Raw genomic sequence first — 57,671 nt, 5'->3', positions numbered from 1 at the left:
GTCGAAACGAACAGCCTCGACGCGGCCGTCGCCGTCGGACAGCGCGACCACGGTGTTGCTGGTGCCAAAATCGACGCCAATCGAGACGGCGGGCGGGGCGCTCGACATGTCATGCTCGGATTGTCCGTGAAGGGGGGCGGACCTTTAGCGGCTTTGGCCGGATTTGCCAACCCGTCTGGAGCTATCCAGTTGGGCCAGTTCCACCTCCCCTTGGAAAGGGGGGGTCGCTTTGCTCGCCAGAGCAAAGCGGGTGGGGATCCGCGCCCTCCGCAGAGAGCATTGCCTGCGGCTGACCCCCATCCCGACCTTCGGGAAGGAGAAGGAAGATGACGGCCTCGATGACGCGGCTCAATCCTTCAACGCGTAGGCGATGACGTAGTCGCCGCGTTTGGTGCCGAACGAGCCGTGGCCGCCGGCCGCGGTGACGACGTATTGCTTGCCGCCAGCCTCGTAGCTCATCGGCGTCGATTGCGCGCCGGCCGGCAGGCGATCCTCCCAGAGCACCTTGCCGTTGCGGACATCGTAGGCCCGGATCGCGTACTCATAGGTCCCGGTGTAGAACGCAACGCCGCCGGCGGTAGTGATCGGCCCGCCCAGCATCGGCACGCCCATCTTGAATGGAAGCGGCAGCGGCGTGGTGTCCCGGATCGTGCCGTTGGGATGCTGCCAGACGATCTTCATCGTCTTCAGATCGATCGCGGCCATCGAGCCCCATGGCGGCCGGTAGCACGGCACGGAGAGCGGCGAGAGGAAGCTCGAGATGCCGACGCCGAACGGCGTGCCGTACATCGGCTGCACCCCGACCTCGCTGCCGACCGGTTTCTCGGCCGTCGGCGCCGGAGGATTGAGCGGACCGCGCGGAATGAGCCTGGAGGCGAACGGCAACGACATCGGATTGGCGATGGCGATCTGCCTGACAGGATCGACCGCGATGCCGCCCCATTCGAACATGCCGAGATTGCCCGGGAAGACCAGCGTGCCCTGCAACGAGGGCGGCGTGAAGGTGCCTTCGTAGCGCAAGCGGTGGAACATGATCCGGCACAGCAACTGGTCGAAGATCGTGCCGCCCCACATGTCGGCGCCGGTCAGCTTAGCCTCCGGGCGGAAGGTCAGTTCGGAAAATGGCTGGGTCGCTGCAGAGCGGTCGCCGGGCGCGGGCCCTTGCGGCACCGCGCGTTCCGGCGCCGGCACGATCAGCTCGCCGGTCCTGCGGTCGAGCACGAAGATGTTGCCCACCTTGGTCGGCTGGATCAGCGCGGGAACGACGCCCTTGGCCGTCGTCACATCGACCAGGCTCGGTTGCGAGGGAACGTCCATGTCCCAGAGATCATGATGCACGGTCTGGTACGACCAGACGCGCTTGCCGGTGTTGACGTCAAGCGCGACGATGGCGCTGGAATAGCGCTCGACCAGCGCATCGCGATTGCCGCCCCAGATGTCAGGTCCGTTGTTGCCGGTCGGGATGTAGACCAGATTCAATTTCGGATCGAACGAGGCCGTGATCCAGGAATTCGGCGACCCGTTGGTGTAATGACGCGTCGGCGACGGCAATGCGTTCTCGTCCGCCGCGCCGGAATCCCAGGCCCAAACCAGCTTGCCGGTATAGACATCGAAGCCGCGGATCACGCCCGACGGCACCTCGACCGCATAATTGTCGATCACCGCGGCGGCCACGACCAGGATCTTGTCGCTGACGACCGGCGGCGACGTCGGCTCGAAGAAGCCGGCGGTCTTGATCCCCATGCCTTGCTGCAGGTCGAGGATGCCGTGATCGGCGAAGCCATCGCAGAGCTTGCCGCTGTCGGCATCGAGCGCGATCATGCGGCCGTCATTGACGGGCAGGAAGATCCGCCGTGGGCATTCGGCCGGCGCCGAATTGCCGCCAGAGTCGACGGCGCCCTGCGCGGTTTCGTGATAGGAGACGCCGCGGCAAGTCATGTGCTGGAACGTCTTGTTGTGCACGAGCTTGGGGTCGTAGCGCCAGCGCTTCGTGCCGGTCTTGGCGTCGAGCGCGAACAGCACCTGGTGCTGCGAGCAGAGATAGAGCGTGTCGCGCACCTTGATCGGGGTGACCTCGAAGGTGGTCTCCCCGGAATCGTCTGGTGTCTTCACGTCGCCGGTGCGGAAGGTCCAGGCGACCTTGAGGTTGCCGACATTGTCAGGCGTGATCTGCTTCAGCGGCGAATAGCGCTGTCCGAACTGCGTACGTCCATAGGCGCGCCAGTCGCCGTCCGGCTGCGGGTCGGCTTCGCTTTGCGGCACGGCAGAGCCGGACTCGGCAATCGTGCCGTTGATGTCGTGATAGCTGGACAGCAGCCCGGCGATGAGCACCGCCGCAGCAGCGACGACGCCGATCCAGAGTGGCGCCGTCGCGCGCATGTAAGGCACCGGCCCGCTTCGTGTCAGGGCACGAACGATCACCGGCGTAAGCAGCCAAAGGGCCATGGGGAAGATGATGTCGCCACGCGCCGCGAGCGGCCACCAGTCGAACCGCACCTCATAGACGGCCCACGCCAGCGTGCCGAGCAGCACGATCGCAAACAGCCAGAGCGCCTGATGGCGCCGCGCCAGCAACAGCGCAGCCGTGGCGAGAATGCCGACGCCGAGGACAATGTAGAAGGGCGATCCACCTAGTGCGGCGAGCCAAATGCCCCCGCCCGCGAGGACCAGGCCGATCAGGGCGTAGACGATAGCCGTGATGAAGACTGCCCTGGATCGCTGCATGGTCGCCCCGGTGCGGGGGAGGGATCGGGCTTGTCCCGCACAAGCGCGACAGACCGCGTCCGCCATCGCGGACTGTCGTTCAGCCAACCGCAACTTGCAACCTGGAACTGCGATGTTGATGTGCCACAAGCGCGTAAGGTTGCTATGCGAAACCCGCCGAAGCAAATCATTCAAAATGCGCGCATCTTCAACGGGGAGCAGTGGAGCTGCGGGGCTGACGCAAAGGTGAGAGAATTCAGCGAATTTTGAATCGACGCGCTCTTCCAGTCCTGTGCAGGCGCTGCTCTATACCGTTCCGCGGATCGCACCGCGGATGGTTGGCGCGCAGGAGAAGCAACAATGACACTGAACCCCACTGCCGAGAATTATCGTGTCGCGGTCGCCGCCTACGAGGCGGGCCGGCCGAGCTACCCTGCGGAGATCGTCGCCGCGCTGCCGCTTGCGGCCGCGCGCTGCGTCGTTGACCTCGGTGCCGGAACCGGCAAGTTCACCCGCCTGCTGCTGCAGCATTTGCCCGCGGCTGCGCGCCTGATCGCGGTCGAGCCCGTCGCCGAGATGTCGGCCAGGCTGGCCAGGGAAGCCGGGGTGGAGGTCATCAACACGCGCGCCGATGCGATCAATCTTGATACCGGCAGCGTCGACCTCGTCACCTGCGCCCAGGCGTTCCACTGGTTCGACAACGAGGCGTCGGTGGCCGAGATCGCGCGACTGCTGCATCCCGGCGGGACGCTTGCGCTGGTCTGGAACAACCGGGATGACCGCACGCCGTGGGTCGACGCGTTGTCCGTCATGATCGAGGGCTATGCGGGCGACACGCCCCGGCAACGGACCGGACGCTGGCGCTGGATCCTGAAGGACCCGCGCTTCGTGCTTGAGAGGGAAATCGCGCAGGACCATCCGCACCGGATGAAGCGACAGGACGTCTTCGAGCGCATCGCATCGACGAGCTATGTCGCCAATTTGCCCGATGCGGAGAAGGCGATCCTGCGCGACAAGACCGACAATATCCTGCGCGAAGCCGGTCTCGGCGACGCCGACGAAGTGGTGTTTCCCTATGTCACGCAGCTCTTCTTGCTGAAGCGGGCATAGACCGCGCTATTGCGCGGCACGTCCTTGCTCGACCGCCTGCTTCAGGCGCGGCAGCGTCATGCGCCAGTAGAAGGCAACGTGTTTGGCGCCTGAGTCAGGCCCGATTTCCCAGCCGCTTCCGCGGCGGATCGGCGAAGGCGGCACCTGCTGGGTGACGGTCAGCACCGTTTCGCCGCCGTCAGGCGCGAGCGTCATCGTGATCGTTGCATAGGATTGCGGAACATCCGGCAGGCCGGAGACCTGCGACCAATAGGAGTATTCGAGCCGCATCGGCGGCTCGATATGGAGGACGCGGCCCCTGTCGCGATAGCGCTTTGTGCCGATCTCCGCCTCGATCTCGATCGGCGCGCCGATCCGCCAATCGGTCCTGAAATGCGCGTTGCGCCATCTCTCGCCCGCTTTGGAGTCCATGATCGCGTCCCACACCTGCCTTGGCTCGGCAGCGATGCGGATCGTTTCGGTGACGGACTGAAAGGCCGGGGGCTCGTGCGTCATCGAATGCTCACTTGTCGCCCACGACCTTCCATTTTCCATCGGCGCCGCGCCGCAGCGAGGGATCGCCGATGCGGATGTGTTGCGCAAGAAAATCGATGAAAGCGCGGACCCGTGCCGGCAGCGGGCCGGCATGGCCGACATAGACCGCGTGGATGTCCTCGCGGTCGCCGGGATTGAGATTTTGCAGCACCGGCACCAGGCGCCCGGCCTCGATATCGGGGCCGATGTGAAACAGCGCCAATCGTCCGAGCCCGATACCGCCGAGCGTGAGCTGGCGCGCGGCTTCGCCGTCACTGACGCGGGCAACCGGCGGCGGCAGCGCTTCTTCGATCCGTTCAGCGCGGCGAAACGGCCAGCCGCGGATGCTGCGTGGAAAGGTCCAGCCGATGCCGCGATGGTCGGCGAGGTCGGCCGGCGTCTTCGGCGTGCCGAAGCGGGCGAGGTAGGACGGCGCGGCGGCCACCACCATGCGGCTGGTGCCGAGCTTGCGTGCGATCAGCCGCGAGGCGCCGAGCGGGCCGACCCGGATCGCGACATCAGCGCGCGCCTGCATCAGATCGACCAGCGTGTCGGTCAGCACGATGTCGAGCGTGATATCGGGATGTTCGCGCATGAAGCGCGGCAGCAGCGGCATCACATGCAGCATGCCGAACGGGATGTTGCTGTTCACGGTGAGATGGCCGCGCGGCACGCATGAGGCGGCCTCGCGTTCGGCCTCGTCGATATCGGCGAGGATGCGCTGGGCGCGCTGATAGAAGGCCTGGCCTTCCTCGGTGAGCTGCAGCTTGCGCGTGGTGCGGTTGACCAGCCGCGTGCCGAGCCGGGTCTCGAGCCGCGAGACCAGCTTGCTGACGCCGGACGGTGTCTGGCGCAGGCTGTTCGCGGCAGCCGTGAAGCCGCCGAGATCGACGACGCGGACGAATACGTCCATCTCGCCGGAGCGGTTGGTATCTGTGCGGGCCATCTTGAATTCAAGTCACAAATGATTGGATTGCGGTCATTCTAATCCTTCCCCGCCCGGACCGCTATCTCGCTTTGCGGAATCCTTTTTGTCCGGAGCGACACATGCCTGCTGCAGTCCTTGCCTTGACCGCCGGTGCCTTTGGTATCGGCACCACCGAATTCCTCATCATGGGACTGCTGCTGCAAGTCGCCGCCGACATGCAGGTATCCGTATCCGCGGCTGGCCTGCTGATCTCCGGCTATGCGCTCGGCGTATTCGTCGGCGCGCCGATCCTGACGCTGGCAACACGGCGGATGCCGCGCAAGGCGGTTTTGCTGGCGCTGATGGCGATCTTCACGCTCGGCAACGCAGCGTGTGCGCTGGCGCCGAGCTACGGGCTCTTGATGGCGGCACGCATTCTCACCTCGCTGGCGCACGGCACCTTCTTCGGCGTCGGCTCCGTGGTGGCGACAGGCCTCGTCCCGGAAGACAAGCGCGCGTCGGCGATCGCCACGATGTTCATCGGGCTCACGGTCGCGACCCTGCTCGGCGTGCCCTTCGGCGCTTGGTTCGGGCTGATGCTCGGCTGGCGCGCGGCGTTCTGGGCGGTGGCGGCGATCGGCGTGATCGCGTTCATCGTGCTGGCGGTGCTGGTCCCCGGCCATGTCGGCGCCAACGACAAGCCTGCGCCGCTGCGCGAGGAACTCGCCGTGCTCGGCCGCCCGCAGGTGTTGCTCGGGCTTGCCATGACGGTGTTCGGCTTCGGCGGGCTGTTCGCGGTCTTCACCTATGTGCAGCCGATCCTGACGCGGCTCACCGGATTCTCCGACGCCGCGGTGTCGCCGATCCTGCTGGTGTTCGGTGCCGGCCTTGCGATCGGCAACGTCGCCGGCGGACGGCTCGCCGACAAGGGACTTGCGCGGGCGCTGCTGGTGTCGCTCGGCGGCCTCGCCGCCGTGCTCGTCGCGCTGACGGCGGTCGTCTCGATCAAGGCATTGGCGGTCGTGCTGCTGTTCATTCTCGGCATCGCCGCGTTCGCGACCGTCGCGCCGCTGCAGCTCCGCGTGCTCGAAGCCGCCGGCGTCGAAGGGCGGACGCTGGCCTCCAGCCTGAACATCGCGGCGTTCAATCTCGGCAACGCGCTCGGCGCCTGGGCCGGCGGCGTCACCATCGATCGCGGCCTCGGCCTCGGCGCGCTGCCGCTGGTGGCCGCCGTCATCACTGCAATCGGCCTGCTGCTCGCGCTGTGGAGCCTGCGCCTCGATCGGCCGATCGCGCTCGCCGCGCAGTGCCCGGCGGAATGAATCGGATCAAGGGAGCATGACCATGGAATACCGCAATCTCGGTGCATCCGGCCTGAAGGTCCCCGTGCTTAGCTTCGGCGCCGGCACCTTCGGTGGCCAGGGGCCGCTGTTCTCGGCCTGGGGCCGCAGCGACGCCAGCGAGGCGCGCCGGTTGATCGACATCTGCCTCGAGGCCGGCGTCAATTTGTTCGACACCGCCGATGTCTATTCAAACGGCGCGTCGGAGGAGATCCTCGGCGCCGCGATCAAGGGCCGCCGCGACAAGGTGTTGATCTCGACCAAGACCGGCCTGCCGATGGGCGACGGCCCGCTCGATGCCGGTACGTCGCGATATCGCCTGGCCGCCGCGGTCGACGCCGCGCTTCGCCGGCTCAACACCGACTATATCGACCTGCTGCAGCTTCATGCTTTCGATGCCTTCACGCCGGTCGATGAAGTGCTGTCGACGCTCGATGCGCTGGTGCGCGCCGGCAAGCTGCGCTATGTCGGCGCCTCGAATTTCTCCGGCTGGCATCTGATGAAATCGCTCGGTGCCGCCGAGCGGCACGGCTGGCCGCGCTATGTGGCGCACCAGGTCTATTATTCGCTGGTCGGCCGCGACTATGAATCCGAGCTGATGCCGCTCGCGCTCGACCAGGGCGTCGGCGCGCTGGTCTGGAGCCCGCTCGGCTGGGGCCGCCTCACCGGCAAGATCAGGCGCGGGCAGCCATTGCCGACCAACAGCCGCCTGCACGAGACCGCGCAGTTCGGGCCGCCGGTCGACGACGAGAAGCTTTACGCGATCGTCGACGCGCTGGACGCGGTCGCCACGGAGACCGGCCGCAGCGTGCCGCAGATCGCGATTGCCTGGCTGTTGGCGCGGCCGAGCGTGTCGTCCGTAATCATTGGCGCCCGCGATGAGGCGCAGTTGCGCGACAATCTCGGCGCGGTCGGATGGTCGCTCTCGCCGGACCAGATCGCGCGTCTCGACCGCGCGAGCGCAGTGATGCCGGCCTATCCCCTACTATCCCTACCGAATCCAGGAAGGCTTCGCGCGCCTCAATCCGCCGCCAGTGTGAGTCCGTCGCAGACTCGGTCTCATGCCTGGACGGTGTGCTCGCAGACCTGCCGGCGGTATTCCGCCGGCGTCACGTTCATGTGCTGCCGGAACACGCGATTGAGGTGGCTTTGATCGGCGAAGCCGGCGAGCAGCGCGATCTCCTTCAGCGCGACGCGGTCCTTGCGCAGATGCTGGCACGCATGCTCCACCTTGCGCCGCAGGACATAGGCATGCGGCCGCATGCCGTAATGCACGCGGAATTTGCGGGCGAACTGGACCGGCGTGCAATTGCAGATGTTCGCGAGCTCCTCCAGCGTGATGTTCCGGAAGATGTTCTGCTCGATATAGTCCTCGATCAGCCGGGCATGCGCCGGGCGAAAGGGTCCTTGCGCGCAGGGCATCTTGAACTCGATCGCCGCATATTTCCGCAGGATATGCACGCTCGCCTGCAGCGCCAGTGCATCATAGCAGAGCCGTCCACCGGGACCGCCCGCGGCGACTTCCTGGACCATTTGATCGTTGATCCAGGTCAGCATTGGGTCTTCGACCTTGAGCAGGTCGTGAATCTCGATCGTTTCGGCGTCGCGGTCGAAGGCATCGCTCGCGGTCTTCGTCATGAGGGCAGGAGAGATGTAGAAATGGCTGACCTCAATGTCGTTGTTCCAATGCCAGCTTGACGGCTCGGCGCGCGTCATGAGCGACGTGACGCCGCGACCGACTTGATCCTGCTTCCACGCGCCGGTGACGCGGCGGTTCATCGACGTCACGCCGTCGCGATAGAGCACCAGGAGGAAGTTTGCCGACGGCGGGACCCAGATATCCGACGGCGCATAGCGGAAAATTCGCAGCCGGAAATCGCTTCTCCCGACTGACAAACTATCCAGCTTCATCTCGCCGGGAGCGTAGCGCGGCAGCTCCTCGACCGTGATCAATTGGCCCATCGCGTGAGCCTCCTCCCTGGGATTGGTGGCGCGGTTGACCGCTTGTTCTTGGCCGGACGGCTGAGCGCAGAATAGGCCGCTTTCGCCATTTGCCAAGCCGACCAACGGCCGGTGCTCGATTGCACGGTCGCGTTCCAGAGATTGTCGGTTTCATCCAAGCCGCGCGGCCGAACGGCCCGTAGCCTGCTCTGCGTTTCGGCGACAACGCGAACGGCCGAGACCCAAATTGACGCAACGCACCATCATCCGGCGACACCGCGGGTGGGAAGGTGCGTGCGAGAAGCCAGACACAGGAGGAAACCATGACCGAGACCGTCACAAGGTCGAAAGGAAGCAATGGTGCGCATGCAACGACCAAGCTCGACGCCGTGGTCGTCGGCGCCGGCGTCGCCGGTCTCTATCAATTGTTCCGCCTGCGTGAGCAGGGACTGAGCGTGAAGGCGATCGACGCCGGGTCCAGCGTCGGCGGCACCTGGTACTGGAACCGTTATCCCGGGGCGCGCTTCGATTCCGAAGGCCACACCTATCAGTACCTGTTCTCCGAGGAGCTCTACAAAGGCTGGAGCTGGAGCGAGCGATTCCCGGGCCAGCCGGAAATCGAGCGCTGGCTGAACTACGTCGCCGACCGCCTCGACCTCAGGAAGGACATTCAATTCGGCACCACGGTGAAGAGCGCGCATTTCGATGAGGCGACACAACGCTGGCTGGTCGCGACCGACCAGGGCGACGTGATCGATACCCAGTTCCTCGTCACCTGCTGCGGCATGCTCTCGGCCCCGCACGTGTCCTTCCCGGGACAGGAGACGTTCAAGGGCAAGCTGTTCCACACCGCGCGCTGGCCCAAGGGGCCGATCGAGCTTGCCGGCAAACGCGTCGGCGTGGTCGGCAATGGCGCGACCGGAATCCAGGTGATCCAGTCGATCGCCGGTGAGGTCGGCCACCTCAAGGTGTTCATCCGCACCCCGCAATACATCATCCCGATGAAGAACCCGAAATGGGACGCGTCGGATGCCGAGGCCTACAAGTCGAAGTTCAAATTCCTCACCGAGCGGCTGCCGAAGACGTTCACCGGATTCGAATTCGACTTCGAGCACGCCTGGGCCGACCTGACGCCACAGCAGCGCCGCGAGGTGATCGAGGACTGCTGGAACGACGGATCCCTGAAGCTGTGGGTCTCGTCCTTCGCCGAACTGTTCTTCGACGAAGCCGTCAACGCCGAGGTCACCGAATTCGTCCGCGAGAAGATGCGCGAGCGGATCAAGGACCCCAAGCTGTGCGAACAGCTGATTCCCGCCGACTACGGCTTCGGCACGCACCGGGTGCCGCTCGAGAGCAATTTCCTCGAGGCCTTCCACCGGCCCAATGTCGAGATCGTCAGCGTCAAGAACAATCCGATCGCCCGCATCACGCCTGAGGGCATCCAGACCGCCGACGGCACGGTGCACGAGTTCGACGTCATCATCCTGGCGACCGGCTTCGACGCCGGAACGGGAGCGCTGACGCGGATCGACATCCGCGGCCGCGACGGGCGATCGCTGAAGGACGATTGGGGCAGGGACATCCGCACCACGATGGGCTTGCAGGTCCATGGCTATCCGAATCTGTTCACAACGGCGGTGCCGCTCGCGCCCTCGGCCGCACTCTGCAACATGACCACCTGCCTGCAGCAGCAGGTGGAGTGGATTGCCGACTGCATCAAATATTTGCGCGGCAAGAACCTGAACGTCATCGAGCCGACCAGGGATACCGAGGATCAGTGGGTGGCGCATCACGATGAGACCGCCAACGCAACGCTGATCGCCAAGACCAACTCCTGGTACCTGGGCTCCAATGTCGAGGGCAAGCCGCGCCGGGTGCTGTCCTATTGCGGCGGTGTCGGCACCTATCGCCAGAAATGCGATGAGGTCGCCGCGAGCGGCTATCGCGGTTTTGCCACGCAGTAGGGCTGACCGCATTTCGACCGCGTAGCCGGATGGAGCGAAGCGTAATCCGGGCTGCGCGGGTCAACATCACAAAACACAGGAGGAAGACAATGAGCACGAATTTCAGTGCAGCCGCCGATGCAATCCTTGACGGCGTCGTGACTTCAAACCCGCGCGTTCCCGGCGTCGTTGCGATGGTGACCGACCGCCATCGCAACATCTATGAAGGTGCCGCCGGCAAGCGCCGCCTCGACCAGCCCGCCGATATGACGGCCGATAGCGTGTTCGCGATCTTCTCGACCACCAAGGCGATCACCGGGACGGCCGTCCTGCAGCTCGTCGAGGAAGGCAAGCTCGATCTCGACGCACCCGCCAGGACCTACGCGCCCGACATCGGCAAGCTCCAGGTGATCGAGGGTTTTGACGACAAGGGCGAGCCGCGGCTGCGTCCGCCGAAGCGCGACATCACCACCCGCATGCTGATGGTCCACAGCGCGGGTCTGAGCTACGACTTCATCAATCACACCTATAACCGGCTGGCGCAAGAGAAGGGGCAGCCCAGCGTCATCACGGCATCCAAGGCTTCGCTGATGACGCCGCTGCTGTTCGATCCAGGCGAGCGCTGGGAATACGGCACCAACATGGATTGGTGCGGCCAGATCGTCGAGGCCATCGCCGGCAGGCGGCTCGGCGAGGTCTTCAGGACGCGGATCTTCGAGCCGCTCGGGATCATGGACACGACGTTCGAGCTCACCGACGCGATGCGTCGCAAGCTCGCCGGCATCCACGCCCGCAACGCCGACGGCTCACTCACGCCGATGGATTTCGAGCTGCCGGCCAATCCCGAGATCCACATGGGCGGCCACGGGCTTTACGGCACCATCGGCGACTACATGCGATTCATCCGGATGTGGCTGAACGACGGCGCCGGCGAGCATGGGCGGGTCCTGAAGGCGGAGACCGTGCGGATGGCGGAGAAGAACCATCTCGGCAACAACAAGGTCACCGCGATCACCGGCGTGATCACCTCGCTCGCCAACGACGCCGAGTTCTTCCCCGGTCAGTCGAAATCCTGGGCGCTGAGCTTCATGATCAATGAGGAGCAGGCTCCGACCGGCCGCCCCGCCGGCGCGCTCGGCTGGGCTGGGCTGGCCAATTTGTTCTACTGGATCGATCGGCAGAACGGTTTTGGCGGATACTGGGCGACGCAGATCCTGCCGTTTGGCGATCCGACGTCCTTTATCGGCTACATCAATTTCGAGACCGCGTTCTACGAATCCCTGAGGCTGCGCAAGGCGGGATAGGGACAGCTCATCGAAGCGTGCCAAAGCTAGCTCGCTCCGAGCAGCTCCGTGATCAGCCCCGCCGCCTTGATCCCGGTGCCGCTGATGATGACGACGGTGCGCTCCGCCGGCCGGATCGCGCCGCGCGCCTTCAGGACATCGAGCGCGGCGGCGGCCGAGGCCGAGGTCGGCTCGACGAACAGACCGGTCTGCGCCAACCGCTTCAACGCGGCGACGATGCCGTCTTCGGGAATTGCGACGGTGCCGCCGCCGCTCTCCTTCAGTGCCGCGATCATCTGCTTCAGCCGCAGCGGATGCTTGATCGCGGTGCCCTCGGCGATGGTCTTGCGGACCGCGCGATCGACCGGCGTGTCGACGCCGGCGGCGAAGCTGGCATCGACCGGCGAGCAGTTGAGCGGCTGCGCCGCGAACAGGCGCGGCAGGCGCGCGATCTGCCCGGCCGCCAGCAGTTCCTTGAAGCCGATATAGCAGCCGAGCAGGCTGCTGCCGGCGCCGACCGGCATGATGACATTGTCGGGCGCGGTGAAGCCGAAATCTTCCCAGATCTCATAGGCCAGCGACTTGGTGCCCTGCAGGAAGAACGGTTGCCAGTTGTGGCTGGAGTAGAAGATCTGCTTCGACTGGCGGATCGCCTCTGCCTCGGATTCCTCGCGCGGGCCTTCGACCAGCTGCACCTCGGCACCGAAGGCGTGCATCTGCGCCACCTTCATCGGCGACGTCGTGGCCGGCGCAAGGATCCTGACCCGCATGCCGCCGGCCGCGCCATAGGCCGAGACCGACGCGCCGCCATTGCCGGAAGAGTCCTCCAGCACCGCATCGACGCCGAGCTGGCGCAGGAACGACAGCATCACCGTGGTACCGCGATCCTTGAAGCTTGCGGTCGGATTGAACCATTCGAGCTTGAAATGCGGCCGCAGATCATCCCACGCCTTCTCGACGGCTGGCGTGCAGCCTTCGCCCATCGTGATCGGCCGCCTGATCTCGACCGGCAGCGCCGCGCGGTAGCGCCACAGCGACCGCGTCGTGCGATCGATGTCGTCGCGGGAGATGCCCGGCAGCGGCGTTATCAGGAGCGGCTTGCCTTCGTCGGAGCACCAGCGCGGGATATCCAGCGGATAGAGCTTTCCGTTGAGCGGGTCGATGTAGCTGGGTGAAGGCATGTCGTGAAATCCCAAACGCGAGTGGCATTCAGCGGCCGTTACGCCGCACCGGCCTGCCTGCTCAGATAACTCTTTGCAAAATCGAGATACCAGTCGAGGCATCCTGGATTGGCCATCGCATCGCGATTGATGATCTTCTCGACGGGGTGGCCGAGCAGCAGCTTCTTGACCGGCAGCTCCTGCTTTTTGCCGGACAGCGTGCGCGGAATTTCCGCCACCACGAAGATGTCGTTGGGCAGGAAGCGGCGCGACAGCCCGGCCTCGACCGCCTTGTTGATCTTCGCCTTCATCGCGGCATCGAGCGCGATGCCCTCGCGCAGCACCACGAACAGCGGCATGTAGCTGTCGCGGCCGAGATATTCGAGGTCGACGACCATCGAATCCAGCACCTCCGGCAGCGCCTCGATCGCGGAATAGAGCTCGCTGGTGCCCATCCGCAAGCCATGGCGGTTGATGGTGGCGTCGCTGCGGCCATAGATCACGCAGGAGCCGTCGGGGTTGATCTTGAGCCAGTCGCCATGCCGCCACACCGGGCCGCGGCCACTTCCGTCGAAATTGTCGGGGTAGGTCTCGAAATAGCTGGAAAGGTAGCGCGCATTGCCGGGATCGTTCCAGAAGCGCAGCGGCATCGAGGGCAGCGGCTCGGTGCAGACGAGCTCGCCGACCTCGTCGATCACCGCGCGCCCCTGCTCGTCGAACGCTTCCACCGCGCAGCCGAGCAGGCGGCATTGCATGATGCCCGGCGTCTGCGGCAATTCGCGATTGCCGCCGATGAAGGCGCCGGCGAAGTCGGTGCCGCCGGAAATATTGGCCCACCACATATCGGCCTGCGCGGCGTTGCCGTTCTGCTTCGCAAGCGCGGCGAAGCGCTCGTTGAACCAGGCCTGGGTGTCGGCGCTGAGCGGCGAGCCGGTCGAGCCGAGCGTGCGCAGGCCGGAGAGGTCGCCGACGGCAGCGAGATCGATTTCCGCCTTGGTGCAATTGGCAAAGAACGCCGCCCCTGCGCCGAAGAAGGTGGCCTTGGCGTCGGCGACGAAGCGCCACAGCGTGGTCCAGTCGGGCTTGTCCTTGGTGCCGCCGGGACTGCCGTCGAAAATGCAGCAGGTCGTGCCGTTGAGCAGGCCGTTGGCCTGGCAATTCCACATGATCCAGCCGGTCGAAGAGTACCAGTGGAAGCGTTCGCCGAACGAGTTTGGCTGATAGCTGCAGCCGATGTCGTTGTGCAGGGTCGAGAGCGGCAGCGCCACGACGATGATGCCGCCATGGCTGTGCAGGATCGGTTTCGGCAATCCGGTGGTGCCTGAGGAATAGACGATCCAGAGCGGATGATCGAACGGCAGCCATTCCGGCTCGAAGGCGTCGATCTCCGCACTCCGGCCCGCGAGGATCGCTGACAATCGCGTCTCGGACGGCGCGGCGTCGCTGTGCAGGATGACATGCTGCACGGTCGGCAGCGCGCGCCGCAATTCCTCGATCACACCTTGCCGGTCGTGGCGGCGGCCGGCATAGGTCACGGCGTCGCAGGCGATCAGCACCTTCGGCTCGATCTGCTTGAAGCGATCGATCACCGCGGGTGCCGCCATGTCAGGCGCGCAGACGCTCCAGACCGCGCCCAGGCTCGCGGTCGCGAGGAACGCGATGATCGTCTCGGGAATGTTCGGCAAGTAGGCGGCGACGCGATCGCCGGCGCGCACGCCGTTGGCCTTCAGATGCAGCGCCAGCGCTGCCGATTTGCGCTGCAGCTCGGGCCAGCTCGTCTCCGAGAGCTTGCCGTCCTCGCCGCTCGAGATCAGGGCCGGCAGGCCTGCGGCATGCGCCGGCGCGACGTGGCGGAAGACCTGGCGCGCGTAATTCACCGAAGCGCCGGGAAACCACACCGCGCCCGGCATCTTGCGCTCGGCCAGCACCGCCGAATGCGGCGTCGGCGAGCGCAGGTCGAAATAATCCCACACGCTCTGCCAGAAGGCGTCGATATCGGTGACCGACCAGCGCCGCATCGCCTCGAAATCCGCAAATTCAAGGCCGCGCGTCTGCTTCAGCCATTGGCGGTAAAGAGCCATTTGCGGGACGTAAGCTGCTGTCATGGGCGGTTTCCGAAAGTCCTTGTGTCGTGGCGGGCGACCGAGGCCCGCCAGCGTGTCTTAACATAGTGATGCGAGCACGGGGAACGCAGTCGAGCAGCAAGCTGCGTCATATTCTTACCGCCGCCGCAGCGTGCTATCCCATCGGGCGCGGCTGATTCCATGCGGCAACTGAATCGAGCGGCCATGTCCGTCGGCGAACTCTTCATTCTCGGCTTTTACGGCAAGGTCGTTCCGCCCTGGCTGAAGGAATTTGCCGCGCAGTTCGGGCTCGGCGGGGTAATCCTGTTCGACTATTCCTGCCAGACCCGGCAGTATGACAACAACATCGCCTCGCCCGCGCAGGTGCAGTCGCTCTGCGCCGAGATCGCGGCGCTGCCGTCGCGGCCGCTGGTCTTCATCGACCAGGAGGGCGGCCTGGTGCGCCGGCTCAAGGACAGCTGCGGTTTTCAGCCGCTGCCGAGCGCGAAGGAGTTCAACCTGCTCGCGCGCGCGGAAAAGCAGACGGTGCTGGCCGCAAGCTACGGCGAGCTGCGCCGGCTCGGCATCCGCTACAATTTCGCGCCTGTCATCGACGTCGACTACAATCCCGACAATCCCAACATCGGCAGGATCAAGCGGTCCTATTCGCCCGATATCGGTGAGGTCGAGGCCAATGCCCGGCTGGTCGACGCTGCGGCGCGGCAGGCGGGAGTAGGCCTCTGCCTGAAGCATTTTCCGGGCATCGGCGGTGCAAGCGTCGATTCGCACCTGGAGTTCATGGACATTTCCGATGCGCTGCGTCCCGAGCAGGAGGAGCTGTTCTACGCGTTGGCGCCGCGCACCTATGGCGATGCGGTGCTGGTCAGCCACGCCATTGTCCGGCAGTGGGACGCGCAGCGTCCGATGACATTGTCATCGGCCGGGCTCGGCCGGCTTCGCCGTCGTCTGCCCGAGACGCTGCTGATCACCGACGACATGCAGATGCAGGGGCTGCAGAAGGCGCTCGGCACAAGCGCGGCCAGCCTGCAGTCGATCGCCGCCGGCATGGACATGATCTGCATCGGCAACAATCTGTTCGACCAGGAGCAGGGGATGGCCGGCATCGCCGCGGCGGTCGCGGGTGCGGTGCAGGATGGATCACTCGATCAGGCCGCGGTGCGGCGATCCATTGCGCGCGTGCAAAAGCGCAAGGCGCTGTTCGCCTGACGGCGTTGAACCAAATTTTGCGTCGGGCGACCACAAGGTGTGGAACCAAATTTCATTGCCGCGATTTAACAATGACGCTCATCGGGGCTGACAACCATGAAGATGCTCAAGCGTCTCTTCCGATTGACCTGGCTACGTCGGGCCGCACGCAAACCAGCCGATTTTCCGCCTGCCTCCATCGATCCTGACGAATTCAGCCGCCTGCTTTGCAGCGGGCGCGCCGAGGATTTGCGGATACTGGCAAAGCGATTGAGCCAGCGCTCGCGGGCCCACGCATAGGCGGTGGATCGGATCCAATCGCTAGCCTGGTCTTCGGCCAAAACCGGCAAGTCCGGCGCGCGGCCCTGACTCGGCATCGGTCTCGATGCGACCGGCTACTGCTTTGCTTTTTCATGATTGCCGATCCCGACCGCCTTGTAGTCGTAGGTCGGGTAGAACTCGGTGTGGTAGGCGCCCCAGGCGCTGTTCTCGATGACGCGGTTGACCTCGCGCAGCCGCGATGCCGGCAACCGCAGCGTCACCACCTGGCCGATCCCCATCATCACGTACCAGCTGACGACCTCGACACCCTCGGGCGGAAACGCCTTGTAGAAGCCCTGCCGCTCAAGCTGGGCATTGAGCTCACCGAGCGGTCGTGACTGATCATGCTTGAAGAAGATGGTGAGCATGACCGCGGTGTCGGGCGTCGGCGTTGCATCGCTGGTCGGCGGGGTCTGGGCCTGCGCGCCTGCGCTAAGCAGCAGTGCCGCGGCGAGCGCCGCAATCGTCATCAAGGAAATCCAGGATCCGTTCCGCCCTCGCTTCATGGCCGCGCCCTTATTGCTGATCGAGAGGCGGCGATCATCGCGACGCCTGCCGGGGCTGTAAATTGACATTCGCCTGATCCGGTGCCTGCCCGACGCTTCTCGGTTGATGTGAACCGTCTCATAGGTGCGCGCGCCCGCGTGCGGTATGCCGGGGCCATCCCGATGCCCAGAGGGATGATCGATGACGACCCGGCGAATGGCGTATTGGTGGTTCAGGTTCGTTCTTTCGGGGCGGTTCCTGCAGAAATTCCTTCGGCTCCGGCGCCCCTGAGGCGCCGGGCCGCGAATTCCGGCCTTTTTCAATCCGGAACCAGGGGGGCCGGAAATGGCTGCCCGAACCGTTGAAGGTCGATGCCCGGCGGAGAATCCCGCCGGTGGCAGCCTCGCCCATCCGTCCCGTAAGAATACTGTAATTCGACTCAAATATGCGAGGTTTGTTGCCAAATCAGCGGTAATCTGCACCTGCTTGGCAGGTCGGGGCCCGAGGTCACAGTTGCGTCACCCGTAGTTCTACGGAGTCCCGCGTTAACGCGGCCACAAGTTCACCTTTGGTAAACCATACTTATGACGCAACATGACAACCGAGCCGAGGCGCGCCTTCCGGCATGGACGGGTGGAACCGCGACGCTCGAGCCGCAGTCGCTTGACACTCAGGGACCCGCAGGGCCGCGGCCGCAGGCGGACGCCGGTGCCGCGATCGTCCGGCAGTTCAATGGGCCGGTGACGGCGCTGCTGCTCTATATGAACGAACTCAAGCAGCACAGTCAGCAATTCGCGCACGCGCCCGGCAACGGCGTCTATCTGCGGCAGGTGATCGAGAACGCGCTCGAGCAGACCGAGCGCGTGTCCGCGATGCTGAAGCAGATTTCCGACCTCTATCCCAATGCCGTCCCGGCCGCAGACCTCAAGCCGCCGGGCGACGACAAGCCGGCAGGCTCCCGGTCGCCGGATGTCGTGTTCGCACCGGAAGCCGGCCGCAAGCCATTGACCAAGCGCGAGCGTGAAGTGCTAAGCCTGATCAGCGACGGCTATTCCAACAAGCAGGGCGCGCTGCGGATGAACATCAGCCCGCGCACGTTCGAGAGCCATCGCGCCGAGGCGATGCGCAAGCTCGGGGCGCGCAACACCGCCGACCTCGTCCGCAAGGCCTTGCTGCATTCGGCATAGAGCGTTTTCAAGCGAAGTGGTTCGCGCAAAGAAGACGCGTCAAAACTGAAAACCAGAGCCCCGTTCCGATACCATCGGAATGGGGCTCTGAGCGGTGTTCGGTTCGTTAGGACCCGGTTCTCAGAAATCGTCTTTTCAGAAATCGTCTTCCGCGGCGAAGCACAGGCGCGGTGCGAGCCGCGCGGCCGTCGCGGATGCCTTCGGTTCATCCGGAACGATCGTGACCACCCATGCCGCGGTCGCGCCAGACCTGCTTTCGACGATCGCGCGCACGCGTCCCGTGACGATCGCGCCGGCCGACCGTATGGTGGCGGTCCGGCCGTTGAACTGGGCCATGCGGAAGCGCCGGGCTTCCTTCCGGTCGGTCGTCTGGTACGTGAACATCGGCTCCCCCGTGCGTCCACGTGAATGTGAGGAAACAGCGTTATCCGACGATGAAAATCGCACGCCGTAGAAGTACGGCTTGCACAGCGGTCAGAGCGCTTTTGAGCGAAGCGGGTGCCGGCTTGCGCGAAGAAGACGCGGCAAAAACAACAAACTCTAACGGCCGACTTCCTGACAATTCAGCAGTCCGGCATATTGCGCCTTGACCGCGGCGTAGCATTCGCACGCCGTCTTGATCAGCCCATCCGCGTTGGTGATCTCGATGTGCCCGCGGCTGTAGTGGATGAAATTGGCCTGTTGCAGGGTATGCGCGACCAGCGACACGCTGTTGCGGCGCGCGCCGATCATCTGCGCCATCGCCTCCTGCGTCAGGACGATCTTGTTGCTGCCGGAGAGATCGCGCGTGTGCAGCAGGCATCGCGCCAGCCGTGACTCCACGGTGTGCGCGGCGTTGCAGCCGGCGGTCTGCTGGATCTGGGCATAGACGGCGAGCCCGTGCCGGATCAATCTCGCGCGAAGCGTCGGGCTCTGGCCGGCAGCTGCGCGCAACGGCTCGAGTTCCACGGTCGAGGCGACGCCGGGCACCAGCACCGTGGCGTTGTTGAGGACAGGCCCTTCGACGAGCGGGGCGAATGCGCCATAGATGCTGTCGCGGCCGACCATCGCGACCTGCACGCGCTCGCCTCTAGCCAGCTTGACCACCAGCGAGATCACGCCCTTGTGCGGCATGTATGTCCGCTTGAGCATCTCGTCGGTCTCGACCAGGACCGAATCGGCCGCGAGGTCGACCGTCCGCAGATGCGGCCGAATCAATTCGAAATCGCTCGCCGAGAGCGACGCCAGGAATCCGTTGGGTGATCGAGGAACCGTTTCCAAAGCAACCTCCAGCCTGCCGGCAAAGCTTGTCTCTGGGCCCAGGGCTGACGTGCGGCTGGACGTCCTTGCAACCTATTCTGGCACGCCAGGGTTCCAATGGAAACATGTCTTGGTTCCAATAGGAATAGACCTATCGCCGCACATTCGGGTTGTCTGCTCGATCACAGTTGGGGCTGGCGGCGCGCCAGTCAGTCTTCCGGCCCGATCAATTGTTCGGCGTGCGCCTTGACCGTCGTATAGCATTCACACGCCGCCTTCCGCAGGCCGTCGATATCGGTGATCTCGATATGACCGCGGCTGTAACGCAGGATGCCGGCCTGCTGAAACCCATGTGCGACAATCGAAACCGCATTGCGCCGGACGCCGATCATCTGCGCCAGCATCTCCTGGGTTAGCGGCAACGCCTCGCTGCCGCACAGATCGCGTGCGCGCAGCAGCCATCGTGACAGCCGTGCCTCCACCGGATGCGAAACATTGCAGGCGACGGATTGTTGCGTCTGCGCCATCAGCGCCTGCTCATAGAGCGCGACCAGGGTCCGGAAATCCGCGCTGCGATTTGCTGCCTCGCGGAAATCCTCCGCCCGCATCATCGAGGCTGAGCCTGGCACCACGACAATCGCATCGGCAAGCAGCGGCCGCTCGTGCAGGGCGGCAGACGCGCCCACGACGCCGTCGCGACCGACGGTTGCAATCTCGACAGATTGCCCGTCGGACAGATTGATCATCATCGAGACCACGCCGCTATGCGGAAAATAAACCCGCTGCACCGGCGCGCCGGCATCGGCGAGCGCCGTTTCCTTGGTCAGGTCGACGGGTTCCAGGAGGGGATGAAGTTGCGCGTACTCCGTGGGGGGAAGTGCTTGCAACAGACGATTGGGCGGACGCGATACCGCGGACATTGCTGCTCCTGCCGAGGGCGGGAGCACTACGGTCTCGCATCACCTACTCTTGGCGTGTGGAAGGACTGCGAACATAGCTTGCCTGTCCAATTGCACAAGGGTTGTGGTGTTGAAACTATACCCTCTGGAGGGCAGACGGCGTGGCCGCCGCCGGGACCGGTGATCGACGTCGATCCGCGCGGCGCGAGATCCCAGCGCGACTTTATCTCTCATTTATTGATTTCCATTAACTCTGTTCCTCGCTGGACTTTGCATCGTGGTGACCTGCAACGCCGGCTATCGACGCGCCGGGCCTGCCGCGCCGGGATGTCGCAAGTCCTGCACATGCGCAGGAAATTCACGGCCATGACGTCGGTCCGGCGCCGACCGCGCGCTGCCGCGGCCAGCCATCGCGCCGGCCGCCCGTCGAATCACCGGCAAGGCCGTCCTGGGTATTTGTACGGACCAGCCCTTTAACGAACGGGTAGCGCGGACGGACCAGTGTGACGTGGGTCGCCGTGCGAAATTTACGGCGTCGCGTCAATCGTGTTCATCCAGAAGGGTATCCAGTATGTCCGGCATCGTTCTTTCGGCATCGGTCCGTCAAAACCTGCTTTCGCTGCAGTCGACCGCTGACCTGCTCGCCACCACGCAGAACCGCTTGTCCACCGGCAAGAAGGTCAACACTGCTCTCGACAATCCGACCAACTTCTTCACGGCGCAGTCGCTCGACAACCGCGCCAGCGACATCAACAACCTCCTGGACGGTATCGGCAACGGCGTGCAGGTGCTGCAGGCCGCCAACACCGGCATCACCTCGCTGCAGAAGCTCGTCGACAGCGCCAAGTCGGTCGCCAACCAGGCCCTGCAGGCCGCCGTCGGCTATTCCGCGAAGTCGTCGGTGACGACCGCCGCGATCCCCGGCGCGACCGCCGACAACCTGCTCGGCACCGCGACCCCGACCAATGCGACCCTCACCAGCACCGCCGCCTATACCGGCATCGACCTCACCGCGGCCGGCGCGAACCTGACGTTCCAGATCAACAGCCAGACTGTGACCTTGAACTCGGGCACGAACTACTCCGCCACCCAGGTTCGCGATGCGATCAACACGCAGGTCGGCGCCAGCGCCAAGGTCGCCGCCTCGATCGACGGCACCGGCAAGCTGGTCCTGACCAGCACCAACACCGCCGGCACCGGCGACACGCTCACCGTCGGTACGTTCAGCTCGGGCGACGCGACGCAGCTCGGCCTCCCGGCCGGTGCTACGGCAACCGCAACCGGCACGGCTGGCGCGAGCCCGCTGGACACCCTCACGCTGACCATCGGCGCAACCGGCAACGGCACCGCGACCAACATCACCTTCGGCACCGGTGCCGGCAAGGTGAAGTCCCTCAACGACCTGAACGCCGCGCTGGCGGCCAACAACCTGCAGGCCTCGCTCAGTGCGGCCGGTGCGCTCACCATCAGCACCACCAACGATGCCGCTTCGGCGACCATCGGCACGATTGGCGGCACGGCGGCCGGCGCCGGCAAGCTGTTCAACGGCCTTGCGGGCAGCGCTCCGGTGCAGGACCCGACTGCGCTGGCGAACCGCGCCAACCTGGTCAACCAGTACAACAACATCCTGGACCAGATCACCACGACCGCCCAGGACGCGTCGTACAACGGCATCAACCTGCTCAATGGCGATCAGCTCAAGCTGACCTTCAACGAGACGGGCTCCTCGACGCTGAAGATCCAGGGCGTGACCTTCGACGCCACCGGCCTCAACCTCACCAAGCTGACCGCCGGCACGGACTTCGTGGACAACGCTTCGGCCAACGCGACGCTGAAGACGCTGAACAGCGCGAGCGGCCTGCTGCGCACCCAGGCTTCGACCCTTGGTTCGAACCTGTCGATCGTGCAGATCCGCCAGGACTTCTCGAAGAACCTGATCAACGTGCTGCAGACCGGCTCGTCCAACCTGACGCTGGCAGACACCAACGAGGAAGCGGCCAACAGCCAGGCGCTGTCGACCCGCCAGTCGATCGCGGTGTCCGCGCTGGCGCTGGCCAACCAGTCGCAGCAGAGCGTGCTGCAGCTGCTCCGCTAAGCGTAGCGGCGACAGACATCGACTATCGGGGCGGCGGAGGAAACTCCGCCGCCTTTTCTTTGGCGCTTAGCCATCCCGCCGGCTTCAACCAATGAGCGATCGCGTTCGGATGCAGGCGGTCGTCATGTCGCGAACGTTTTGCTAGACTTAGCGGTCCTCAATTCCAATTAGTTCAAATTGCGATGACCGGTGGAACGGGCTCTTTCCCGTCCGGGTGGTAAGGCCTGTCCTTGTGAGACCGGCCGTGTTGTCGTGATGCGTCGTCGAACTGCAGAAGGGCTTCATCGTCCGTATTTGCACGGACGGCAAAATTAACGTCGCCGTGAAGCCGGCCAAGTTATCGATGCAAGGCGAGCGCTCCGTAGCACCTTGAGGGGACCTATCCATGGACGATCTGTTGCGCGAGTTCCTGACGGAGAGCAGCGAGAGCCTGGATACGGTCGACAACCAGCTGGTGCAGTTCGAGCAGGATCCGAACAACGCGAAGATCCTGGATAACATCTTCCGGCTGGTGCACACCATCAAGGGCACCTGCGGCTTCCTCGGGCTGCCGCGGCTCGAGGCGCTGGCGCATGCCGGCGAGACCTTGATGGGCAAATTCCGCGACGGCATGCCGGTGAAGGCGGAAGCCGTGACGCTGATCCTGTCCTCGATCGACCGCATCAAGGAGATCCTTGCAGGGCTCGAGGCGACCGAGGCCGAGCCCGAAGGCAATGACCGCGATCTGATCGATCAGCTGGAGGCGATGGTCGAGCACGGCATGGCGGCGATGGCGGTTGCCGCTGAAGAGGACGTGCCTGTCGTCGAAGCTCCGTCCGTGCAGGCTAACATGACCGAAGGCACGCTGGTGGTGCAGACGCTGGAGCGTCCGCTGCGTCCGGGCGAGGTCTCGCTCGACGAGCTCGAGCGCGCCTTCCGCGAGACCGAGACCGAAGTCGCCGCACCGGCGCCGGCCGCGAAGCCTGCCGCTGCGGCTCCCGCCACCGAGCCGGCCGAGGCTGTGAAGAAGCCGGCCCGCAAGGCGGCCGCTGAGGACGTCCAGGAAGGCGACAAGATCGCCAACCAGTCGATCCGGGTCAATGTCGACACCCTCGAACACCTCATGACCATGGTCTCCGAGCTGGTGCTGACCCGCAACCAGCTGCTGGAGATCTCTCGCCGCAACGAGGACACCGAGTTCAAGGTGCCCTTGCAGCGGCTCTCCAACGTCACCGCCGAGCTGCAGGAAGGCGTCATGAAGACGCGCATGCAGCCGATCGGCAATGCCTGGCAGAAGCTGCCGCGCATCGTCCGCGATCTCTCCGGCGAGCTCGGCAAGCAGATCGAGCTCGAGATGCACGGTGCCGACACCGAGCTCGACCGCCAGGTGCTCGACCTGATCAAGGATCCGCTGACGCACATGGTGCGCAACTCCGCCGATCACGGGCTCGAGACCACCGCCGAGCGGGTCGCCGCCGGCAAGCCGGAGCAGGGCACCATTCGCCTCTCCGCCTATCACGAGGGCGGCCACATCATCATCTGCATCGCCGACAATGGCCGCGGGCTCAACACCGAGCGGATCAAGGCCAAGGCGCTCCAAAACGGTCTCGTCACCGAGGCCGAGCTCGAGAAGATGACCGAGGCCCAGATCCACAAGTTCATCTTCGCGCCGGGCTTCTCGACCGCGGCCCAAGTCACCTCGGTGTCCGGCCGCGGCGTCGGCATGGACGTGGTGCGCACCAATATCGACCAGATCGGCGGCACCATCGACATCAAGAGCGTGGCCGGCGAGGGCGCCTCGGTCACCATCAAGATCCCGCTGACCTTGGCGATCGTCTCCGCTTTGATCGTGGAAGCCGGCGGCGACCGCTTTGCGATTCCTCAATTGTCTGTCGTCGAGCTGGTGCGGGCCCGCGCCAACTCCGAGCACCGCATCGAGCGGATCAAGGACACCGCAGTCTTGCGCCTGCGCAACAAGCTGCTGCCGCTGATCCACCTCAAGAAGCTCTTGAAGATCGACGACGGCGCGACGACTACGGATGCCGAGAATGGCTTCATCGTGGTCACTCAGGTGGGTAGCCAGACCTTCGGCATCGTGGTCGACGGCGTGTTCCACACCGAGGAGATCGTGGTCAAGCCGATGTCGACCAAGCTGCGGCACATCGACATGTTCTCCGGCAACACCATCCTTGGCGATGGCGCCGTCATCATGATCATCGACCCCAACGGGATTGCAAAAGCGCTCGGCGCGTCCGGCTCCTCGGCCCATGACCTCGCCGACGACAATGCGAACGCCCACGCCGCAAGCGGCGAGCAGCTGACCTCGCTGTTGGTGTTCCGCGCCGGCTCCTCGCAGCCCAAGGCGGTGCCGCTCGGCCTCGTCACTCGGCTGGAGGAGATCGCAACCGACAAGATCGAGCTCTCGAACGGCCGCTACATGGTGCAGTACCGCGAGCAGCTGATGCCGCTGGTGCAGATGGCCGGCGTCGAGGTGCAGTCGCAGGGCTCGCAGCCGATCCTGGTGTTCGCCGACGACGGCCGCTCGATGGGGCTCGTGGTCGACGAGATCATCGACATCGTCGAGGAGCGGCTCAACATCGAGGTCGCGGGTTCGCAGGACGGCATCCTCGGTTCGGCCGTGATCAAGGGCCAGGCCACCGAGGTGATCGACGTCGGCCACTTCCTGCCGATGGCGTTCGCCGACTGGTTCTCGCGCAAGGAGATGCGGCCGTCGGCCTCGGCGCAGTCGGTGCTGCTGGTCGATGACAGTGCCTTCTTCCGCAACATGCTGGCGCCGGTCTTGAAGGCCGCCGGCTACAAGGTCAGGACCGCGGGCGGCGCGCAGGAAGGGCTCGCCGCGCTGCGTTCGGGACAGAGCTTCGACGTCGTGCTGACCGACATCGAGATGCCCGAGATGAACGGCTTTGAGTTCGCCGAGAACATCCGCTCGGACCACAATCTGATCGGGCTGCCGATCATCGCGCTGTCGGCGATGGTGTCGCCGGCGGCGATCGAGCGCGGCCGGCAGGCCGGCTTCCACGACTATGTCGCCAAGTTTGATCGTCCCGGGCTGATCGCGGCGCTGAAAGAGCAGACCGCCGAACTGCGCCGCGCGGCCTGACACGGGATAAGGACAGGGATCGATGACCAGCAAGACCGAGACAAGCGAAGGCGCGATGGCCGAATACGTCACCGCCGTGATCGGCGGGCAGCTGTTCGGCCTGCCGATCTCGCGGGTGCAGGACGTGTTCATGCCGGAGCGGCTGACGCGGGTGCCGCTGGCCTCCAGCGAGATCGCCGGCGTGCTCAATCTGCGCGGACGTATCGTCACCGTGGTCGACATGCGCGCCCGGCTCGGGCTGCCGAAGGCCGACGACGGTAAGCCTCCGATGGCGGTCGGCGTCGACCAGCGCGGCGAATCCTACGGCCTGTTGATCGACCAGATCGGCGAGGTGCTGCGGCTCTCCGAAAACAGCCGCGAGGACAACCCGGTCAACCTCGATCCCCGCATGGCCAAGCTCGCCGGCGGCGTCCACCGCCTCGACGGCCAGCTCATGGTCGTCCTCGATATCGATCGCGTGCTCGAACTGGTGCCCAAAACAGCTGCTGCAGCGTAACACTCCACCGCGGAGACGGTGGATTCCACAGGGAGGCCAACACATGAAGACATGTCTCGTCGTCGACGATTCCGGCGTGGTGCGAAAGATCGCGCGCCGCATCCTGGAAGGAATGGAATTCACCGTCATCGAGGCCGAGGACGGCGCGGTCGCGCTCGAAGCCTGCAAGCGCGCGCTGCCGGATGCCGTGCTGCTCGACTGGAACATGCCGGTCATGGACGGTTTCGAATTCCTCGTGCAGCTCCGTCGCATGCCCGGCGGCGATCAGCCCAAGGTCGTGTTCTGCACCACCGAGAACGGCATCGACCACATCTCGCGGGCGCTGCATGCCGGCGCCAACGAATACATCATGAAGCCGTTCGACAAGGACATCGTGATCGCGAAATTCCAGGAAGTGGGCCTGCTGGCGCTCGACGCGTCGGCCGAAGCCTGACACCCAGTTTCACCATTCAGTCCCTTGTGAGGCTCCCGTGACGCCCCCCGACTACGAGTATCTGCGTAAGCTCCTGAAGGACCAGTCCGGTCTCGATCTGTCCGCGGACAAGCAATATCTGATCGAGAGCCGCCTGCTTCCGCTGGCGCGCAAAAGCGGCCTGTCCGGCATTCCCGACCTTGTCGCCAAGATCAAGGCGGGCTCGTCCACGCACACCGTCCAAGTGGTCGAGGCCATGACCACCAACGAGACGTTCTTCTTCCGCGACAAGGTGCCGTTCGAGCACTTCCGCGACACCATCATGCCGGAGGTGCTGAAGGCACGCGCCGCGCGCCGCAGCGTCCGGATCTGGTGCGCCGCCGGCTCGACCGGCCAGGAGCCCTATTCGCTGGCGATGTGCCTGAAGGAAATGGGCGCGGCGCTTGCCGGATGGCGCGTCGAGATCATCGCGACCGATCTGTCGCAGGAGGTACTGGAGAAGTCGAAGGCCGGCATCTACAGCCAGTTCGAGGTGCAGCGCGGGCTGCCGATCCAGATGCTGGTCAAGTACTTCAAGCAGTCGGGTGAGTTCTGGCAGGTCAATCCCGAGTTGCGCGCGATGGTCCAGCACCGCCAGCTCAATCTGCTGCACGATTTCTCCCAGCTCGGCACGTTCGACGTGATCTTCTGCCGCAACGTGCTGATCTATTTCGATCAGGACACCAAGATCAGCATCTTCAACCGTCTCGCCCGGTTGATGGAGGCCGACGGCTTCCTGGTGCTGGGCGCCGCCGAAACCGTGGTCGGCCTGACCGACACGTTCAAGCCGATTCCCGAGCGGCGCGGCCTGTACCGGCCGAGCGGGGTGCGGGCCGGGCTCGCCATGCCGAAGCCTGCCATGGCGGTCGGATATTGAGCGATGACCGAGGACGGCAAATCCATCGAGCGGGTCACCTTCAGCCGGGGCGTCGATGTCTGCATCATGGCCATCGACGGCACCTGGCGGCGCGACTGCCAGCTCAATGCCATCTCCGACACCGATGCCTCGCTGACCGTCGAAGGTTCCATTCAGGGGCTCAACCTGAAGGAGTTTTTCCTCCTGCTGTCCTCGACCGGCCTTGCCTATCGCCGTTGCGAACTGGTCCGCGTCAACGGCACCGAAATGGACGTCAGTTTCCTCAAGGGGAAGCCGAGCAAACGCCGATCGGCCGCGGACGAAGAGCGGGCCAGGGCCTGACGTCAAGAAGGCCTATCCGACCGGGCGGGCAAGGCCCGCGGCCAATCCGGACGATGCGTGGAACGGATCGTCGCCTGATGGGTTGGGCGTCGTCGGGACAATCGAGGTGATTGGGCCGAACCCGTCGGTGGCGGCGGGTCAGTTCAGCAGACGCGCTGCTGCCCCGGAATCGCACAGGCGGTCGAGCGTCGTGCCGAGGCCGGCATCGCATGTCTTCAGGGCGGTGGATGCTGTGAGATAGCGCGGGGTAACGTCGTCGAGAACGACGGTGTCGACGTCGGCCTGCCGCGCGGCCAGCACGGCCTCGCGCGCGATCGCCGCTTCGATCAGCCGCAGGCTCGCCTGGACATGGCCAATCAGCGTGACCAGGTCCGTCACGATCAGACCGTAGGGATCATGGCCCTCGTCCAAGCGCGCTGCAACGCGGTCCGACGCTGCATTTTCCATGCATGTTTCTCCACTGCCCCCCACTTTTAGGGAACGCGGTGCTACTTGTGCGTTAAGCGGACGTCCCGTACAAATACGGGTCCATTGATCGAGATGGTCGAGTTAGTTCTTGTGCGGTCAGGGCAGCACGCTTCACCACTGATGGACGATGCATATGGTTGAAAATGGCGCTCCGCGCGGGGAAATCTTTGTAGTCGACGACGATCCTGCCGTTCGCGAGACGCTTTCAGTGGTCCTGTCGACCGCTGGTTACAAGGTGATCTGCTTTGCGGACGGCGCGGCGTTGCTCGCGGTGGCGCGCAGCAGGACGCCAGCCTGCATCCTGCTCGACGTTCATATCCCCGGCAAATCCGGCCTCGATATCCTGAGAGAGCTGCATGGCGAGGATTATCCGGCGCCGATCTTCATGATCTCCGGTCAGGGTGACATCGCGATGGCGGTCAGTGCCATCAAGAACGGCGCGCTCGACTTCATCGAGAAGCCGTTCCGCGGCAACGAGATCGTGAGCCGTCTGAACGAGGCGATCGACGCCTACACCAGGCGCCAGGCCGAGACCTCCGCGTCGCGGATCGCCGCGCTGCACTTCCCGGGTCGCGAGCCGCTGACCCGCCGCGAGCGCGAGGTGCTCGAGCAGTTCACCGCGGGCGCCTCCAACAAGGAAGCCGGGCGCCATCTCGGGATCAGTCCGCGCACGATCGAGGATCACCGCGCCAACATCATGAAGAAGCTCGGCGCGCGCAACGCCGCCGATCTGGTCCGCATCGTGATGACGGCGCAGCAAAAATAACCTAGGGCCGGTTTACGTTCCGATTGCCACATTGCGGAGCGTGTGCGGCGCACGTTCAGCGAACGGCACGTCTGCGCCGGGGGCGGGACGACATGTCAGAAAATCGAGTATATGCCTGACACAGGGCAAGCGCGCCGGAACCGCGCGCGTGCGAGCAATGTCGAGACCCATGGCGATGACGAAGAAGAACAAGACCCCGGATCAATTGCGCAGCGCGCGCTGGTTTGCGCCCGATGATTTGCGCGCCTTCGGCCACAGGTCGCGGGCAATGCAGATGGGTTACGCGCCGGAGGAGTGGCGCGACCGCCCGGTGATCGCGATCATCAACACCTGGTCGGATGCGCAGCCCTGCCACATGCATTTCAAGAGCCGGGTCGACGACGTCAAGCGCGGCGTGCTGATGGCCGGCGGTTTTCCGCTCGAGCTGCCGGCGCTGTCGCTGTCGGAATCGCTGTTGAAGCCGACCACGATGCTCTACCGCAACATGCTGGCGATGGACGCCGAGGAACTGCTGCGCGGCCATCCGGTCGACGGCGTGGTACTGATGGGCGGCTGCGACAAGACCACGCCCGGCCTGCTGCTCGGGGCCACCAGCATGAACCTGCCGGCGATCTACCTGCCTGCCGGACCGATGCTGCGCGGCAACTGGAAGGGCCGCACGCTGGGCTCCGGCTCGGACGCCTGGAAATACTGGGACGAGCGCCGCGCCGGCAAGATCTCCGACAGGGACTGGGTCGACATGGAGGCCGGCATCGCCCGAAGCTACGGCACCTGCATGACCATGGGCACGGCCTCGACGATGACCGCGATCGCGGAGGCCATCGGCATGACGCTGCCGGGCGCCTCGTCGATCCCCGCGGCCGACGCCAACCACATCCGCATGAGCTCGGAGGCCGGCCGCCGCATCGTCGAGATGGTGTGGGAGGATCTCACGCCGCAGAAGATCCAGACCCGCAAGGCCTTTGAGAACGCGATCACGGTCGCGATGGCGATGGGCTGTTCGACCAACGCCATTATTCACCTGATCGCGCAGGCGCGCCGCGCCGGCCAGGACATTTCGCTGGACGATTTCGAGAAAGCGAGCCGCAAGGTGCCTGTGATCGCCAATGTGCGGCCGAGCGGCGACCTCTATCTGATGGAGGATTTCTTCTATGCCGGCGGGCTGCCCGGCCTGATGAACCGCATCAAGCCGCATCTGCATCTCGACTGCATGACCGTGTCAGGCAGGACGCTCGGCGAGAACATCGATGGCGCCGAGGTGCACAATGACGACGTCATCCGCACCGTCGACAACCCGATCTACAAGGAGGGCGCGCTCGCGGTGTTGAAGGGGAATCTCGCGCCCGACGGCTGCGTCATCAAGCCAAGCGCCTGCGATCCGCGTTTCCTCAAGCACACCGGGCCTGCGCTGGTGTTCGACGACTATCCGTCGATGAAGAAGGCGGTCGATGATCCCGATCTCGACGTCACGGCCGATCACGTGCTGATCCTGCGCAATGCCGGTCCGCAGGGCGGGCCGGGCATGCCGGAATGGGGCATGCTGCCGATCCCGACCAAGCTGGTGAAGCAGGGCGTGCGCGACATGGTGCGGCTGTCGGACGCGCGGATGAGCGGCACCAGCTACGGCGCCTGCATCCTGCACGTCTCGCCGGAATCCTATATCGGCGGCCCGCTGGCGCTGGTGAGGAACGGCGACCGCATCACGCTCGACGTCGCCGCGCGCACCATCAATCTCGATGTGCCGGAGGCGGAGCTGGCCAGGCGCCGCGCCGAATGGAAACAGCCCGAACAGCGCTTCGAGCGCGGCTATGGCTGGATGTTCTCGAAGCACATCAAGCAGGCCAATGAGGGCTGCGACTTCGATTTCCTCGAGACCGGCTTTGGCAAGCCGGTCGGCGAGCCGTCGATTTATTGATCACTGTCGTTCCGGGGCGATGCGCAGCATCGAACCCGGAACCTCGAGATTCCGGGTTCGGTCGCTGTAGCGCCCGCCCCGGAATGACAATCGGAAAAATCATCATGTCAAAACTCAGCGACACCACCCGCAACAAGCTGAAATCCGTCTCCACCGCGACGGTCGCGACCGCGCTGTTCAAGCGCGGTTTCCGCATCCAGATGATCCAGGATGTTCATCCCCTGGGCCCGGATCAGCCGACCATGGTCGGCGAGGCCTTCACGCTGCGCTACATGCCGGCGCGCGAGGACCTCAACAAGATCGAGGTGTTCCGCGATCGCGCGCATCCGCAGCGCAAGGCGATCGAGGAGTGCCCCGTGGGCGCGGTGCTGGTGATGGACAGCCGCAAGGATGCGCGCGCCGCGTCGGCCGGCGCGATCCTGGTGACGCGGCTGATGAAGCGTGGCTGCGCCGGCGTTGTCACCGACGGCGGCTTCCGGGATTCGGCCGAGATCGCGCGGCTCGGCTTCCCGGCCTTTCATCATCGCCCGAGCGCGCCGACCAACCTCACGCTGCACCAGGCAATCGAGATCAACGTGCCGATCGGCTGCGGCGATGCGCCGGTGTTTCCCGGCGACGTCGTCCTTGGCGACAGCGACGGCGTCATCGTGATCCCGGCGCATCTCGCCGACGAGATCGCCGACGAGACCTTCGAGATGACCGCGTTCGAGGATTTCGTCACCGAGCAGGTCCAGAACGGTCGCGGCATCTTCGGGCTCTATCCTGCGACCGACGAACAGACGCTGAAGGATTTCGCGACGTGGCGGAAGGCGAAGGGGCGGTAGCGCCTCACTCTCCGCCGTCGTCCTTGATAAGCGATCGCCATACATCCCGCCGTCGTCCCGGCGAAAGCAGGGACCCATAACCACAGGGAGGAGTTTGGCGAAGACTGGCAGTTGCGTTGTGTGCCGTGGTACTGTGACTGCCTTGCTCGATAGATCACGCGGTATGGGTCCCGGCCTTCGCCGGGACGACGATGGGGAGGGGACCGCGCAAGCCAACCGGCACCCTACACCTCAGCCTTGTCAGCCATCCCGACCGCCCACAGCGCGAACGCGTAGACGATCGCGACCTCGTCGAGGCGGTTGAAGCGGCCGGACGCGCCGCCGTGGCCGGCGCCCATGTTGGTGCGCAGCAGCACCGGGCCGCCGCCGCGCATGGTGGCGCGCAGCCGCGCGATCCATTTCGCCGGCTCCCAATAGGTGACGCGCGGATCGGTGAGCCCGCCCATCGCCAGGATCGCCGGATAGTCCTTGGCCGCGACATTGTCGTAGGGCGAATAGGACAGGATGGTGCGGAAATCCTTCTCGCTCTCGATCGGATTGCCCCATTCCGGCCATTCCGGCGGCGTCAGCGGCAGCGTGTCGTCGAGCATGGTGTTGAGCACATCGACGAATGGCACTTCGGCGACGATACCGGCGAACAGCTCGCCGGCGCGGTTGGCGACCGCGCCCATCAGCATGCCGCCCGCCGAGCCGCCATGGCCGACGATGCGCTTCTCACCGGTATATTTCGCCTCGATCAGCGCCCGCCCGGCGGCGGCGAAATCGTCGAACGTGTTGGTCTTCTTCTCGCGCTTGCCGTCGAGATACCAGCCCCAGCCCTTGTCGGCGCCGCCGCGGATATGCGCAATCGCATACACAAAGCCGCGGTCGACCAGCGACAGCCGGTTGGCGGCAAACGACGCCGGCATCGCCATGCCGTAGGAGCCGTAGCCATACAGCAAAAGCGGCGCCTTGCCGTCACGAACGAAATCCTTGCGATGCAGGATCGAGACCGGCACTTGCGCGCCGTCATGCGAGGTCGCCATGATGCGCGTGGTGACGTAGTTGGCCGGGTTGTGGCCGGACGGAATCTCCTGGCGCTTGCGTAAGCTCCGCGTCCGCGTCGCCATGTCGTAGTCATAGACTTCCGACGGCGTCGTCATCGACGAATAGGCAAACCGCAGGTTGGTGGTGTCGAACTCGTAGCCGCCCATGGTGTCAAGCGAATAGGCCGCCTCGTCGAAGGCGATCGCGTGCTCTTCGCCGCTGTTGAGGTCGCGGATGATAATCGCCGGCAGCGCATTGGCACGCTCCAGCCGCACCATGTGGCCGGCATAGAGCTCGACGTCGAGCACATAGACGCCTTCGCGATACGGGATCAGGTCGCGCCAGTTGCTGCGCTCGGGTGCGGTGAGCGGCGCGGTGACGACCTTGAAGTCGATGGCGTCGTCGGCGTTGGTGAGGATGAACAGCTCGTCGCCGCGGTCGGCGATCGAATATTGTACGCCTTCCTCGCGTGCCGCGACCAGCCGCGGCGGCGCGTCGGGACTGGAGAGATCGATCAGCCGCTGTTCCGAGGTCTCATGGTCGCCGCCCGCGATCACGCAGAAGCGGCCGCTCGCGCTCTCGTGCAGGTGGGTGAACCATCCGGAATCCTGCTCCTCATAGATCAGCGTGTCGTCGGCCTGTTTGGTGCCGAGCTTGTGCCGCCACACCTGCATCGGCCGGTGATTGTCGTCGAGCTTGACGTAGAAGAAGCTTTTGGAATCCGCGGCCCAGACCACGCCGCCGTCGGTCTCCTCGACGAGGTCGTCGAGATCGCCGCCGGTGGCCCAGTCGCGCACCCGGATCGAGAAATATTCGGAGCCCTTGGTGTCGGCGCTCCAGGCGTGCAGGCGGTGATCGTTGGAATGCCGGCTGCCGCCGAACTTGAAATATTTGTGGTCCTTCGCCAGCGCGTCGCCGTCGAGCACGACATGGGCGTCGCCGCCGTCGCGCGGCGTGCGGCAGTACAGCTCGTGCTGGCCGCCCTCGCGGAACTTGCGGAAATAGGCGAACGGGCCGTCCGGCGACGGCACGCTGGAATCGTCCTCCTTGATCCGCCCGCGCATCTCCTTGACCAGCCGCTTCTGCAACACGTCGGTATGGCCGAGCAGGCTCTCGGTGTAACCGTTCTCGGCTTCGAGATAGGCCCGGATGTCGGGATCGAGGATCGAGGGATCGCGCAGCACCTCCTGCCATTTCGGATCCTTGATCCACGCATAGTCGTCGGTCACCGTGATGCCGTGGGTGGTGAAGGAATGCGGCCGGCGCGGCGCGACCGGGGGCGATGTTGTGGTGGCGGATTTGGTCACACGATCCTCATGGTGCGGGGTTCCGCTCTATATCGGGATGAATGTGGCGATTGCCAGATGGGGCGGGCATCCTTGGTTGCTTCGTCATTGCGAGCGAAGCGAAGCAATCCATCGTTCCCCGAAGGGATAGAATGGATTGCTTCGTCGCTTCGCTCCTCGCAATGACGACGTGGTTAGGGCGAGCTACCCGTTCCGCAGCCGCGCGCCGGCATTGCCGCCGGACATCGGAATCCGGTTCACTGCCAGCACCACGGCGAAGGTGATCACCAGCATCGCGATGCCGAGCACCGCGATCGCGGCGAGGTCGCCGCCTTCGTTGAGGTCGTAGATCAGGACCGACAGCACCTTGGTCTGCGAGGTGAACAGCACGATCGCCGCCGACAGTTCCCGCATCACGCCGATGAAGATGAAGCACCAGGTCGCGATCACGCCGGTGCGCAGCAAGGGCGCGGTGATCTGGCGCAGCGCCTGCAACCGGGTCGCGCCGAGAATGCGGCTTGCCTCCTCGAGCTCGGGATGGATGGTCGCGAACGCCGCCTGCAATTGCTGATAGGCGGACGGCAAATTGATGGTGAGGAACGCCAGCAGCAGGATCCACAGCGTGCCGTAGAGCACGAAGGGCGGCCGCGTGTAGCTCAGGAACAGGCCGACGCCGAGCACGATGCCGGGGACCGCGACCGGCGCGGTGGCGAGGAAGCCGAGCACGCGGTGGCCCGCGATCACCTTGCGCGTCGTGACATAGGCGATGACGAGCGCGAGGATGGTGCCGATGGTCGCGGTCGCGGTGCCGAGGATCACGGTGTTCTTGAGCGCGAGCTGGGTCGACGACAGCTCGGTGAACACGAAGACGATGTTGTGCAGCGTCGCCGTCGATGGCGTCACCAGCGTGGTCGCGTTCGGCGAGAACGCGGCGTTGAGCAGCGCGAGGTAAGGCAGGAACACCGGGTTGAGCAGCACCAGGAGGCAGAAGCCGAGCGCGGCCCAGCGCCAGCCGCGCAATTCGACCCGGCGCGGCGCGCCATATTTGCCGCCGATCACCGAATAGCCGCGGCGGCCGAGCAGCGCCTTCTGGCCCTGCAGCAGCAGGATGGTCAGCACTAGCAGCGGCACCGCGGCGGCGGCCGCGAGCTCGAGCTTCGGCGGATACTGGAACAGGCTCCAGATCTTGGTCGTCATGGTGTGGAAGCCGGCCGGCAGCGCCAGGATCGCGGGCGAGCCGAACAGCGTCATCGCCTGCAGGAACGCGATCAGGGCGCCCGCGACCAGCGCGGGCAGCGCGAGCGGGATCGTCACCCGCCGCGCAGTGGTCCAGGCATTGCCGCCGAGGATCGCGGAGGCGTCCTCGAGCTCGCCCGGCATGGTGTCGAGCGCATTGGCCACCAGCACGAACACGAACGGGAACGTGTAGCAGGAGATCACGAAGATGATCCCGGTCATCGAATAGATGTTGAACAGCGCGTCGGCGTCCTCGCCGGCGAACAGCCGGTAGAGCTGGTTCAGCAGCCCGGAATTCGGCGCCGCCAGCAGTTCCCAGGCGACCGCGCCGAGAAATGGCGGCGTCACGAACGAGGCCGTGACCAGTGCGCGGATGGTCTGCCGCCCCGGCATGTCGGTGCGCGACACCAGCCAGCTGATCGGCGCCGCGACGATGCAGCAGATCAGCGCCGACGTGGTCGCGATGATCGCGGTCGTCAGCAGCGGATCGAGGAAATCCGGATTGCTGAACAGCGTGACGAAGTTTTGCAGCGTCGGATACCGGCTCTTGTCGGTGAAGGCAAACACCGCGAGCCACGACAGCGGCAGCAGGATCAGCAGGATGAGCAGCGCCGCGAACAGCCACATCACGGGGCGTGTCCAGTCGATGCGGGGCTTTGCGGCGGGGGAGGCGGTTGTTGTCATGTTGGCACGCTGCAAGCTGTTTCGACTCCCTCGCCCCGCTCTTGCGGGGTCGAGACAAGCGAAGCTTGCTCTTGGAGGGGTGGGGTGAGGGGCTGCCTCCGCAGACACCGAATGCGCGGAGAGTCCCCCTCACCCGCCGCGCATCTTGCGATGCGCGTCGGCCTCTCCCCGCAAGCGGGGCGAGGCAAGGAAGTGTGCACCGCGCCCTTCATCGCTCAAACCCTGAACAAGCGCGCATAGCGGGTCTTGATCTCTTCGGTCATCGCCTCCACCCCCGCCGGGTCCTCTTTCATCAGCTTGATGTCGGAAAGCTTGCGCCGGCCGGCCTTCGGCTGCACCTGGGCGTGCAGCGAATATTGGCCGGTGAAGTCGACGAAGAATTGCTGGGTCGCGCGGCTGTGCAGCCAGGCCTGGAACAGCTTTGCGGCGTTCGGATGCGGCGCGCCGGCGAAGATGCCTGTGGGACCCGAGATCGTCGGCGTGCCCTCGGTCGGATAGACCGGCTCGACCGGTTGCCCGGCTTCCTTCAAGAGCACGATGCCATACTCATTGCCGTCGGCCATCACGGCGCGCTCGCCGAGCGAGAGCTTCTTCGGCGGGTCGGTCGAGGACTGCACCTGCATCACGCGCTGTTTTGCGAGCTTTTCGAGGTAAGGCCAGCCGAGCTCGCGCACGATCTGGAATGTGGTGGTCATGATGGTGCCGCTATAGGCAGGATGGCCCTTCACCATCTTGCCCACCCATTTCGGGTCGAGCAGGTCGGCAAAGCTCTTCGGCGCGTCCTCCGCCTTCACCAGATTGGTGTTGTAGGCGATCGACGACAGCCACAGCCGCGTGGTCACGGCCATGCCGTCGGGGTCGCGGTAATTGTCGGGAAAATGCTTCGCGACGTCCTCGGGCACGAACGGCATCAGCCAGCCGCTCTTCTTCCAGGGGATGAAATGCGAGGCATCGGCGCTGTTGACGACGTCGGCGGCGTGGATGTTGGAATCGAATTCCTGCGCCACGCGCTGAAACAGCCGCTCCGAGCCGGAACGCTCGATCTGCACGGTGATGCCGGGATAGGCGGCCTCGAACGCCTTGCCGAGCTTTTCGCCGACCGGCAGGTCCATCGACGAATAGAACACGAGCTTGCCTTCCTTGGTCGCGGCGGCGACGAGATCGGGCGTGATTGCGACCGGCTCGGGCGCGGCGGCGCGTGCCGGTGACGCGAACACCGTGCCGACCGCAAGCGCCGCAGAGCCTTTCAGGACATCGCGTCTGGAAATCGGCTTCCGCATCGCTCGCTCCGTTTCTTGTTGTTATCGGCTGAGCGCCCGGCAGCGCGCGGGCGGCAGGGTCAGCCAGACCTCGCTGCCCTTCTCGACTGCGGTTTCGGTCGGCGTGGTCACCCGCAGCGATGTGCCGTCAGCGGTCTCCAGCATGTAGTCGCGATTCATGCCGAGATAGACCTGCCGCGTCACGATGGCTTTGAGCGTGTTCTGCGCTGCCGCGGGCGGTTGCGTCGCGAACTGGATCTCGTGCTGGCGGATCGCGACCGGCGCACTCTGGCCGGTCGTCAGCGTGGCGCCGACCACCTCGAGCGTTGCGCCGGCGAACTCCACATGGTTCGCATCGCGCGCGGTGCCCTTGATCACGTTGGCGGCGCCGATGAAGCGCGCGACGAATTCCGATTCCGGCCGCGCATAGATGTCCTCAGGGCTGCCGAGCTGGTCGATCTTGCCGGCATTCATCACCGCGATCAGGTCGGCGGTCGTCATCGCCTCGGACTGGTCGTGGGTGACGTAGACGGTGGTGTAGCGATATTCGTCGTGCAGGCGGCGGATCTCGAATCGCATCTCCTCGCGCAGATTGGCGTCGAGATTCGACAGCGGCTCGTCGAGCAGCAGCGTCTCGGGGCCGACGATCAGCGCGCGCGCCAGCGCGACGCGTTGCTGCTGGCCGCCGGAGAGCTCGCCCGGATAGCGCTGCGCCAGTGGTTCCAGCTTGGTGGTGGCCAGGATCGCGGCGAGCTTCTTGGCGATGGTGTCGCGATCCATTTTGCGCAAGCGCAGGCCGTAGACGATGTTCTCCGCCACCGTCATATGCGGCCACAGCGCGTAGCTCTGGAAGATCATCGACATGTTGCGCTGCTCGGGCGGCAGCGTGCGCGCCTTCGATGACACCACGCGCTCGCCGACGCGGATCTCGCCGTCGGATGGTTCGAGGAACCCGGCGATCAGCCGCAGAGTGGTGGTCTTGCCGCAGCCGGACGGCCCGAGCAGGCAGACCAGCTGGCCATGATCGATCGTGAGCGAAACATCATCAACCGCGACAAACGATCCAAACCGCTTGACCAGGCCGCGCAATTCCACCGATGCCAAGCGGTCCCTCCATTTTGTTGTGTCGCAGGGATCCGTGCCCGGCTGTTGCCGGCAGTAAAGCGGAAAATGATGACGACGAAAAGTGCTCGTGCCCCGTCAAAAAGTCGTGGCACCTCTTCGTTGCGTTATTCCCCGACCACTCTTCCGTCATCCTGAGGTGCGAGCGGAGCGAGCCTCGAAGGATCGACGGCCCGGCTACTTCCGCGCACTCCGATTCGATCACGGCGGGAGCGCGGCCGTCGATCCTTCGAGACGCCCGACTTTGGCGGGCTCCTCAGGATGACGGGTTAAAGCCTCAGACCGGCTCAAGCTACGCCTTCACGTTCTCGCCGAGCCACTGGATGGCGGCGTCGGCGCCTGCCTTGCCGTGCGGGATGTTCAGCGCTGTCAGCGCGACCTCGACGACGCCGAGGGTGCCGAGAATCATCGGGGCGTTGACGTGGCCCATATGCGCGATGCGGAAGGCCTGGCCCTGCAAATCGCCGATGCCGGTGCCGAGCACGACGCCGCATTTCTCCTTGGCGTAGCGCTGGATCGCGGCGGGGTCGGCGCCCTTCACGGTCACCGTCGTCACGGTGTTGGAACGCTCGGCGGGCTCGGCGATGTTGAAGCCGAGCACCTGTCCTTCACCCCAGACCGCGACCGCGCGGCGCACCGCTTCGCCGAGCAGGCGATGCCGCTCAAAGGCATTCTCCAGGCCTTCGGCGTGCAGCATGTTGATCGCCTCGCGCAAAGCGAACAAGAGATGCACCGGCGCGGTGCCGGCATATTTGCGGTAGTGCTCCGAGCCCTCGCGCTCGGTCCAGTCCCAATAGGGCGTGCGCAGATCGGCCTTCTTGTGGGCGTCCCAGGCGCGGTCATTGGCGGCGACGAAGCCGAGGCCGGGCGGCGTCATCAGGCCCTTCTGCGAGCCACTCATCGCGACGTCGACATACCATTTGTCCATCTCGAACGGCATGCAGCCGAGCGAGGCCACGGTGTCGACCATGTACAATGCGGGATGGCCGGCGGCCTTGATCGCCTTGCCGATTGCCTCGATGTCGTTATAGGCGCCGGACGCGGTGTCGACCTGTACCACCAGGATCGCCTTGATCGTGTGCTCCTTGTCGCGCCGCAGCCGCGCCTCGACCTCGGCCGGACGGATCGCGCGGCGCCAGTCGCCCTTCAGCACCTCGACCTCGGCGCCCATCGCGGCCGCAGCCTGGCCCCACCCGATCGCGAAGCGCCCGCTCTCCAGCACCAGCACCTTGTCGCCGCGCGACAGCACGTTGGAGAGCGTCGCCTCCCACGCGCCGTGGCCGTTGGAGATGTAGATGTAGGACTTGCCCTGGGTGGCGAACAGCCTCGAGAGGTCGCGCAGCAGGCTCTCAGTCAGTTCGACCATCTCGTTGGAGTAGATGTCGAGCGCCGGGCGGTGCATTGCCTGCAGCACCTGATCAGGCATCGTGGTGGGCCCGGGGATGGCCAGAAATTCCCGGCCCGCGCGAACGGTCATCGTCCTGTTCCTTTTGGATAAAGCGCGCAAATCATGCGTGTGAGGGGTCAAGCGCGGAGACTATTCCATCGCGGCTTCGATTGCGAGCAGGACGAAGCAATCCAGCGTTTCCAAAACCGCGGGACACGATGCTATTTGCCGATCGATTCGACGACCGCGCGCCAGATCTGGTCCTTCAACTCGGTCGCGGCGGGGCTCGGGAGCTGCTCGACGGTGCCGTTGTTCTTGCGGCAGGCCTCGACCAGCCGCAGCACCCAGATTTCGCCGTCGGTGTAATAGGGATCGCCGCCGCCATTGCGGCCGTTGAAGGTCGGGCCGATGCCGGTGACCTGATATTTCGCGGTGACCATGCCGGCGGACTCGAGGTCAGTGGCGAGCAGCGCGCGTTCGGCGTCGAGGTCGGCCGCGATGTGATGCGTCACCGCGCCGGTGTAGTGGCTGACGCCGACGCTGCGGTCGAGCGTCGCAGCGCCCAGCCACACCGGACGTTTCTCCTCGCCCTGGTCGAGCACCCTCCAGAACCGGACATGGTTGCGGCGGTCCGCGCTCGATCCGACCGGCCGCTCGAAGGCGAGATCCTCGCGGCGGTCGAGATAGAACAGGTTGCTCACCGGCGCATCCTTGTAGGGACGATCGAGCAGCACGCTGCCCACGATCTCGATCGAGGATTTCAGCGTCACCGGATCGGCCGGAAACCAGCCGGCCTCGTGCATCGCGCAGACCACATCCTTGGTGTCGCCGATCAGCCCGACATTCATCGGATCGCCGGGAATGCCCTGCGCGGTGCGCGTCACCATCGGCAGATTGGCGAGGCCCTTCTGATGCTCGTAATGCGTCCACAGTGCCGGCAGCAGCAGATAGGCTGCGATCAGGTAGATCGCCAGGACGAGCAGCAATGCCATCTGCGCTTGCCTGAGGCGGCTGCGCCGGCGCACGGAAGGCGGATCGATCTCGACATCGGTCATGCCGTGGTCCTTCACCTCTCCCGCTTGCGGGGGTCGAGACGAGCGAAGCTCGCTCTTAGGTCGGATTGCATCGAAGATGCAATCCGGATGGGGGCTTTCTCCTCATAAAGAGCGTCGCAAGCGGTGCCGATGAGGCTACAACTCAATCGCACTTCCGACTAGCGCCGCGTCTCGCGGCAGCCGGCGGCCTCGGCTTCCTCGACCGAGCAGAACCAGCGCGTGCCCTTGCTGATCTTCATTTCGATCTTGGCGTACCAGCGGCTGGTCCGCTGGTGAAAGATGCATTCACCGGAGCGGTTGACGTTGCCCTTGATGGTGCAGTCGGGCGAGGGCGCCACCGGGCCGGAGGCCGAGGCGAGCAGGATCGCGTTGGCGCCATCCGGCGGCTTCACCGCGCCGAGCACGGTGGTCTTCTTGTTGCGCACCCGCCAGTCCCACGGCGCGATGAAGGCACCCTGCCACATCCCGGCTTTTGCCTCACGCGCGGCCTTCTCGTCGGCTTCGTAGTCATGCGAGGCGCGGGTGTAGGCCAGCGCCCAGCCGCTCGCGACCAGCCATTTCTGGATGTCCTCGCCGTCGACCTCGCAGCGCGCGATGGTGCGGCCGCGGCGATCGACCGAGCGGGCGTGGCAGGTCCAGGTCTTGTTGCCGGCATGCTTGATCAGCTCGTCGCGCGCCGCGACGCCGCAGGTCCAGCGCTCGCCTTTGGTGTTGAGGCAGAGCTGGTCGGTCGACGGCGCGTCGACGCCTGCGAGCCGGATGCGGACGCTGCCGATCATGAGCTGGTCGCCGTCGCGGATCTTCGGCACGCCGGTGATGTCGGCGGCGACAGCCAGCGTCGGCAGCGAGAGCAGCAGGCCCGCGGTGAGCAGCGTCTTGAACATCGGCGTTCCCGGCCAGGTTCTTATCGTTCAAATGGCTTTTAGCGTGCAGTGGTCAGTGCCCAACGATTGTGCGGGCAATTGGGCAACCGTGCCAGTGCTGTTGCGTTTCCGCCAGTTTCAACTTCGCGTCATCCCCGATGTCCGCCATCCTCCCCTGGAGGGGGAGGATCGGGTCGCATGAAGCGCAGCGCAATGCGAGCCGAGGTGGGGTGAAGGTCTGTCCACTTGAGCAGTGCCCGTGTTGAGAGATCACCCCACCCCATATCGCATCTTGCTTCGCGCGACGCGATACGACCCTCCCCCTCCAGGGGAGGGTGAAGTCCCGCAGCCCGGTTGAGTAGAGCGCAGCGTCATCGGGTATCAACGAGGCGTTGGTCTTTATCCGTAGCCCGGATGGAGCTCCGCGCAATCCGGGAATCTTTGTCGGCGGGCAACACCCCGGATTACGTTGCGCTCCATCCGGGCTACGAAACTACACCGCGGCCATTCGTCGCTTCGCCAGCGCCAGCGCCATCAGCACGAACGCCGAGGTCACCTCCGGCCCGCCGACCAGGATGCGGGTTGGCGTCTTCATCTTATTCCACTCATAGGCCCGGTAGGGCCCCTTGCGGCCGCCCTCGCCGAGGCCCTGCACGATGCAGTGCAGCGCCGGCGTGAAGGTCGAGATCTCGGCGCCGAGATGCGCCAGCGCCATCAGCGCCAGCGCGGCGTCGAACGGGTTCATCTCGTGGGCGATCAGCTCGTGCGTGACATAGCCGAGCACGCGGGCGCGGATCAGCGCGAACACGTTGCCGGGATCGATGATGCGTTGCGCCGCCAGCGGCAGCGCGACGAAGGCGGCATAGCAGCGGCCGAAATAGGCCGAATAGAGTTCGGGCAGATAATAGATGTGCGAGCGCGGATTTTTGAACGCGCCGCTTTCGACCAGATTTTTCTGGAAGGCGATGACGCGATGCACGGTCTCCAGCCGCTGCGGCGTCTCGATGATCTGCCAGCGGGCGAGGTTGCGGAACGAGACCTCGAGGATGTCGAGGTTCAGCGTCGGATCGAGGTCGTTGCCATAGGGCCGCTCGCCGGCGAGATTGTCGATCCAGGTGACGACGCCGCCCTCGTAATCAAGATGATCGTTGAGCGGCACGGTGACACGCGGCTCGTTGGCGCCCGATCGCACCTGGTAGCCGCGGTAGAAGTCGAGCAGCGGCTGCTTGAGGATCGGATCGTCGGAGCCGGCCTGGGTCGCGGCCGAGAACGAGCACGCCGTGGTGTCGCAGTCCGGCACATAGATGCCGAAGCCGAGATCCTGCTTGATCTGGGCGAAGAAGCGCGAGAAGCGCGGATGCCGGCCCGGCGCCAGCGCGGTGATGACCTTCACCGTCGAGCCGTCATGCGACGGCACCGCCTCGGCGCTGGTCTTGAGGCAGAAGTCCACCATGTCGGCGATCGCGCGCCGCGCGGTAGCAGCTTCGTCCGGCGAGGCGAGCCCGGTCTCGACGAAGCCGAGCAGCGCCTCGGTGAAGAAGGCGTCGTAATAGGCCGAGCGGTGGCGGATCTGCACCGGCTCCCACATCGGCTCGGCGATGCCGCGCCAGGCCGGGTTGATCAGCGCGCGCGCCGGCGAATGCGCGATGAAGATCCGCGCCAGATTGAACAGCAAGGTCGAGTTCTTGTAGCCGCGCGCGTTCAGCCCGGTCAGCGCCATCAGCAGCTCGCGCCCGCCGACGTCGGGGTCGCCGATCAGGTTGAAGGCGGCATAGGTCGGGATGAAGCCGTTCCTGCCGAACGAGCGCAACAGATGCGCGCCGGTCAGGCGGATCACGCGGTCGATCTCGGCGATCTCCGGCGGGCGGCCAGGTGCGGTCGCGGCGGGCGGTGCCGGATGGCGCACACCGATACCGTCCATCAATACTGCGACGGGCGTGCCGATCGCGGCCCAGTCCGGCGTCTCGACGTCGCGCGCCGCGGTGAGCGCCGCGCGCAGGCCGGAGAGGCGGTCGGGATCGTTGAGCGCGGGCAGGCCGGTGCGGCGGAGCAGCGCGCGCAGCGGCGGATTGCCGAGCGCGGTCCGGTAGAATTTTCCGAGATGGGCATCGCCGCCGCGATAGGCCTGCAGCACGGGGTCGCAGACATCGTACAGCGACGGGCCGTCCTTCTTGACAGTCAGCGACCGGCACACCGCGCTTGCGATCTCGTGAAGGCCCAAGAAGCTCAAACAATCCCCTTTCCCGAGGAACCGGTTAACGCCGCCGCCCGACGGAGTTTCCTGTCGCTCTGCCCCAAACTCGCAAGCCTTTGGAAAGCTACATGAATCCCTGAAGAATACAAATGTGACAGAGATCACGTAACGGGATCTTAACGGCGTCAATGGCCTCTGCCGGGCGGCGGCATGCGGCAATTCGGGTTGCCCCGAGCGGCCGTTCGGGTTAAAGGAGCGTTTGTTGCGGCGCCGCAAATTGAGTTCAATTCAACGGCACACACACCTCAACCCCATTAAACCTGAACGTCTTTGACGCGACTAACTGGCGCGATCTTCGCTTGAGCGCCATCGGGATAAGAATTGGGACTTAGGAACGCTATGGACCTTAGGCAGCTTCGCATTTCCCGCCGCACCATCGCCGTCTGCGTGGCGGTGGCCGGCACGGTGTCGCTGGCGATTGGCGCCCATGCCGCGCTCAACAAGCGCACCCTCGATGTCGCCAAGGGTGGCGACAAGATCGCCCCCACCGAGCTGACCGGCAGCATTCCGGCAGGCACGTCCCGCCTCGCGCTGATCATCGGCAACGGCCATTATCCGGACGCCGCGGCGCCGCTGGCCCAGCCGATCAACGATGCCCGCACCCTGTCGTCGGCGCTGCGCCGCGAGGGCTTTGACGTCGACGTGGTCGAGGATGCGACCAAGGACGACATGTTCCGCGCGGTCGAGCGCATGAAGGCCAAGATCCGCCCCGACACCGTCGTGATGCTGTTCTTCGGCGGCTACGGCGTGCAGGTCGGCCGCGAGAGCTACATGATCCCGATCGATGCCACGATCTGGAAGGAAGCCGACGTCAAGCGCACCGGCGTCAGCGTCGAGTCCGTGCTCGATGCGATGAAGGAGCGCGGCGCCAAGGCCAAGCTCGTCGTGCTCGACGCCTCGCGCCGCAATCCCTATGAGCGCCGCTTCCGCGCGTTCTCGCACGGCCTCGCCCCGATCAGCCCGCCGGAGAACACCATCGTGCTGAGCTCGGCAACGCCGGGCAAGGTCGCCGACGATAGCAAGGCGCCGAACAGCGTGCTGGTCTCCGAGCTGCTCAACAACCTCAACGCCCAGGCCGGCGCCGAAAGCGCCTTCAACAAGACCCGCGTCGCGATCTCGCGCGCCAGCGAAGGCGAGCAGGTGCCGAGCGTGTCGTCCTCGCTGCTGGAAGACATCAAGCTCGGCGGCTGAGCCCGACTCTTTCCCCACGTCGTCCCGGCGAAAGCCGGGACCCATAACCACAGGGCCGCATTGTCGAAGCGCGCTGTGGCGACAGCTCTTCAGACAATTCACATTGGTGGTTATGGCTCCCGGGTCGCGCGGAGCCTGTCATCGGGCGGCTCTTTGCGCCGACCCGTTGGCTTGCCCGGGACGACGCTGTAGATGGAGCGCCGCCTACTTTGCATCCGCGCTGGCGCCGACTGGCCGCACCGGATCGCCCTCGCGCAGCAGGGCGCCGGCGCGGGCGACGACGATGTCGCCTTCCTGGATGCCGTCGCGGATCTCGACCTGGCCGGCCGACATCAATCCGGTCTCGACCCGCCGCGTCTCGACGCGGCCGCCGCGCACCACCTGCACCACGGTGCCGGCGGTGGAATAGAGGATCGCGGTCAGCGGCACCGCGACGCCGCAGCTCTGCCCGGTCTTGATCTGGGCGCGGCCGGACGAATTCACCAGCAGCCGCTTGTTCGCGCCGATGCCGATGAACACCTGGCCGAGCTGGCTGTTCGGCTCGACTGTCGGCGCGATCCGCCGCACCTTGCCGTCGAGATCGCCGGCGCCGAGGACCTTGAGCTGCGCCGTCTGCTCGGTCTTCAGCTTGGCGATGTCGCGGGTCGGCACCATGCCGACCAGGTCATACTCGCTCTTGGCGATGATCGAGAACAGCGCGTCCTTGCCCGAGGCCGGGCTGCCTACAATCGCCGACGACGCCGAGATCGTGCCCGCCACCGGCGCCGTGACGTTGACCGAGTTGGCCCCATCGGTCAGCTTCGCCAGCACCTGGCCGGCGGTGACAGTGTCGCCGGGATCGACCATCACCTCCGCCACCTTCAAGCCGAAACGGTCGGGCCGGATCTGCTGCTCATCGCGCGGCAGCACGATGCCCGAAACCTCGACGATATTGCCGAAGCAGAATTTCGAGGCCTTCAGCACCGTCACCGCCGCGCCCTTCGGCACGGCGTCGGCCTCGCCCGCGGCAAGCGCGGGAGAGGCCGCGAGCACGAGCAGCGCGGAGGCGGCAAGGGCTGGGGCGCGCGTGCGAGGCAAAATCATCGGCAAACTATTCCCAAAATGAGGGCCTCTTGAATACCAGATGCCGCCGGGCCGAACCAGCCGCCTGCGCTGCCTCGGCCGGCCCCGCATCCGCCGCCAGCTCCAGCTTCGCCAGCTCCTCGGCGCGCCAGATATGCCGCAGGATCTCCGGGTTGACCCGATCGGCATGCGTCACCGGCAGCATATGGCCGGCACCCGGCAGATGCCGCAGCTCGGCGCCATCGATCAGCGCGGCGAGTTTTGCGACAATGCGCTGCGTCACATAGGGCGACAGCCCGCCCGAGATCAGCAGCGTCGGCACCTTCAAGGCACGCGCGGCTTCCGCCACGGCGTCGAGGTCGAGCGCGGCGCTGAAATCGCAAGGCAGCTTGTCGGCCTGCTCGATCATCCGCAGCCGCCCGCTCGGCGAGAACTGCTCGCGCGGCCCGGAGCCGGCCCAGAACGCGGTGAACGCCTCGACCGCCTCCATCACGGCGCCATCGACAATATCCCTTGAGACGATCTGCGCGATCCGCGCGAAGCGGTCGTACAGCCGCGCATCGGCAGGCGTGTCTCTGAGCAACGTAGGCAGGACGGGCTCGATCAGCGTAAGGCTGCGGATGTACTGCGCATAAGGCGTTGCCGTCGCCAGCCGAAACGCGATCGCCCCGCCATAGGAATGCCCGATCAGATGGAACGGCCCGTCGGCCTTGGTGAGCCAGGGCTCGAGCCGCGCAATCTCGCCATCCAGCGTCCGCGGCCAGTCGCGCCCGCAGGCGGCAACGCCATAACCGGAAATATCCGGCGCCATGAACCGGTCGCCGCCGAGCGCGGCCGCAAGCTTGGTCCATTGCCGTCCCGACCCCAGCGAGCAATGCAGCGCCACCACCGACGCCGCCGCGTGCGTCCCATCCAAACCCGTCATCAAACCCATCCTGCTTGTTCTTGTTGTCGCCGGGCGCGCGTTCGCACGCGCCCGTCATGACGCGAGTGAGGTGGGGGATGGGTTATTCCTGGGAGGGGTGGGAGAGGTGGGGATCGTGATTGCGGAGGTGATCAGATTCACTGGATGTTGATTTGAGGCTCGTGGCAATCGGCGCCCGGCCTTCCCTGCGCCCTCTCCTGTGTGAGGCTGGATTGATCGCATGACTCGGGCGCGATCGCGTCGCGAGGATGCGGGCGTGTGCTTCTCCCCTCGGGTCTATCCCTTGGCTGTTTGATAGTTGAATCAGAAACGGGGCCGCATATTCAGTGTCGTCCCGGCGAAGGCCGGGACCCATTACCACCGCTGCTTGCGATGACGCTGTGCTGCGGCCGCAGCCGTGTTCAATCCAAACATCGGTGGTTATGGGTCCGGCTTTCGCCGGGACGACGTGGGAGGGAGCCGTGTCTTGACTACTCCGCCGCCGCTTCCGCTGATGGCTCGCCCTTCCAGCTCAGGATCTCCGCGGCCAGGATCGGATGGTTGAATCCCTTCAGCACGAGGTCATCGATGGCGCGGCCTTCGACGAAGGGCTCGACCATGCCGTAGACGCGGCGGCTCACCACGATCTGGCCGGCCTTGGCCTCGCCGCACAGGCGCGAGGCGAGGTTGGTGACGCTGCCGATCGCGGCATATTCCAGCCGCTGCTCGAAGCCGACCTGGCCGAGCGTGGCATAGCCGAGCGCAATGCCGATGCCGAAGCCGAGACTGTGCCCGCGGTTGCGCCACTTCTCGGTCAGCGGGCCGACCGTGTCGCGCATCTCCACCGCCATCTTCACGGCACGCGCGGTGTGGTCGGCGAGCTGGATCGGCGCGTTGAACAGGATCATCACGCCGTCGCCGGCATATTTGTCGAGCGTGCCTTCATACTTGAAGATCAGCTTGCCGAGCGCGGCGTGATATTCGCGCAGCACGTTCATCGCCTCTTCCGGCTCGGTCGCCTCGGTGAAGGCGGTGAAGCCGCGCAGGTCGCAGAACACGACGGTGACCTCGCGGCGGTGGCTGTCGAGCAGGCCCTCGGGATTGTCCGACGAGGCGATCAGCTGCGCAACCTGCGGCGCCAGGAAGCGCTCGAGCCGGCGGACGCGCTCGAGCTCGCCGAGCTGGGTCTCGACCCGCTGCTCCAGCGACTTGTTCCAGTCCTTGAGCGCCTCGGTCTGCTCGCGCAGCTTGTCGGCCTGCTCGCGCACGGTGGCATTGGCCTCTTCCAGCGCGTGGCTCTTCTGGTCCACCTCGGTGAACAGCCGCGCGTTGCGCATCGCCAGCACCGCCTGGTGCGCAAAGGTTTTCATCAGGCCGATCAGGCTCGACGGGAAGTCGCCGGCCGCCTTGCGCAGCACCACCAGCGCGCCGAGCACGCCCTGCTGGTCGACCAGCGGCACCACGAGCACGGAGTGGAAGCCGGCGCCGACCACGACATCGCGCAGCGGATGATTTGGCTGGTCGGTGAGATCGGGAAACGCCAGCGGCTCGCCCTTCGCGGCGGCTTCGCCGAGCGGGCTGCTGTTCGCCGCATCGATCGCGCGATGATGGCCTTCGGTCGCAGCGTCGATGCCGATCGATTGCGTCAGGTTAAAGCTGCGTTGCGCGGCGTCATAGCCATAGATCAGCACGGCGTCGGCATGGGTGATCTCGAGCGCGCGGGCGCCGACCGTCGGCAGCACCGCATTGAGGTCGAGCGAGGACGCCACCGCGCGGCCGACCTCCTCCAGCACCTTCAGCTCGTTGATCGATTGCGCGAGGTCGCGGGTGCGCTCCTTCACCTTGGCCTCGAGGTCGGAATAGGTCTCGGCAAGCTGGGTGGCCATGCTGTTGAACTGGCCGGCGAGCTCTTCCAGCTCATCGGATGTCTTCACCTCGATGCGATGGCCGAAGTCGCCGGCCCCTAACCGCCGCGCGCCGATGCGCAGCGCGGTGATCGGCTCCAGCATGCGCCGCGCCAGGATCGTGCCGGCGATGATCGCGACCACGAGGCCGAGCGCGATCAAAAGCGCAATGCGCACCAGCTGGTCGCGGATCGGCGACAGCGCCTGCGCGGTCGGCTGCTCATAAAACACGTGCCAGCCGAGGTTCGGCGCGGCCGTTGCTGTCGTCAGCACCGCGTTGCCGTCGACATCCTTGCCGGAGGCGATCGGCCTGCCGCTAGGCGACAGCACCGCGGCGACCTGCGGCAGCGCGGCAAGGTCCTTGCCGACCTCCGGACCCTTCGACGAGCTCGCCAGCACGCGGCCCTTGCCGTCGACGACATAGGCATGAGCGAGGCGGCCGACCTGGGAGTCGCCGAAATAGTCATTGAGGAAGCGCAGGTCGATCTCGGCCATGGTGACGCCGGCATTGAAGCCGGAATGCTGCTCGCCGATCGACATGAACGGCCGCCCGTCGCGGAAATACGCCGGCGCGTAGGCGGTGCCGCGGGCGATGGTCTCGGTGAATCTGACATCGCGGGAGAAGTCGGCGTTGGAGTTCACGGTGGTGGTCTGGCGCGACAGCCGCAGCAGCTCGCGGCCCTGGCCGCTGATCAGGGTGAGCTGGCTCACCGCCGGCACCTGGCCGAGCAACTGCGCGTAGTCGGCGCGGCGCAGCTCGATCGTGTTGGAGGAGGCGCGGGTCACCCAGGAGATCTGCCGCTCGAGGTCGGAGATCGCCTGCTCGATGCGCTTGGCGGTCGCATCCGCCTTCTCGCTCATCGCGTCCGTCAGCGTGCCCTTGATGCCGCGGTAGCTGATCCAGGTCTCGAGCGCGCCGTTGACCGCCAGCACGAACACGACGAGGCCGACCAGCGCGAGGACATACTTGGCGAACAGGCCGCCGCGCAGGAACCAGTTCTTGCCCTTGTCCGTAGCCGAGTTCATCCAGCCTCGTCCGGCCCCCAATCGGGTGCGCCGCATGATCCGCCGCTGTTTAGCACGGATCGGCGAGGCGGAGCGGCCGCTCGGGCCGCATGGTTATCCCTTCATATCGGCGGGGGATATCCGGGAATATCAGCGATTGAACAGCTGACGCAGCACATCCTTCATCGCCGGACTGTCGTGCTGCTCGGCGGTCTCGCCGGGCGGAGGGGGCGGTGGCGGCGGGGCCTGGTCGGGGGCCGGCGGCGCCGGCTGGCTCAGGTCGCGGCTCGGGCGCGATGCGTTGCTCTGGTTGAGGGTGGAAAGGCCCTGCTGCAGCAAATTGCCGATGGTGTCGCCAAGCTGCCCGCCGAGCGGGTTGCTCTGGCCGGCGCCGCCGCCCTGGCCGCTGCTGCCGGGCTGCGCGCCGCCCTGCACGCCATTGAGCAGATTGGTCAGCCCGTTGAGGCCCTGACTCAGCCCCAGGCCGTTCGCCCCGAACAGGCCCTTGCCCATCTCCTTGAGCTTGGCATAGGCGGCCTGCGGATTGTCGAGGATGCCCTGCATCTCCGGATAGATCCGCGGCGATACCCAGGGTCCCTCGACCATCACGGGGATGCCGAGGCCGACCGGATTGCCGGTGCGGCCCTGGCCTTCGGTGGTCATCACGAGCTGCGGCTCGACGCGGAACCCGATCTGGCGGGTGTTGAGGTCGATGGTGCCGACCCCGGTCATCTTCACCAGCGGACCGATCAGATTGAGGTCGGTGGTGACGGCCTGGCCCTTGTCGACCTTGAACGAGGCCGAGAGCTGGCTGAGATCGGTCGACAATTCCTGGCTCTCCTGCCAGCCCGACAAGGTGCTGGTGGTGAGATTGCGGATCATCTGCGCCACGTTGAGGCCGAGGATCTTGCCGTCCTGGAACACGACGAAGGCGGTGCCGGCGAGATTGCCGACGATGGCGCGCTCGCTGCTGCCTTGCGAGGTCAGCGCGATCTTAGCCTGCATCTTGCCGTCGAGCTTGTCGAACTCGGCGAGGCTCTTCAGCACCGGCAGCGCGCGCGCGCCGGCGAGGTCGAGCCGTAACGCGTAGGTTGGATTCGTGGCTCGCGCGTCGATGGTGACGTCGCCATCGGCGGTGCCCTCATAGGCGCCGAGATTGGCGAACCGGCCCTTCAGCACGCCGCTGTCGATGGACGCATCGATCGCCGCCTGCGTGAAGCGGCCGTCGCCGATCACGAGCTCCGCCGCCGAGATGCGCGCCTGTGCGTCGACATAGTTGAGCCCGGCAAGATCGACCGACGCGTTGCTCCACGTATTCGTACCCAGCGGCTGCGTGGAGCCGGCCTGCCCCGGCGGCATCGCGATCGCAATGTGCTGGAAGTCGAGATCGAGCTTCACCAGCGGCTTGTTGCTGGCGAAATCGACCGAGGCCCAGCCGGTGAAGCCGCCGTCGCCGAGCGTGCCGGAGACGCCGTTGAACATCACCACCGTGCCGTTCAGCCGCGCTTCCGCATTCGCCTTGATCGCCGCGGGCAACAGGCCGGGCGCATCGATGCTGAATTCGGCCGGCACGCTCTGACGCTCCAGCGGTGCTTGCGGCGCGGTGGCGCGGATCTCGAATTTCAGCGGCTTGTCGCCGGCGTGTGCGTCACCCGTGACGACGATCTTGCGGTCGTCGCCGATGGTCGCGTCCGCATTGAGCGTCTCGATCCGGCTCTCGATCCGGTCGCGTACATTGGCGAAGACGACGGTGCCGCCGCTGACGCTGACATGCCGGATCGTGATGCCGCCGCCATCGGACGCGGAAGATTTCGCCGGCGGATTGTGGTCGCGGGTGCGCTCGCGCTGCAGCGGCAGATTGATCACCGGCTTGACGATCGCGAGGTCGGTGATGTCGGGCCGGCCCGACCACAGGCTCGACAGCGTCATCTCGGCCTCGACGCTGCTTGCCGCGAACCGGTTGTTGACGTCGCGCCCGCGCGGGTCCTGCAACACGACGTCGCTCAGCGTCAGATTGACCTTCGGCCAGAGGCCGATCTTGGCGCCGCCATTGATGGTGAGCTTGTAGCCGGTCTCGCGCTCGACCCGATCGGTGATGGTCGATGTGAGGAACGAGGACGGGATCCCGACCACGGCCACCAACGCGATGATCACGATCACGGCAGCGATGGCGGCCCCGGCGAATTTCAGTGCTCTCATGTCGTTGTTCCAGGCCGGGCAAGTGGGGTTCCGTTGCAGAAAGTCACGGCCGATCAAACGAGCTTATCCCGCAAGCAGGATCTGGCTCCAATGACCGGAAAAATAATCCGTTACCGCATGAACTTATGTGACCTCTCCCACACTCTTATGAGGGTGATTTTTGCTAACCGGGCGTCAGGGGACTGCTCGGAAGGATTTGGAAGGCAGTACAATGAGCAAACAGGCCGAATTTGCGGTCATTCTGAAGATGAATCCGATGTTCGCCGATCTCGGTGCGGACGAGTTGCAGCGGCTTTCCGGCCTCTGCCACACCCAGCAACTCGCGACCGGTGAGGTGCTGTTCCAGAAAGGCGATCCCGGCGATGCCCTGTTTGGGGTCCGCCGCGGCCAAATCCGGATCGAGACCGGTGCTTCCGACGGCAGCCGGCTCACACTGAACTTCATGGGATCCGGCGACCTGTTCGGCGAAGTCGCCGTGCTCGACGGGCAGGACCGCACCGCGGATGCGACCGCGGGCGAGCCCAGCGAATTATTCGTGTTGCGGCGGCAGGATTTCCTCGGCTTCCTCGAGCGCGAGCCGAAGGTTGCGGTCAGGCTGATCGAATTGCTGTGCCAGCGAATTCGTTGGCAGAGCGAGCGGATGGAAGAATCCGTGCTGCAGCCTTTGCCGGTCCGCCTCGCACGGCGTCTGTGCGCGCTGGCCGAGGATTTCGGTTCCGAGGTGCACATCTCGCAGGAACAGCTCGGCATCTTCGTCGGCGCCGCGCGCGAAAGCGTCAACCGGCAGCTGCAGACCTGGCGCAAGGACGGCATCGTCGACCTGCAACGCGGCCGGATCATGCTGCACAACATGACCAAGCTGACCGCGGTCGCCCGCAACGACTAGAGCGGACTGCATGCAACGCGCGCGGGAAGATTCAATTCTCTCGCGTGCTCTGCTTGCCGATGTTGACGCACTCCTGCCTAAAAGACGTGCTTGCATGATGAGGCCGGTACCGCTTTCATCCGGCCGCCGGTCCTTGGGGTGACACCCAGCCTTGCTGGCCTCACGCCATCCACCTGCAAACCCCTGCGGTCTCTCCCGTTGACCGCAGGGGTTTTGCATTTCGATAGATGCGTGACGCGAGCGCCTACCGCATCACCACTTCGGGATCGGCCCAGCGCAGATACTGGCGCGGCGCGGCGCCGAGCTCGCGCTTGAACATCGCGGCGAAAGCGCTCGGACTTTCATAGCCGACGTCGAGCGCAAAGCAGGTGACGGCCTCGCCGGCGCCGAGCCGCGCCAGCGCTTCGAGCAGCCGCACCCGCTGGCGCCAGGCCGCAAAGCTCTGGCCGGTCTCGCGCCGGAACAGACGCGTCAGCGTCCGCCGGCTGAGCTGGCAGCGATCGGCCCATTCGTCGAGCGTAAGATCGGAACTCGGATCGACCAGCACGGCTTCGCAGATCGCGGCGAGCCGCGGATCGGGCGGCACCTGCACATGCAGCGACACTTCCGGCATCCTGCCGATCTCGTCGAGCAGGAAATCGACCAGCCTGCCGTCGCGCCCTTCCGGATCGTAACGGGTCGGCATGTGCACCGCTTCTTCCATCAACGCCTCGACCAGCGCGGAGACTTTGATCAGGCGGCATGTCGCCGGAGCATTCCTGATGCGGTCAGGCGTGACATAGATGGTCTGGATCTCGACCTCGCCCCATGCCCGCGACTGGTGCGCGACGCCGGCCGGAATCCACAGGCCGTGGCCGGGCGGCACGACGAAATGGCCGCGCTCGGTCATCATCGAGGTCACGCCCGCGGTCTGCAGGATGAATTGATCGCGTCGGTGCGCGTGCCGCGCGCTGGTGCTTTCGTTCGGATAGGAGGCCGCCATCGCCGCGAGCGGCCGTTCGACCTGTTGCAGCTGTCCGGCATAGTGCGCGGCGGCTGCGGGACCCGATTGCTTGCGGCAAACGCGCAAGCCGGTGGTGTCATTTCGTCGCGCTGCGACTTTCAAGTGTCGTGAGCTCCTGATCGATCGTCGTTTTCGCAGGGTGCTCATGCATCTTCCGGGCCACTTGGCCCGATCGCGATGGTTGTTGTCCCCCTTCAGGTAGCGCGGGATATGGCGTTTGGCAACAATGCCTCACCCCGCGGCATTCGCCGAAATCGAATGTGAGAGCGCGGAGAGGGAGAGGTCCGATGAACAGACGCGAATTCACCAAGGCAATGCTGGCCTGCGGTGCAGCCATCCCGTTCGGCATCACGCGGGCGGCGGGCCAGACCCGCGGTGGAACGCTCAACACCATCATCCAACCTGAGCCACCGGTCCTGGTGACCGCGCTGAACCAGCAGCAGCCGACCTTGACGCTCGGCGGCAAGATTTACGAAGGCCTGCTGAAATACGGCGCCGATCTCAAGCCGATGCCGGGCATGGCGCGGTCCTGGGAGATCTCGCCCGACGGCCTGACCTATACGTTCAAGCTGTTTCCCGGCATCACCTTCCACGACGGCAAGCCGATGACCTCGGAGGACGTGGTCTTCAGCTGCATGAAGCTGCTGGTGGAGACGCATCCGCGCGCACGGCAAAACTTCGCCCGCGTGGCGACGGCGGAAGCGCCCGATCCGCTCACCGTCGTGTTCAAATTGAAGCAGCCGTTCGCGCCCTTCATCGGCTGCTTCGATTGCACGTCTGCACCGATCGTACCCAAGCACATCTATGACGGCACCGACTACCGCAAGAACCCGGAGAACGACAAGGCGATCGGCACCGGCCCCTTCAAGCTGAAGGAGTGGGTGCGCGGCTCGCACGTTCATCTCGTCCGCCACGATGGCTACTATCAGAAGGACCAGCCCTATCTCGACGAGATCGTCTACCGCGTGATTCCGGATGCGGCCTCGCGCGCGCTGGCGCTCGAGAACGGCACGGTGCAGCTCGTGCAATGGTCCGACGTCGAATTCTACGACGTCCAGCGCTTCAAGGCGCAGAAGAACCTCGAATTCACCACCAGGGGCTACGAGTATTTCGCGCCGCATCAGTGGCTCGAGATGAACAACCGCATCGCCCCGATGAACGACAAGCGGTTCCGGCAGGCGGTGATGCACCTGATCGATCGCGAGGCGTTCAGCAAGCGGGTCTATTTCGGCAATGCCAAGGTGGCGACCGGACCGATCTCGTCGAAGACGCGGTTCTACGATCCGAACGTGAAGCGCTACGAGTTTTCGGTCGACAAGGCCAAGGCCCTGCTCGACGACATGGGACTGAAGCCTGGCGCCAACGGCAAGCGCGCCGAGATCAAGTATATCGTGCCGCCCTATGGCGAGTCCTATCAGCGGGCCGGCGAATTCTTCCGCCAGAGTTTTGCGCGGGTCGGCATTGATCTCGTGCTTGTCGGCACCGACATGGCCGGATGGGCCGAGAAGGTCGGCAACTGGGATTATGAGATGACCCAGAATCTGCTCTACCAGCTCGGCGATCCCGCGCTGGGCGTCGCCCGCACCTATATTTCGTCGAACATCAAGAAGGGCATCCTGTTCTCCAACACGCAAGGCTATTCGAATACCGAAGTCGACAAACTGTTCGACGAGGCCGCGGTGACGCTCGATGAAGCCAAGCGCCAGGAGCTCTACAGCAAGGTGCAGCAGATCCTGGTCGAGGATGTGCCGGTGGCCTGGACGCTCGAGATCGAATATCCCATCATCTACGACAAGGCGTTCAAGAACATCGTGACGACGGGCATCGGCTCGCACGAAACCTTCGGGTCGGTCTACAAATCGTGACCCGGCTCGGCAGCGCCGCGACGATCGGACTTCAGGCGGTCAGCCGCATCGCCCAGCTCGTCGCCGTGATCCTCGTCATCGCGACGTTCAATTTCGTGCTGGTGCGCGCCGCGCCCGGCGATCCGGCCCAGGTCATGGCCGGGCAATCCGGCGCGTCCGATCCAAAACTGCTCGACGACCTGCGCAAGGAGTATGGCCTCGACAAGCCGTATTTCGTGCAGCTCGTGAGCCACCTCGGCCGCGTCATCAGGCTCGACCTCGGCTATTCCTATCGCCAGCGTCGTCCGGTCGTCGATCTGATCCTCGAACGGCTGCCGGCGACGCTGCTGCTGACCGTCACGGCGTTTTGCCTCGCGCTCCTGATCGGCACCGCGCTCGGCGCGCTGGCCGGGCTCGCGGCCGGCAGCGTGCTCGACACGGTGTTCACCGTGCTCTCGCTCGTGCTCTACGCGACGCCGGTGTTCTGGCTCGGCCTGATGCTGGTGCTGGTGTTCTCGGTGACGCTCGGCTGGTTGCCGCCGTTCGGTTACGAGACCATCAACGTCCAGCTCTCGCCGGTCGAGCATGCGCTCGACATCATGAAACACATGATCATGCCGGTCACGTCGCTGGCGGCGATCTATCTGGCGATCTATGCGCGGCTGATGCGATCCTCGATCATCGAGGTCGCGCAGCAGGATTTCATCAAGACCGCGCGCGCCAAGGGCTTGTCCGGAACGCGCATCGTGGTCGGCCACATGCTGCGCAATGCGCTGGTGCCGGTCGTCACCGTCGCCGGCATGCAGGCCGGCGCGCTGGTCGGCGGCGCTGTGGTGATCGAGACGGTGTTTGCCTGGCCGGGCCTCGGCCGCTTGACCTTCGAGGCACTGTTGCAGCGCGACTATCCGGTCCTGCTCGGCATCTTCCTGATCCTCTCGATCGTCGTGATCGCGCTCAACCTGCTCACCGACCTGGTCTACCGGTTGATTGATCCCCGCATGACCACGGGAGCGGCGTGATGGACACGGTGCGCGCCTTCCTGCGTCATCCGAGCGGAATGATCGGCCTCGTCCTGCTGCTCGTCGTTGTTGTCGTCGCGATCGTTGCGCCGATCGCGTTTCCGGTCTCGCCCTGGGAGATGGTCGGCGCGCCGTTCACGCCGCCCGGCGAGGACGGATTATGGCTCGGCGGCGACACGCTCGGCCGCGACGTCGCCGCCGGCGTCGCCTATGGCGCACGCGTGTCGCTCCTGATCGGCATCGCCTCGGCGCTCGCGGCGATGGCGATCGGCGTCGTGATCGGCGCGATCTCAGGCTATTTCGGCGGCAAGGTCGATCTGGTGCTGATGCGGATGACGGAATTGTTCCAGACCATTCCAGCCTTCGTGCTGGCCATCCTGCTGGTCGCGACCTTCAATCCGTCGCTGCTCACGATCATCCTGACCATCGGCGCGGTGAGCTGGCCGCCGCTGGCGCGGCTCACGCGCGCCGAATTCCTCCGTCTGCGGCACCGCGAATTCGTCGAGGCCGCGCTGTGCCAGGGCGAACGCACCTGGCGCATCGTGCTCGGCCATATCCTGCCGAACGCGATCTCGCCGATCCTGGTGGTGACGTCGCTGACGGTTGCCACTGCGATCCTGCTGGAAAGCGCGCTGTCCTTCATGGGGCTCGGCGATCCCAATCTGATGTCGTGGGGCTTCATGATCGGCGCGGGCCGCACCGTGATCCGGAACGCGTGGTGGATGAGCGTGTTTCCCGGCCTCGCCATCCTCGTCACCGTGCTGGCGATCAACCTGTTCGGCGAGGGACTGTCTGATGTCCTCAACCCGCGCGTCTCGAGGCGCCGCTCATGAGCGAAGCCATGCAGTCCGGTGCGCCTGTTCTTGCC

At 65.3% G+C, this 57,671-nt stretch carries 47 protein-coding genes and 1 pseudogene (2 of these 48 cut by a window edge); 23 read left to right on the top strand and 25 right to left on the bottom strand.

Annotation, left to right across the window (positions count from 1 at the left end):
- Both ACVMB1_RS32490 and ACVMB1_RS32485 read right to left on the bottom strand, forming a co-directional pair.
- On the bottom strand, nucleotides 1-108 hold the start of the coding sequence (locus ACVMB1_RS32490; RefSeq protein WP_076834596.1) for an Hsp70 family protein. Its footprint begins 1,212 nt before the window's first position; 108 of the gene's 1,320 nt are visible here — the first part of the coding sequence; its start codon is at nucleotides 106-108; its stop codon lies off the left edge, out of view.
- A gap of 240 nt (nucleotides 109-348) precedes the next feature.
- Nucleotides 349-2,724, bottom strand: a complete 2,376-nt coding sequence (locus tag ACVMB1_RS32485) for a glucose/quinate/shikimate family membrane-bound PQQ-dependent dehydrogenase (RefSeq protein WP_141342044.1) — start codon at nucleotides 2,722-2,724, stop codon at nucleotides 349-351.
- 339 nt (nucleotides 2,725-3,063) lie between these two features.
- On the opposite strand from ACVMB1_RS32485, the gene ACVMB1_RS32480 reads away from it, so the two are divergent.
- Nucleotides 3,064-3,813 carry a class I SAM-dependent methyltransferase gene (locus tag ACVMB1_RS32480; RefSeq protein WP_076834593.1) on the top strand — a complete coding sequence of 250 codons (750 nt, stop codon included), beginning with the start codon at nucleotides 3,064-3,066 and terminating at the stop codon, nucleotides 3,811-3,813.
- A 6-nt stretch (nucleotides 3,814-3,819) separates the two neighbouring features.
- Here ACVMB1_RS32480 and ACVMB1_RS32475 read toward each other — a convergent pair whose 3' ends face one another.
- Both ACVMB1_RS32475 and ACVMB1_RS32470 read right to left on the bottom strand, forming a co-directional pair.
- Nucleotides 3,820-4,308: an SRPBCC family protein gene (locus ACVMB1_RS32475; RefSeq protein WP_076834591.1), complete on the bottom strand. Its 489-nt coding sequence runs from the start codon at nucleotides 4,306-4,308 to the stop codon at nucleotides 3,820-3,822.
- Between the two features lie 7 nt (nucleotides 4,309-4,315).
- Entirely contained in the window at nucleotides 4,316-5,272 is a 957-nt protein-coding gene (locus ACVMB1_RS32470; RefSeq protein WP_076834588.1) for a LysR family transcriptional regulator, read from the bottom strand.
- 101 nt (nucleotides 5,273-5,373) lie between these two features.
- On the opposite strand from ACVMB1_RS32470, the gene ACVMB1_RS32465 reads away from it, so the two are divergent.
- Nucleotides 5,374-6,555, top strand: a complete 1,182-nt coding sequence (locus ACVMB1_RS32465) for an MFS transporter (protein ID WP_076834586.1) — start codon at nucleotides 5,374-5,376, stop codon at nucleotides 6,553-6,555.
- A 22-nt stretch (nucleotides 6,556-6,577) separates the two neighbouring features.
- Nucleotides 6,578-7,613: pseudogene (locus tag ACVMB1_RS32460) on the top strand (aldo/keto reductase).
- A 19-nt stretch (nucleotides 7,614-7,632) separates the two neighbouring features.
- Here the strand turns inward: ACVMB1_RS32460 and ACVMB1_RS32455 are convergent.
- Nucleotides 7,633-8,535, bottom strand: a complete 903-nt coding sequence (locus tag ACVMB1_RS32455) for an AraC family transcriptional regulator (RefSeq protein WP_076834585.1) — start codon at nucleotides 8,533-8,535, stop codon at nucleotides 7,633-7,635.
- A gap of 302 nt (nucleotides 8,536-8,837) precedes the next feature.
- On the opposite strand from ACVMB1_RS32455, the gene ACVMB1_RS32450 reads away from it, so the two are divergent.
- Nucleotides 8,838-10,478, top strand: coding sequence for a flavin-containing monooxygenase (locus ACVMB1_RS32450; protein WP_076834583.1), 1,641 nt, complete (start codon nucleotides 8,838-8,840; stop codon nucleotides 10,476-10,478).
- Nucleotides 10,479-10,567: 89 nt separating this feature from the next.
- A complete protein-coding gene (locus ACVMB1_RS32445; protein ID WP_057020890.1) occupies nucleotides 10,568-11,761 on the top strand; it encodes a methyl acetate hydrolase AcmB in 1,194 nt (397 codons plus the stop codon).
- A gap of 26 nt (nucleotides 11,762-11,787) precedes the next feature.
- On the opposite strand, the gene ACVMB1_RS32440 is transcribed toward ACVMB1_RS32445, so the two are convergent.
- Both ACVMB1_RS32440 and ACVMB1_RS32435 read right to left on the bottom strand, forming a co-directional pair.
- Nucleotides 11,788-12,921, bottom strand: a complete 1,134-nt coding sequence (locus tag ACVMB1_RS32440) for a threonine synthase (RefSeq protein WP_076834581.1) — start codon at nucleotides 12,919-12,921, stop codon at nucleotides 11,788-11,790.
- Nucleotides 12,922-12,959: 38 nt separating this feature from the next.
- Complete coding sequence (locus tag ACVMB1_RS32435; protein WP_256522053.1) at nucleotides 12,960-15,056, bottom strand: acetoacetate--CoA ligase; 2,097 nt, start codon at nucleotides 15,054-15,056, stop codon at nucleotides 12,960-12,962.
- 132 nt (nucleotides 15,057-15,188) lie between these two features.
- On the opposite strand from ACVMB1_RS32435, the gene ACVMB1_RS32430 reads away from it, so the two are divergent.
- Nucleotides 15,189-16,190 (top strand): glycoside hydrolase family 3 N-terminal domain-containing protein, encoded by a 1,002-nt coding sequence (locus tag ACVMB1_RS32430; RefSeq protein WP_076834579.1) that lies wholly within the window; start codon nucleotides 15,189-15,191, stop codon nucleotides 16,188-16,190.
- 96 nt (nucleotides 16,191-16,286) lie between these two features.
- Nucleotides 16,287-16,469: a hypothetical protein gene (locus tag ACVMB1_RS32425; protein ID WP_141342047.1), complete on the top strand. Its 183-nt coding sequence runs from the start codon at nucleotides 16,287-16,289 to the stop codon at nucleotides 16,467-16,469.
- A gap of 95 nt (nucleotides 16,470-16,564) precedes the next feature.
- Here ACVMB1_RS32425 and ACVMB1_RS32420 read toward each other — a convergent pair whose 3' ends face one another.
- Nucleotides 16,565-16,960 carry a hypothetical protein gene (locus tag ACVMB1_RS32420; protein ID WP_371852191.1) on the bottom strand — a complete coding sequence of 132 codons (396 nt, stop codon included), beginning with the start codon at nucleotides 16,958-16,960 and terminating at the stop codon, nucleotides 16,565-16,567.
- Nucleotides 16,961-17,560: 600 nt separating this feature from the next.
- Here ACVMB1_RS32420 and ACVMB1_RS32415 point away from each other — a divergent pair.
- Complete coding sequence (locus tag ACVMB1_RS32415; RefSeq protein ID WP_076834577.1) at nucleotides 17,561-18,163, top strand: helix-turn-helix domain-containing protein; 603 nt, start codon at nucleotides 17,561-17,563, stop codon at nucleotides 18,161-18,163.
- 135 nt (nucleotides 18,164-18,298) lie between these two features.
- On the opposite strand, the gene ACVMB1_RS32410 is transcribed toward ACVMB1_RS32415, so the two are convergent.
- From ACVMB1_RS32410 to ACVMB1_RS32400, 3 genes are all read right to left on the bottom strand, one after another.
- The gene (locus ACVMB1_RS32410; RefSeq protein WP_244559010.1) at nucleotides 18,299-18,499 is read right to left on the bottom strand and encodes a hypothetical protein; all 201 of its coding nucleotides are present in this window, start codon (nucleotides 18,497-18,499) and stop codon (nucleotides 18,299-18,301) included.
- Between the two features lie 204 nt (nucleotides 18,500-18,703).
- Nucleotides 18,704-19,423, bottom strand: coding sequence for a Crp/Fnr family transcriptional regulator (locus ACVMB1_RS32405; RefSeq protein ID WP_057020884.1), 720 nt, complete (start codon nucleotides 19,421-19,423; stop codon nucleotides 18,704-18,706).
- A gap of 188 nt (nucleotides 19,424-19,611) precedes the next feature.
- Nucleotides 19,612-20,349, bottom strand: a complete 738-nt coding sequence (locus tag ACVMB1_RS32400) for a Crp/Fnr family transcriptional regulator (RefSeq protein WP_375166541.1) — start codon at nucleotides 20,347-20,349, stop codon at nucleotides 19,612-19,614.
- Nucleotides 20,350-20,872: 523 nt separating this feature from the next.
- Here ACVMB1_RS32400 and ACVMB1_RS32395 point away from each other — a divergent pair.
- The 6 genes from ACVMB1_RS32395 (at nucleotide 20,873) to ACVMB1_RS32370 (ending at nucleotide 27,641) form a co-directional block, all read left to right on the top strand.
- Nucleotides 20,873-22,396, top strand: a complete 1,524-nt coding sequence (locus ACVMB1_RS32395) for a flagellin N-terminal helical domain-containing protein (protein ID WP_076834571.1) — start codon at nucleotides 20,873-20,875, stop codon at nucleotides 22,394-22,396.
- A 385-nt stretch (nucleotides 22,397-22,781) separates the two neighbouring features.
- A complete protein-coding gene (locus tag ACVMB1_RS32390) occupies nucleotides 22,782-25,496 on the top strand; it encodes a hybrid sensor histidine kinase/response regulator (protein WP_253589452.1) in 2,715 nt (904 codons plus the stop codon).
- Between the two features lie 22 nt (nucleotides 25,497-25,518).
- A complete protein-coding gene (locus ACVMB1_RS32385; RefSeq protein ID WP_253588546.1) occupies nucleotides 25,519-25,992 on the top strand; it encodes a chemotaxis protein CheW in 474 nt (157 codons plus the stop codon).
- A 43-nt stretch (nucleotides 25,993-26,035) separates the two neighbouring features.
- Complete coding sequence (locus ACVMB1_RS32380) at nucleotides 26,036-26,425, top strand: response regulator (RefSeq protein ID WP_018269419.1); 390 nt, start codon at nucleotides 26,036-26,038, stop codon at nucleotides 26,423-26,425.
- Nucleotides 26,426-26,462: 37 nt separating this feature from the next.
- Complete coding sequence (locus ACVMB1_RS32375; protein WP_076834729.1) at nucleotides 26,463-27,320, top strand: CheR family methyltransferase; 858 nt, start codon at nucleotides 26,463-26,465, stop codon at nucleotides 27,318-27,320.
- Between the two features lie 3 nt (nucleotides 27,321-27,323).
- A complete protein-coding gene (locus ACVMB1_RS32370; protein ID WP_076834731.1) occupies nucleotides 27,324-27,641 on the top strand; it encodes a pilus assembly protein PilZ in 318 nt (105 codons plus the stop codon).
- Nucleotides 27,642-27,779: 138 nt separating this feature from the next.
- On the opposite strand, the gene ACVMB1_RS32365 is transcribed toward ACVMB1_RS32370, so the two are convergent.
- A complete protein-coding gene (locus ACVMB1_RS32365; protein WP_456849668.1) occupies nucleotides 27,780-28,088 on the bottom strand; it encodes a hypothetical protein in 309 nt (102 codons plus the stop codon).
- A 154-nt stretch (nucleotides 28,089-28,242) separates the two neighbouring features.
- On the opposite strand from ACVMB1_RS32365, the gene ACVMB1_RS32360 reads away from it, so the two are divergent.
- The 3 genes from ACVMB1_RS32360 (at nucleotide 28,243) to ACVMB1_RS32350 (ending at nucleotide 31,614) form a co-directional block, all read left to right on the top strand.
- A complete protein-coding gene (locus ACVMB1_RS32360; protein ID WP_018269422.1) occupies nucleotides 28,243-28,875 on the top strand; it encodes a response regulator transcription factor in 633 nt (210 codons plus the stop codon).
- Between the two features lie 175 nt (nucleotides 28,876-29,050).
- Nucleotides 29,051-30,790: an L-arabinonate dehydratase gene (gene araD / locus ACVMB1_RS32355; RefSeq protein ID WP_076834748.1), complete on the top strand. Its 1,740-nt coding sequence runs from the start codon at nucleotides 29,051-29,053 to the stop codon at nucleotides 30,788-30,790.
- Nucleotides 30,791-30,894: 104 nt separating this feature from the next.
- The gene (locus ACVMB1_RS32350) at nucleotides 30,895-31,614 is read left to right on the top strand and encodes a ribonuclease activity regulator RraA (RefSeq protein ID WP_057021244.1); all 720 of its coding nucleotides are present in this window, start codon (nucleotides 30,895-30,897) and stop codon (nucleotides 31,612-31,614) included.
- Nucleotides 31,615-31,838: 224 nt separating this feature from the next.
- On the opposite strand, the gene ACVMB1_RS32345 is transcribed toward ACVMB1_RS32350, so the two are convergent.
- The 8 genes from ACVMB1_RS32345 to ACVMB1_RS32310 form a co-directional block, all read right to left on the bottom strand.
- Nucleotides 31,839-33,947: a S9 family peptidase gene (locus ACVMB1_RS32345; RefSeq protein ID WP_076834733.1), complete on the bottom strand. Its 2,109-nt coding sequence runs from the start codon at nucleotides 33,945-33,947 to the stop codon at nucleotides 31,839-31,841.
- Between the two features lie 183 nt (nucleotides 33,948-34,130).
- Nucleotides 34,131-35,846, bottom strand: a complete 1,716-nt coding sequence (locus ACVMB1_RS32340; RefSeq protein ID WP_076834734.1) for an ABC transporter permease — start codon at nucleotides 35,844-35,846, stop codon at nucleotides 34,131-34,133.
- A gap of 215 nt (nucleotides 35,847-36,061) precedes the next feature.
- A complete protein-coding gene (locus ACVMB1_RS32335; protein WP_076834736.1) occupies nucleotides 36,062-37,126 on the bottom strand; it encodes a substrate-binding domain-containing protein in 1,065 nt (354 codons plus the stop codon).
- Between the two features lie 21 nt (nucleotides 37,127-37,147).
- Nucleotides 37,148-38,200 carry an ABC transporter ATP-binding protein gene (locus tag ACVMB1_RS32330; RefSeq protein ID WP_244559012.1) on the bottom strand — a complete coding sequence of 351 codons (1,053 nt, stop codon included), beginning with the start codon at nucleotides 38,198-38,200 and terminating at the stop codon, nucleotides 37,148-37,150.
- Nucleotides 38,201-38,519: 319 nt separating this feature from the next.
- Entirely contained in the window at nucleotides 38,520-39,704 is a 1,185-nt protein-coding gene (locus ACVMB1_RS32325) for a pyridoxal-phosphate-dependent aminotransferase family protein (RefSeq protein WP_057021087.1), read from the bottom strand.
- A 131-nt stretch (nucleotides 39,705-39,835) separates the two neighbouring features.
- Nucleotides 39,836-40,669, bottom strand: coding sequence for an LssY C-terminal domain-containing protein (locus ACVMB1_RS32320; RefSeq protein WP_076834750.1), 834 nt, complete (start codon nucleotides 40,667-40,669; stop codon nucleotides 39,836-39,838).
- 158 nt (nucleotides 40,670-40,827) lie between these two features.
- Complete coding sequence (locus ACVMB1_RS32315) at nucleotides 40,828-41,553, bottom strand: thermonuclease family protein (protein WP_057021088.1); 726 nt, start codon at nucleotides 41,551-41,553, stop codon at nucleotides 40,828-40,830.
- Between the two features lie 472 nt (nucleotides 41,554-42,025).
- A complete protein-coding gene (locus ACVMB1_RS32310; protein WP_076834740.1) occupies nucleotides 42,026-43,753 on the bottom strand; it encodes a hypothetical protein in 1,728 nt (575 codons plus the stop codon).
- Nucleotides 43,754-44,125: 372 nt separating this feature from the next.
- Between ACVMB1_RS32310 and ACVMB1_RS32305 the strand changes: the two genes are divergently transcribed.
- Nucleotides 44,126-44,977: a caspase family protein gene (locus ACVMB1_RS32305; protein WP_076834742.1), complete on the top strand. Its 852-nt coding sequence runs from the start codon at nucleotides 44,126-44,128 to the stop codon at nucleotides 44,975-44,977.
- 204 nt (nucleotides 44,978-45,181) lie between these two features.
- Here ACVMB1_RS32305 and ACVMB1_RS32300 read toward each other — a convergent pair whose 3' ends face one another.
- The 4 genes from ACVMB1_RS32300 to ACVMB1_RS32285 form a co-directional block, all read right to left on the bottom strand.
- Nucleotides 45,182-46,060, bottom strand: a complete 879-nt coding sequence (locus tag ACVMB1_RS32300; RefSeq protein WP_076834752.1) for an efflux RND transporter periplasmic adaptor subunit — start codon at nucleotides 46,058-46,060, stop codon at nucleotides 45,182-45,184.
- A 7-nt stretch (nucleotides 46,061-46,067) separates the two neighbouring features.
- Entirely contained in the window at nucleotides 46,068-46,964 is an 897-nt protein-coding gene (locus ACVMB1_RS32295; RefSeq protein WP_158074247.1) for an alpha/beta fold hydrolase, read from the bottom strand.
- Nucleotides 46,965-47,434: 470 nt separating this feature from the next.
- On the bottom strand, nucleotides 47,435-49,873 hold the full coding sequence (locus ACVMB1_RS32290) for an adenylate/guanylate cyclase domain-containing protein (RefSeq protein ID WP_076834745.1): 2,439 nt from the start codon (nucleotides 49,871-49,873) through the stop codon (nucleotides 47,435-47,437).
- Between the two features lie 129 nt (nucleotides 49,874-50,002).
- Complete coding sequence (locus ACVMB1_RS32285; RefSeq protein WP_200844503.1) at nucleotides 50,003-52,051, bottom strand: AsmA family protein; 2,049 nt, start codon at nucleotides 52,049-52,051, stop codon at nucleotides 50,003-50,005.
- Nucleotides 52,052-52,262: 211 nt separating this feature from the next.
- Here ACVMB1_RS32285 and ACVMB1_RS32280 point away from each other — a divergent pair, with 211 nt between their 5' ends.
- Nucleotides 52,263-52,937 carry a Crp/Fnr family transcriptional regulator gene (locus ACVMB1_RS32280; protein WP_057021095.1) on the top strand — a complete coding sequence of 225 codons (675 nt, stop codon included), beginning with the start codon at nucleotides 52,263-52,265 and terminating at the stop codon, nucleotides 52,935-52,937.
- Nucleotides 52,938-53,181: 244 nt separating this feature from the next.
- Here ACVMB1_RS32280 and ACVMB1_RS32275 read toward each other — a convergent pair whose 3' ends face one another.
- Complete coding sequence (locus ACVMB1_RS32275) at nucleotides 53,182-54,042, bottom strand: AraC family transcriptional regulator (RefSeq protein ID WP_456849666.1); 861 nt, start codon at nucleotides 54,040-54,042, stop codon at nucleotides 53,182-53,184.
- A 185-nt stretch (nucleotides 54,043-54,227) separates the two neighbouring features.
- On the opposite strand from ACVMB1_RS32275, the gene ACVMB1_RS32270 reads away from it, so the two are divergent.
- The 4 genes in view from ACVMB1_RS32270 to ACVMB1_RS32255 are tightly spaced (each overlapping or abutting the next) and all read left to right on the top strand, a layout consistent with a single transcriptional unit that may run on beyond the window.
- Nucleotides 54,228-55,805, top strand: a complete 1,578-nt coding sequence (locus ACVMB1_RS32270; RefSeq protein WP_076834754.1) for an ABC transporter substrate-binding protein — start codon at nucleotides 54,228-54,230, stop codon at nucleotides 55,803-55,805.
- A complete protein-coding gene (locus ACVMB1_RS32265; RefSeq protein ID WP_076834755.1) occupies nucleotides 55,802-56,803 on the top strand; it encodes an ABC transporter permease in 1,002 nt (333 codons plus the stop codon). The genes ACVMB1_RS32270 and ACVMB1_RS32265 overlap by 4 nt, the downstream gene beginning before the upstream one ends.
- On the top strand, nucleotides 56,803-57,636 hold the full coding sequence (locus ACVMB1_RS32260) for an ABC transporter permease (protein ID WP_057021099.1): 834 nt from the start codon (nucleotides 56,803-56,805) through the stop codon (nucleotides 57,634-57,636). Before ACVMB1_RS32265 ends, ACVMB1_RS32260 begins: the two co-directional genes overlap by 1 nt.
- Nucleotides 57,633-57,671 carry the 5' end (the start) of a dipeptide ABC transporter ATP-binding protein gene (locus ACVMB1_RS32255; RefSeq protein WP_076834757.1) on the top strand. The gene runs 1,650 nt beyond the window's last position, so only the first 39 of its 1,689 coding nucleotides appear in the window; it begins with the start codon at nucleotides 57,633-57,635; its stop codon lies off the right edge, out of view. The genes ACVMB1_RS32260 and ACVMB1_RS32255 overlap by 4 nt, the downstream gene beginning before the upstream one ends.

The sequence above is a fragment of the Bradyrhizobium sp. USDA 4504 genome (genome assembly GCF_054063995.1).
The sequence above is the reverse complement of the archived record's forward strand: the minus strand, read 5'-3'. Positions and strand labels throughout refer to the sequence as shown.

Bases quoted from the DNA above. Each gene is read 5' to 3' on its own strand.
- ACVMB1_RS32365 (WP_456849668.1), bottom strand. From the start codon at position 28,088: ATGGAAAATGCAGCGTCGGACCGCGTTGCAGCGCGCTTGGACGAGGGC.
- ACVMB1_RS32455 (WP_076834585.1), bottom strand. From the start codon at position 8,535: ATGGGCCAATTGATCACGGTCGAGGAGCTGCCGCGCTACGCTCCCGGC.
- ACVMB1_RS32325 (WP_057021087.1), bottom strand. From the start codon at position 39,704: ATGACCGTTCGCGCGGGCCGGGAATTTCTGGCCATCCCCGGGCCCACC.
- ACVMB1_RS32360 (WP_018269422.1), top strand. From the start codon at position 28,243: ATGGTTGAAAATGGCGCTCCGCGCGGGGAAATCTTTGTAGTCGACGAC.
- ACVMB1_RS32280 (WP_057021095.1), top strand. From the start codon at position 52,263: ATGAGCAAACAGGCCGAATTTGCGGTCATTCTGAAGATGAATCCGATG.
- ACVMB1_RS32480 (WP_076834593.1), top strand. From the start codon at position 3,064: ATGACACTGAACCCCACTGCCGAGAATTATCGTGTCGCGGTCGCCGCC.
- araD (WP_076834748.1), top strand. From the start codon at position 29,051: ATGACGAAGAAGAACAAGACCCCGGATCAATTGCGCAGCGCGCGCTGG.
- ACVMB1_RS32450 (WP_076834583.1), top strand. From the start codon at position 8,838: ATGACCGAGACCGTCACAAGGTCGAAAGGAAGCAATGGTGCGCATGCA.
- ACVMB1_RS32315 (WP_057021088.1), bottom strand. From the start codon at position 41,553: ATGTTCAAGACGCTGCTCACCGCGGGCCTGCTGCTCTCGCTGCCGACG.
- ACVMB1_RS32430 (WP_076834579.1), top strand. From the start codon at position 15,189: ATGTCCGTCGGCGAACTCTTCATTCTCGGCTTTTACGGCAAGGTCGTT.
- ACVMB1_RS32335 (WP_076834736.1), bottom strand. From the start codon at position 37,126: ATGCGGAAGCCGATTTCCAGACGCGATGTCCTGAAAGGCTCTGCGGCG.
- ACVMB1_RS32485 (WP_141342044.1), bottom strand. From the start codon at position 2,724: ATGCAGCGATCCAGGGCAGTCTTCATCACGGCTATCGTCTACGCCCTG.
- ACVMB1_RS32260 (WP_057021099.1), top strand. From the start codon at position 56,803: ATGGACACGGTGCGCGCCTTCCTGCGTCATCCGAGCGGAATGATCGGC.
- ACVMB1_RS32385 (WP_253588546.1), top strand. From the start codon at position 25,519: ATGACCAGCAAGACCGAGACAAGCGAAGGCGCGATGGCCGAATACGTC.
- ACVMB1_RS32300 (WP_076834752.1), bottom strand. From the start codon at position 46,060: ATGATTTTGCCTCGCACGCGCGCCCCAGCCCTTGCCGCCTCCGCGCTG.
- ACVMB1_RS32340 (WP_076834734.1), bottom strand. From the start codon at position 35,846: ATGACAACAACCGCCTCCCCCGCCGCAAAGCCCCGCATCGACTGGACA.
- ACVMB1_RS32350 (WP_057021244.1), top strand. From the start codon at position 30,895: ATGTCAAAACTCAGCGACACCACCCGCAACAAGCTGAAATCCGTCTCC.
- ACVMB1_RS32290 (WP_076834745.1), bottom strand. From the start codon at position 49,873: ATGAACTCGGCTACGGACAAGGGCAAGAACTGGTTCCTGCGCGGCGGC.
- ACVMB1_RS32470 (WP_076834588.1), bottom strand. From the start codon at position 5,272: ATGGCCCGCACAGATACCAACCGCTCCGGCGAGATGGACGTATTCGTC.
- ACVMB1_RS32410 (WP_244559010.1), bottom strand. From the start codon at position 18,499: ATGGCCCAGTTCAACGGCCGGACCGCCACCATACGGTCGGCCGGCGCG.
- ACVMB1_RS32370 (WP_076834731.1), top strand. From the start codon at position 27,324: ATGACCGAGGACGGCAAATCCATCGAGCGGGTCACCTTCAGCCGGGGC.
- ACVMB1_RS32320 (WP_076834750.1), bottom strand. From the start codon at position 40,669: ATGACCGATGTCGAGATCGATCCGCCTTCCGTGCGCCGGCGCAGCCGC.
- ACVMB1_RS32425 (WP_141342047.1), top strand. From the start codon at position 16,287: ATGAAGATGCTCAAGCGTCTCTTCCGATTGACCTGGCTACGTCGGGCC.
- ACVMB1_RS32395 (WP_076834571.1), top strand. From the start codon at position 20,873: ATGTCCGGCATCGTTCTTTCGGCATCGGTCCGTCAAAACCTGCTTTCG.
- ACVMB1_RS32285 (WP_200844503.1), bottom strand. From the start codon at position 52,051: ATGAGAGCACTGAAATTCGCCGGGGCCGCCATCGCTGCCGTGATCGTG.
- ACVMB1_RS32445 (WP_057020890.1), top strand. From the start codon at position 10,568: ATGAGCACGAATTTCAGTGCAGCCGCCGATGCAATCCTTGACGGCGTC.
- ACVMB1_RS32390 (WP_253589452.1), top strand. From the start codon at position 22,782: ATGGACGATCTGTTGCGCGAGTTCCTGACGGAGAGCAGCGAGAGCCTG.
- ACVMB1_RS32415 (WP_076834577.1), top strand. From the start codon at position 17,561: ATGACGCAACATGACAACCGAGCCGAGGCGCGCCTTCCGGCATGGACG.
- ACVMB1_RS32305 (WP_076834742.1), top strand. From the start codon at position 44,126: ATGGACCTTAGGCAGCTTCGCATTTCCCGCCGCACCATCGCCGTCTGC.
- ACVMB1_RS32465 (WP_076834586.1), top strand. From the start codon at position 5,374: ATGCCTGCTGCAGTCCTTGCCTTGACCGCCGGTGCCTTTGGTATCGGC.
- ACVMB1_RS32295 (WP_158074247.1), bottom strand. From the start codon at position 46,964: ATGACGGGTTTGGATGGGACGCACGCGGCGGCGTCGGTGGTGGCGCTG.
- ACVMB1_RS32380 (WP_018269419.1), top strand. From the start codon at position 26,036: ATGAAGACATGTCTCGTCGTCGACGATTCCGGCGTGGTGCGAAAGATC.
- ACVMB1_RS32440 (WP_076834581.1), bottom strand. From the start codon at position 12,921: ATGCCTTCACCCAGCTACATCGACCCGCTCAACGGAAAGCTCTATCCG.
- ACVMB1_RS32270 (WP_076834754.1), top strand. From the start codon at position 54,228: ATGAACAGACGCGAATTCACCAAGGCAATGCTGGCCTGCGGTGCAGCC.
- ACVMB1_RS32475 (WP_076834591.1), bottom strand. From the start codon at position 4,308: ATGACGCACGAGCCCCCGGCCTTTCAGTCCGTCACCGAAACGATCCGC.
- ACVMB1_RS32420 (WP_371852191.1), bottom strand. From the start codon at position 16,960: ATGACGATTGCGGCGCTCGCCGCGGCACTGCTGCTTAGCGCAGGCGCG.